The organism is Pseudoalteromonas prydzensis, from assembly GCF_001661495.1.
Lineage (GTDB): Bacteria > Pseudomonadota > Gammaproteobacteria > Enterobacterales > Alteromonadaceae > Pseudoalteromonas > Pseudoalteromonas prydzensis.
The window spans coordinates 57,672-104,671 of sequence record NZ_BDDT01000015.1 but is presented as its reverse complement, the minus strand read 5'-3'; the positions used below and the strand labels follow the sequence as shown (position 1 = coordinate 104,671).

The following is a 47,000-nucleotide window of genomic DNA, read 5'->3' as shown; positions in this document are numbered from 1 at the left end:
CTGACCGCTGACCGCTGACCGCTGACCGCTGACCGCTGACCGCTGACCGCTGACCGCTGACCGCTGACCGCTGACCGCTGACCGCTGACCGCTGACCGCTGACCGCTGACCGCTGACCGCTGACCGCTGACCGCTGACCGCTGACCGCTGACCGCTGACCGCTTAGGCCTGTGGCTGCCCGTATATTTGCTCTGCGCGGTTAAACAGCACCCACGACGTTAAAATATATTTATCATTCGACACTGGCTTATTACCGCGATGGGTATGAGTAAAGTAGCCAGGGGCAATCACCATAGTGCCTTTTTTCGGGGCTATCTTACGATTTTGATAATAAAACTCGGTTTCACCGCCTTCTTCAACATCGTTTAAATAAAACATAAATAACAATACTCGATGTAGTGCTTCGTTATGCTGTAACTGTGGGTACACTTCACTATGCCAATACGGGTAGCCGCCTTTGTTAACTTCGTATTTTTGCGCTTGGATATTACCGAGTCGAAAAATTTGCTGTACCAATAAAGGTAATTGCGGTTTACCTACCTCGTCAAAATTAGCTTGCGTTAAATCAACAGGTTGTCCTGTTTTGGGGTGGTACACTTTTAAACCAAACGCCCCAATCATTATAAAAATATGTTCTTCAATGTAGTTAAAAACATATTGTGCAGTAGTTTGTTGAATATGTTTTAATTGCTCAGCGTATTCAGGATGATTGTTTAAGTGTAAGTCGTGGCTATCTTTTTTATTAAGATCTATGCCGCCTGATGTCATCCCTTGTTTTATATGCGGGCTTTGCGAAAAGGTAGTGATAAAGTTATCGCAAAAGTCACTGCTGAGCGCGTTGTCATATACGCGGATAAAGTCCGTCATGAGTTACCTGTTTAATTATTATTGGATTATTATGTTTACTGAAAAAGTGATGCCGCGCTTTAGCGAAACGGATGCACTCGGACACATCAACAATACCGTACTCCCTGTTTGGTTTGAAGCCGCCCGAGTACCTATTTTTAAATTTTTTACCCCTGATCTTAATCCTCACAACTGGAAGTTAATCATTGCTAAGGTTGAAGTGTCGTTTGTCGGCGAGTTATTTTATGCCCATGAGGTGACAATTAACACCAGCATAGAGCAGATTGGTAATAGTTCATTTGTGATCCGCCAAGAAGCCTGGCAGCAAGATAAGTGCTGTGCAATTGGTAAAACGGTCATGGTGCGATACGACTTTGCCAGCAAAACAAAGCAAACGCTTTCGGCTGATGAAAAAGCTGCATTAACACAGCACCTTGTTGCAGCTAGTTAATCGCAGCTTAGCTGTGACAAGCTGGGTGTTTAGTTAAATATTGCCCCAAGGCAACCACTTGTTTTTGATTAAAGCGTAGTCCGAGCTTAGTTCTGCGCCACAATATATCTGCGCTGTTTTTTGCCCATTCATGGTTAACTAAGTAATCAACTTCTTGTGCATATAAGCCATGACCAAAGTGATAACCTAAATCGCCGATTGCTTGGCTTTTACCTAATAATTGATAACTAAGCGTGCCATAACTGCGAGCCATACGTTTTAAGGTGTCGATTGGCAGCCAAGGATAGCTGCTTTCTAACTGTGCGATAAGGTATGCTTGGTTACTAAAGTCGCCGCCTGGTAAAGGGCTATCTTTCGTCCACGAGCGACTCATTTTTGGGTAAAGAGGCGCTAATTTATTAACGGCATTTTCTGCAAGCTTTCTATAGGTGGTAATTTTGCCACCAAACACGCTTAATAATGGGGCGTGATCAGCTTCATTATTTAATATCAGTTTGTAATCGCGGGTGACCGCTTGGGCATCTGTTGATTTGTCATCTAACAGCGGGCGCACGCCACTAAACGTGTGCACAATATCCGCTTCGCTTATTGGCTTTTTAAAGTAATGATTAGTAATACTGATCAGGTATTGTATTTCTTGCTCACTAATTTTTACATCAGCAATATCGCCAGTGTACTCTTCATCAGTGGTGCCAATTAGTGAGTAATCTTGCTCATAAGGAATAACAAATACAATACGGTTATCCTCGTTTTGTAAAATATAGGCAACCGGCTGGCTATGAATTCGAGGCACCACTATGTGACTGCCTTTCACAAGGCGAATGGTGTGTGGTGTGGGCTGGGTAAATACATCTTCAAATAATGACGCGACCCAAGGGCCTGCGGCATTTACAACACTTTTGGCCTTAATGTGTAGTTGCTGTTTGCTCGCTTGTTGCTCTAAAATCACATCCCAGTCAGTTGCATTACGCGTTGCTTTAATGCAGCGTGTACGTGTTGCAATGGTGGCTCCCAAATTATGTGCTGCCTGTGCGTTTAAGATCACTAAGCGCGCGTCATCAACCCAGCCATCAGCATATTCAAAGCCTTGAGTAATACTACTGTTGAGTACGCTGTCGCTGTTAAATTCAATTGTTTTTGAAGCAGGTAAAGTATTACGTTTGGCTAGGTGATCGTAAATAAATAATCCCACTCGAATCATCCATAGCGATCGTAAATGTGCTTGATGAGGTAGTCTAAAAGAGAGTGGCCACATAATATGCGGCGCTTTTTTTAACAGTATTTCACGCTCACGCAAGGCCTCTCTTACCAATCTAAATTGATAATTCTCTAAATAGCGAAGCCCGCCATGAATAAGTTTGCTGCTATTAGAGGAGGTTGCTGAGGCTAAATCGTCTTGCTCACATAATAATACTTTCAAGCCGCGACCACTGGCATCTGCGGCAATACCAGCACCATTAATGCCACCGCCAATGACGAGTAAATCATATTCGTTATCGAGTAACTGCACGGGAGCACCTTTAAGTTGGTTGTGAATGTCAGATTATATTAACGCGATTAGCCGCCTGTTAATTCGCACTGTTATTTTGCTGATTATTAGCAAGCGTCACTTGCGCAATACAATGCAGCCATTTTGCATATAAATCGTTGCGCTCATCGCTGCTCATGGTTGGTTCAAAGCGCCGGTCACATCGCCACATCGTTGCTAGTTGCGCTGTTGATTCATAAACCCCACTTTGCAGGCCTGCTAAATAGGCAACACCAAGCGAGGTGGTTTCGGTTAAGGTCGGGCGCTCAACACTTGCACCTAAAATATTAGCTAAAAATGCCATTGCCCAATTATTATTGGCCATACCGCCATCGACGCGCAAAATACTGGGGCGCAAGCCATCCCCTTCCATCGCTTTTTGCAAATCTTTAGTTTGATAACCCACTGATTGTAAGGCAGCTGCCACAATAGTACTAATCCCTGAATCTCGGGTAAGCCCTAAAATAGCACCACGAGCATTAGCATCCCAATAAGGAGCGCCTAAACCTGTAAAAGAGGGCACTAAAAATACCCCATGATCTAAGGGAACACCTTTAACCAGCGCCTCACTTTCACCTGCGTGCTCCAGTAGTTTTAAACCTTCTACAATCCATTGCATGGTGGCACCTGCCATAAAAATACTGCCTTCAATGGCATAGGTGGGTTTGCCGTTGAGCCTATAGGCGATGGTGGTTAATAAGCGATTATTCGACTTGAGTGCTTTATCTCCGGTATTAAGCATTAAAAAACAGCCAGTTCCGTAGGTGCTTTTTGCCATACCTTCTTCAAAACACGCCTGGCCAATTAATGCGGCTTGCTGATCGCCCGCTATGCCACTAATTGGGATTTCACCACCAAATAACTCGCTGCTAGTTACACCAAAGTCAGCCGCTGAGTCCATCACTTCAGGTAACATTGAGGCTGGAATATCAAATAAGCAGAGTAGCTCTTCATCCCAGCATTGCTTATGAATGTTAAACAATAATGTGCGAGAGGCATTGGTTGCATCGGTTTTGTGTACTTTACCGTTGGTTAATTGCCATAGTAAGTAGGTGTCTACTGTACCAAAGGCCAGTTCGCCAGCTGCAGCTTGCTCTTTAGCGCCAGTGACATTATCTAAAATCCAACGAATTTTGGTGGCAGAAAAATACGGATCGAGTAATAAGCCGGTTTTATCATTCACGCTTTCGCTGTGTCCTGCATCACGTAAACTCTTACAGTATTCACTGCTGCGTCGATCTTGCCAGACTATCGCGTTATAAATGGGTTTACCTGTCGTTTTATTCCATACTAAAGTGGTTTCACGTTGGTTGGCGATACCTATAGCTATAATGTCTTCAGCTTTGACTTGTTTATCTGCTAATGCTTTTTGCGCACTGCTAATTACTGTTTGCCAAATATCATCGGGGTTATGCTCTACCCAACCATTTTCAGGGAAGTACTGTTGAAACTCTTGCTGAGCGGCTGTATATACTTGCGCATCCTTAGTAAATAGCACAGCTCTTGAGCTTGTTGTACCTTGATCAATCGATAGGATATATTTAGACATTAACAGCTAGTTTTTAAATGAATATGGGTTAGTTTGTATGCAATTTTGTTTATTCGCAATCACTTTTTAAATTTGTGAGAGTTAAGACTAAACATAGCCTTATGAAAAATAACGCTTTATAATTTAAAGCCCACTTTTGTGGGCGACTATAATTAAGACTCGCTAGCACTTACTAATTCTTTATGTAGCCAATCTTTTAACTCTGCTCGTTCAACTTTTAGTTGTTGCATGGATTGATCATCAATTGGGGCATCTTGAAGTTCGAGTACACGAACCTCCTTATCAATAGCATTATACTGCTTTGCTCTAGCCGCAAACTCGGAACTTTCTTTACTTAACGCAGTGATGGTATTTAGATGCTCAGGAAACTCTTTAGTTAATGAATGGTCTTCGCCTAACATATTTTGCTCCTTAATTATTAAATGTAGATGATGTGGGGGATTTATTTGCCCCAACATAATAGAGCTTGGGCAATTACAGAATAAATCAAGAGTGAAAAGCTTGTTTAAGTGATAACTACACTATCTTTGTGTTAAGACTTAACTATCATGATTTGCTGTCTGAGCATGAAACAGGCATATTCGAAAGACTTACGCTGAAGGTGGTTGAACTTCAGCGTAGGTGTTGGGGGCTGTTATTTATCATAAGGTGATGATGTTGCTACCAATAGCACATTGCTCAAAACTATCAGCTGAGCTCAATACTTTATCGGCAGCTGTGTGTGCATCCACAGGTGCGGCATAGCTTGGCATTACAATACTTGCTAGCATCAAGCAGGCAAAAGCACATAAAAGGCTGATAGCTTGTTTATCTGTTTTTTCCATTATTATTCACCTGCAATTTCAAGTTGAGTAACGCTATAGCTCAATAATGAGCAACCGATAAGCAAGCCTTTACTGACTAAGTTTTTACTAAAATTAATCATACCTCATTCCTTTTTGATTATTCTGAATATCAAATTAGTTAAATAATTTTGCTAGTTGTGCAGAAAGTTGCTGGTTCACCATTTTGATTGATTCATCTATTTGCGCAGTGATAGCGGCATCAATTTTGTTTAATTGGTTTTCAAATGAAGCGTTAAAGTCTTGGCTAAAACTGTAATCAACAGCAACTACGTCCTGTGTTTGTGAAATACTTGTCACTGGTGAAACCTTGTTATTTTCCATCTCGTTTGCCATAACACTGGCACTAAATAAAGTGGCTATAGCAGCACTTACTAATAGGGTTTTGGTCGCTGATTTAGTTAATGATTTCATGATTTGTTCCTTCATATTTGCTCTAGTTGGCCATCCATCATCATAAGGATATGGGATGTTATATTTAACGTGTTGTTCGCTAAGTTGTAGCGATGAGCAAATATTAGAGGGCAGCAGCAATAAAGTCGCTTATCTAGCTATGAGCAATTTAATCATAAGGTTTTTAATTTTAAATATGTTTTAAATTAGTTGCTTAGATTGAAATCTTATTTGGATTATAAGGTTTCGCTTTTAACTATTTTGGCTTGTTGACGATACTTTGGCGGTGAGTTTTTAACTGCTGTAAAAAATGTTAGACGTTAGATGCAGTTTTTCAATCGACAATTAACTGAAAATTCTTTGCTATTGGGTTAGAATGCGGCTCAATTACTTCTCTTGCCCTGCAACCTTTAATTACCAATGAGTTACTAACCTGATGTTGTTAATGATCGACAATTACGATTCGTTTACCTATAACCTAGTGCAATATTTTCAGCGCTTAGATCAAGAGGTGCTAGTAAAGCGCAATGATGAGATCTCGGTTAGTCAAATAGCTCAGTTGAACCCGCAGCACATCGTGATATCGCCTGGGCCATGTACGCCAAATGAGGCGGGTATATCTTTAGATGTGGTTGCGAAGTTGAAGGGACAGTTGCCAATTTTAGGTATTTGCTTAGGGCATCAATCTATTGCACAGGCATTAGGTGCTAATGTTGTTAGAGCCAAACAAGTGATGCACGGTAAAACCTCACCAATTTATCATGCTAATCAAGGTGTATTTACTGGTTTAGCAAATCCATTAACGGTATGTCGTTATCATTCATTAGTGGTTGAAAAAAATAGTCTGCCAGATGAATTGCAGATCACAGCTTGGACAAAAACAGAAAATGGCCAGTTAGATGAAATAATGGGCTTAGCTCATAACAGCTTAGCATTAGAAGGGGTACAATTTCATCCAGAAGCTATTTTAACTGAGCAAGGGCTCGAATTACTTGCTAACTTTTTAACTCGGTTCTAGGCTTATGCTAACAAACGTAATTACTCCTTTAATTTTTATATAAAGACAATAATGAATGACAGATGAAGTGCGCCAACAAAGGATTGCGAAAGCATTAGAACAACGAGCCCATGATCTGTTGCTTGGGCATAGTTTTGCGCAGCGTCAAATTGGCTATATTCATACCTTAGAAATTGACTACGGCGAAGCAATGGAACAACGTACCTTACTTGAAGTGGAAGTTGCAGCAGAAAAAGTACGTAAGTTATCTAGCACTGCTCATCATAAATATCGCGCTCAAGCTAGTCAGCAGCTACATCAAGTTATTGAGACTGCGATGAGCAAGCAGTTAGCTGATATAGACACTGTACTGCATGAAACAATTGGCATTGAAGATAACATACCTGCAATTTTAGACATACTCGCTGTAAAATCTGCATCAGTGGGGCGCATTGAGCCGTTAGTCAAAGATCTGACTTGGTTGGGCCGTGAATTAGTCACTTTTGTCAACTTGCCTTATTATCGCGCACAACGAAATAAACACACTTCGGTTAAAGTTGATAACCCGTCTTTAGCACTGCGCTATATCGGTTTAGATAATTTGCAGTTTGTTGTACCTACTTTTGCGGTGCGTCATTGGATGCCGCATAGTACTGAACCGTTCCCACTGTTAAAGCGCAGGTTGCGCGATAACTCCATGGCCTGCGCTATTGCAGCACAAGAACTGGCAAAGCTTAATGGAATAAATGAAGTTCATGCATTTACCTTAGGTATGCTACTCGATGTGGGGAAAATAGCCTTGATCAGGCTATATCTTCGTACATTCGAACGAGTGTGGCAAAGAAAGGTCGCAATGGCTCGCGAAGAGCAACACAAAGATTTACACACTGCCTTATTAGAGCTAAAGCCAGATCCGCTATTTTTAAGTACTTTACTGAATCAGCATGCGCTTAAAGTGACAGCAACGGTGATTGAGAAGATGGCATTTCGGTATTTGCCATTTAATGCCGTGCTATCGCAATTGGTTAATGGTGTGGCAAAAGGTGACTCAGCATTGCCACTAACAATGTTAATACGCAAAGCGCGCTGTTATAGCCAAGCAGTTAGTTTGAGTGCCCATCAGTTATTAGAAAGTGATGAAAAATCACTCTGGTTTAACCATGTTGGACTGTCTAAGCTGGAGCTTGAACAGCTAGAAAAAACCAATTTACAGCATTTTCATATTAAAATTGACTAGTTTCATAAATTTTTTGTTAATTTTTTTACGACTATTCATTCATCATTAATATCTGCTTTTACTCACCTTTTATTTACAAAAGCGCTGCTTGGCGAGTAGTGGGGCAGCCTTATCGAATAAACAACCCCATTATTCATTATTCAGATAGTTATTCACTATCTCTGAAATAATATCTCAATCCCTTTAATTACAAGGGCTGCATGAAAGTTTTCTAAGAGACAATAGCAAAAAACTCTGAAATAATGACCGTCTGAAAATTGAACCAGAGAGTATTTTTTGGCTATTTAAGCTATGCTGATTTACGCCAAATGAGATGGTATTTCACACCATCATCGAGCCTATTTTTCACGCTCTCTGTGAGATAACAATTAAGAGGATATAAAATGACAGTCAATCGCGAATTATTTGATCAAGTAATGGTTCCTAACTACGCACCTTCAAGCGTTATTCCTGTTCGTGGTGAAGGGTCACGCGTTTGGGATCAGCAAGGTCGTGAATATATCGACTTTGCCGGCGGTATCGCTGTTAACTGTCTAGGTCATTGTCATCCTGCATTAGTTAAAGCACTAAAAGAGCAAGGCGAGAAAATCTGGCACGTAGCTAATGTAATGACGAATGAGCCAGCACTGCGTTTAGCTAAAAAGCTAGTAGATGCGACATTTGCTGAAAAAGTTTATTTTGCCAACTCTGGCGCTGAAGCAAATGAAGGTGCACTAAAATTAGCGCGTCGCGTAGCACTTGAAAACTTCGGTGAACAAAAATCACAAATCATCGCTTTTAACAAAGGCTTCCATGGCCGTACATTCTTCACTGTTACTGTAGGTGGTCAAGCTGCTTATTCTGATGGCTTTGGTCCAAAACCTGGCGATATCGTGCATTGTGATTTTAACGATTTAGACGCTTTTGCAGCACTTATCTCTGATAACACCTGTGCGGTAATGATGGAACCACTGCAAGGCGAAGGCGGTATTATTTCTGCTACTGACGAATTTGCTAAAGGCGTACGTGAATTATGTACTAAACATAATGCATTGCTTATTTTTGATGAAGTACAAACAGGTGTTGGTCGTACTGGCGAGCTGTATGCATATCAAGGTTTGAATGTAACTCCAGATATTTTAACTACAGCTAAAGCGCTTGGTGGCGGTTTCCCAATTGGTGCGATGATCACCACAACAGAAATCGCCAAGCATCTTAAAGTAGGTACGCACGGCTCGACTTATGGCGGTAATCCATTGGCATGTGCTGTTGGTGAAGCGGCTTTTGATACTGTAAATACACCTGAAGTACTCGCTGGCGTTAAAGCTAAAGCTGCATTATTCAATGAATTATTAACAGCGATTAACGACAAGCACCAAGTGTTTTCAGAAATTCGTGGTCAAGGCTTGTTAATCGGTGCAGTAGTAACTGAACAGTTTAAAGGTCGTGCTAAAGAGTTTTTAGTGGCAGGTACTGCTGAGGGCGTGATGTCTTTAGTGGCTGGTGCTGATGTTGTACGCTTTACACCTTCTTTAGTGATCCCTGAAGCGGATATTCGCGAAGGTATGGCACGCTTTGAAAAAGCGGTTGCCAAAGTTGTGAACGGTTAAGCAACACGTCTCATCATTATAAGGGCAGGCAGCAAGCTTGCCCTACTATTCTTAATTTACCGTTATTTATAAGGGAGCAAGCGGACTCATGATGATCCTTCGCCCAATCCAGCAATGTGATTACCCAGCTTTATTGAAAATTGCCCACGAATCAGGGCATGGTTTTACCTCTTTACCTAATAACGAAGAGTTATTACAAAAAAAGATTGACCATTCTATAAGCTCATTCGCAAAAAGTGCATCTCACCCAGGTGATGAAGGTTACTTGTTTGTTCTTGAAGATAGCGAAACTGGTGAGGTAGTTGGTACCTCAGCAATAGAGGCTGCGGTAGGTTTAGATGATGCGTTTTATCATTATCATTTAAGCAAAGCCATTCATTCATCTCGTACATTGAATGTATATAAAGCGGTTGATATCTTAACCTTGTGTAATGACTACACAGGGGCAACAGAGCTTTGTACGCTGTTTTTAAAAGATGGTTACCGTAAAAATAATAACGGTAAGCTGCTTTCAAAAGCACGTTTTATGTTTATCAAGCAACACCAAGAGCGTTTTGCTGAAACCGTTATTGCAGAAATGCGCGGTGTTTCTAACGAGCAAGGCAATAGCCCATTTTGGCAGTGGCTTGAAGAGCACTTTTTCTCAATGGACTTTCCAACGGCTGACTACCTAACTGGGATTGGCCAAAAAGTATTTATTGCTGAACTCATGCCGAAGTACCCAATTTACGTCAACTTACTCAGTAAAGATGCGCAAGCTGTGATCGGTAAAGTGCACGATAACACGCGCCCTGCGATTGAGTTGTTAAAAAGTGAGGGCTTCACGTTTAACGGCTACGTTGACATTTTTGACGCAGGCCCTACGGTTGAGGCAAAAGTTGATAATATTGCCACTATTCGCAATGCAAAGAACTTTACCGTGAAAATTGGTGAAAACAGTGGCGACACTGCTGTGATGTTAGCCAATGAAAAACTAAATGACTTTAGAGCAACCGTTGCACAGCTAAACTTTGATGAAACTAGCTCAGAGTTGACTTTGCCTCAGGCAATGGCCGATGCACTGCATTTACAAGCTGGCGATATAGTTACCGCAACACGTATATAATTTAGGAGAAAGTACATGACTCATCCTGCACAATTTATTAATGGTCAATGGTCACAAGGCCAAGGCGATACATTTAATTCAGTAAACCCAGCCAATAACGAGATTATTTGGCAAGCAAACTCAGCAACCAGCGAGCAAGTTGATACGGCTGTTAACTCAGCGCGTGCAGCATTTTATAGCTGGGCAGACAAATCATTTGCAGAGCGCCTGGCGATTGTAAAAACGTTTGCTGAAACCCTAAAAGAGCACAGCGAAGAGCTGGCGATAGCGATTGCCCAAGAAACGGGTAAGCCGTTATGGGAAACTCGCACTGAGGCGGGGGCTATGGTCGGTAAAATTGCGATCTCTGAAAAAGCATTTTTAGAGCGTACCGGGGACGTTGAAAATCCAATGCCGCAAGGTCGTGCGATGATCCGTCATAAGCCACATGGTGTAGTTGCCGTGTTTGGCCCATATAACTTTCCTGGTCACTTACCTAACGGCCATATTGTGCCTGCGTTATTAGCGGGTAATACCGTGGTATTTAAACCATCTGAGCTGACCCCAGCTGTGGCAGAGCTTACGCTTAAGTTATGGGAAAAAGCTGGTTTACCAGCTGGCGTTATTAACCTTGTACAAGGTGAAGTTGTAACAGGTAAAGCATTGGCTGCCCATAAAGGCATTGATGGTTTATTCTTTACTGGTTCATCACGCACAGGTCATATTTTACATGAGCAGTTTGCCGGTCAACCGGGTAAAATCTTGGCATTAGAAATGGGTGGCAATAACCCGCTTATAATTACTGATGTTGCAGACACTAAAGCGGTTATTCACGATATTATTCAATCAGCGTTTATCTCAAGTGGTCAACGTTGTACTTGCGCACGTAAATTATTTTTACCAGTAGGCGAGCAAGGCGATGCAATTTTAGCTGGTTTAATTACTGCCACTAAAGCGATTAAAGTGGGCAACTACGATGACGCAGAGCAACCATTTATGGGCTCGATGATTTCATCGGCGGCTGCAGCTGGCATGGTAAAAGCACAGCAACAACTTATTGAGCTTGGCGCTGAGGTACTAGTTGAACTTAAGCACACTGAAAATACAGGCTTTGTAACACCCGGTATTATTGAGTGTACTGATGTTGCTAACTTCCCAGATGAAGAGCACTTTGGGCCGTTATTAAAAGTATTCCGCTTTACAGATTTTGACAGTGCAATTGATAAAGCCAACGATACCAGCTTTGGTTTATCAGCAGGCTTATTAAGCGATAACGCCGCTGACTATGACCATTTCTTACGTCGTATTCGTGCCGGTATCGTTAACTGGAATCGCCCAATTACAGGAGCTTCTAGTGCTGCACCATTTGGTGGTATTGGCGCATCGGGTAACCACCGTGCTAGCGCATACTATGCCGCTGATTACTGCGCATACCCAGTTGCCTCTGTTGAGCTTGAAAAAGTAGCAATGCCAGCAACATTAAGCCCAGGCTTAAAAATCGATTAATCGATTTTTCTAAACTAGTAATAAACCACTAAAAAAGCAGCCTTGGCTGCTTTTTTTGTATTGGTTAAGGCTCAAAGGTAGCAATTAAAAGCGCTTTCTGCTTAAATCAGTAGAGTCGTGTTTAATTAGGTGTGAAGAAATATGGTTTTAGATAGGCAGGGATATGATGATTTGATCATGTACCTTACTCAAAATTTAGCATTATTTGAGAAGTCCGGCGAAATAAAACCAGGCGCTCCTACTATTATGGAGCTGATCGAAGATGATATTGCTGAAAATGTCATGCTGATATGTCAGCAGCATACTGAGCTTACCACCGAACAACGTAGCCAAATCGTGCGAGAAGTTGATGGTATCGTATACGATTTACAAGAAGTGCTCAGCAGTGTCACCAGTAATCAAGTCACCATAGAGCAGCATGCCTTTATTGATGAGTTTGCCGCACTGGTAAAAAACCTCTTTGATAGCGCCGTTGTTGAAAGTGCTTGAATACATCGTTTTTAATTTGCAACTGTGTGTGACTTCCTTACAATCAAGTAAATAACTACTTTGAGAGTCATAAAATGCAAGCGAATGTAAAATGGGTTGAAGGCGATACCTTCCTAGGTCGTTCTAATTCTGGTCATAATGTTGTGTTTGATGCTGGTAGCGATAGCGCCGCACCAAGCCCAATGGAAATGGTGTTAATGTCAGTGGGTTGTTGCTCATCGGTTGATGTGGTGAGTATTTTAAAAAAAGCCAAACAAAACTTCTCTGATGTACAAGTACAACTAAGCGCTGAGCGCGCTGAATCTGCCCCACGAGTATTTACTAAGATTAACTTACACTTTGTCGTGACTGGCGATAACGTCTCTGAAAAGCACCTTGCGCGTGCTGTGCAGCTGTCGGCAGAGAAGTATTGTTCAGTGGCATTAATGCTTGATAAAACAGTAGAAATTACCCACACGCACGAAGTTATCCAAGAACAGGGAAAATAACGCTTTTTCCTGCGGTGAAATTCGTATAAAATCCGCGAACTTTTCATTCTGCTCTGGCAGATTTCACTTGTTTATAGGTTGGTTTATCATGAACAAACCCTTCGATAAAATTAAACTTCATGGCTTTAATAACTTAACCAAGAGTTTAAGCTTTAGTATTTACGATATTTGCTATGCAAAGACAGAGCAACAACGTAAAGAATATATTGAATATATCGACGAACAGTACAGTGCTGATCGACTAACCGATATTTTAGGTGAAGTAGTGGATATTATCGGTGCGAATATCTTAAATGTTTCGCGTCAAGATTACGATCCACAAGGTGCTAGTGTAACAATTCTGATTTCAGAAGAGCCAATTGAGCAACAGCAAACTTATGACGTAGATGAAGCGCCAGGTCCATTGCCTGAAACGGTGGTTGCTCATTTAGATAAGAGTCATATCTGTGTTCATACGTACCCTGAAGCGCATCCTGATGACGGTATTTGTACTTTCCGTGCCGATATCGAAGTTTCTACTTGTGGCATTATCTCGCCTCTTAAAGCGTTGAACTTCCTAATTCACAGCTTAGAGTCTGATGTTGTAACAATTGACTACCGCGTACGTGGTTTTACCCGTGATGTAGATGGCGTTAAGCACTATATTGATCACGCGATCAATTCAATTCAAAACTACATGACTGAAGATACCAAAGAAGCGTACCAAATGATGGACGTGAACGTGTATCAAGAAAACTTGTTCCACACTAAGATGATGCTAAAAGAGACCGATTTAAATACCTATTTATTTGGTGTCACTACTAGCGACTTATCTGAACAGGAAGAAGAAGAAATTCGTTCTAAGTTAACCCGCGAGATGCAAGAAATCTTCTACGGTCGTAACTTACCAGAAACAGAATAAGCTAATTTAATTAGTCCTTACAAACGGCGCGTAATGTAAATTACGCGCCGTTTTTTTGTAAGTTAGCTAGGTTAAAGTTAGCGAGGGTAAAGTGGCACTAGCTTAAGTAGGTCGTGATTTATCGCGGCAACTAAACTTCTTTAATTCAATTGCAACAAGTCCCATTTATTACCGTATAAATCTTCAAAACTGTGTCTATAGTTTTTACCAGAACAATACAATTCATCAGAGGACTAAAGGCTGTATTAGGTCGTGCATCACAAGAACTATGCAAAAAGCTTGGGTTTTGGTAATCATTTGACTGCTATTCTTACCACTTATATGCTGGTTAAAAGCCCACCTAAAGGATCAACATGCTAGTTAACTTATCTCAACATGTGTTTAGTGCCGAGCAAGTACGAACTCACGAATCCACCGCCGCAGCGCAATCTGGTGTAGCTATGTATACCTTGATGGAACATGCGGGGCAGGCGGTGTTTGCACAGGCTATTAAGTATTTTCCGCAAGCTCAAAATTATGTTGTTCTGGTTGGTGTGGGCAATAATGCAGGTGATGGTTATATCGTTGCAAGCCTCGCTAAACAGGCCGCAAAGCAAGTAACAGTCATTGCGGCTGCACCAGATAAACCATTAACGGGCGATGCGCTTACAGCGCAAAAAGCATGGTTAGCAGCTGGTGGTGACATAACGGCATTTCATCAGCAAATTATAGATAACGCGGATATCATTATTGATGGCTTGTTAGGCACAGGAATAAACAGTGATGTACGTGCTCCTTTTGTTGAGTTGATTGAAGCTGCTAATAACAGCGCTGCGCCAATTGTGGCAATTGATTTGCCGTCGGGTATTAACGCCGATACCGGAGCCGTGCAGGGCGTGGCAATTGAGGCTGATGTTACAGTCACTTTTGTTGGTATTAAGCAAGGGCTTGTTACGGGCGCTGGACGTGCCTGCGCAGGTATTGGAGAGCTTGATGATTTATCTATTTCAGATGTATTTACACAATTGGCAACGCCAACTGCAAAGCTGATAAGTTATCAAACATCTCAAGGCTTAGCGAAAAGAAGTAATAATAGCCATAAGAGTAGCCATGGTAAATTACTGTGCGTTGGTGGTAATAAAGGCACGGCGGGGGCAATACGCTTAACTAGCGAGGCCGCGCTGCGCAGTGGTGCTGGTATGGTAAAAGTATACACTCATCCTGAGTCAGTCCTTGCAGTGAGTATTAGCTGCCCTGAGTTAATGGTCACCGCGACTGATTTAACCTCAGCACTCGAGTGGGCTAGCTGTGTAGCGATTGGTCCAGGGCTTGGTCAAGATGAATGGTCAACCACCACCTTCGAAACAGTCATGCAATATTGCTTAGCGCATAACAAACCGCTAGTGATAGATGCCGATGCGCTAAATCTTATTGCTCAGAGCTCGTCAATAACGCCACTGAGAAATACGATGATCACACCTCATCCAGGTGAGGCTGCACGGTTACTTAATTGCTCTATAAGCGATATTGAGGCAAATCGTTATTACAGTGCAACGCAACTTAGCAATCACTATGGCGCGTGCTGTGTGCTTAAAGGGGCGGGCAGTATTATTACTAATAGCACTAATACTTGGGTTTGTACTGATGGTAACCCAGCACTCGCTGTCGGCGGCAGCGGTGATGTACTTACTGGCATCATTGCTGCGCTTATCGCGCAAGGGCTAACTACAGAACACGCTGCTTGTTATGGCGTAACGCTACATGCCAAAGCCGGTGACATCGCTGCACAGCGCGATGGTGAAAAAGGTATGTTGCCAAGTGATTTATTTGCGATTATCAGGCAGCTAATTAATGGTAAATAGCGGTTAAATATACTTTTTGGTCACTATGTAGATGAACTGGTTTTGCTAAATACACGACAGTCCCTATACTCTAATTTGCGCGGCTATTATTTACTACTGAGGTAAAAAGAAGATGTTGATACAAAAAAAAATGTACCTAGGGAGTTTTTTGCTGCTGTTGTTTGCTTTAATTATTCTGTCAGGAATAATGCAGCTAGTTGTTACGCCAATCATTAAAAATGACGCTATATCCAGCGCAAAATTACAAGCAAAGGTGATCGGCGAATCATTAGCAAAAGATTTAGCTAAAAGTGCCACCTTAACGCAAAGCTTAGCCGTGGTAGCAGAAACTTTGCCATTGCAGCAAGCGGACTTTATTGAAAATATTGCTCCTTTGATTGCAAGTGGCAAAGGTATTGCCGGTGGTGGTATTTGGCCGGAACCGAATAAAATGCTGCCTTCAGCAGAAAAAGCGTCTCTTTTTTGGGCAAAAACAGGCAGTGGCCAATATCAACTTTTAGATGATTACAATCAGCCTGACAGCAGCGCGTATCAGCAAGAAAGCTGGTATAAAAATGCTATTAATGCTAATCGCGGTGAGTGCGTATGGTCTGAAGCTTATGTAGACACTGTATCTAATGTGCCAATGGTTACTTGTTCGGTAAAAATAATTCGCGATAACCAATTTTGGGGGGTTGCCACCTTAGACGTTGAACTGGCATCTATCGAAAGCTCATTGCTTGCAGAGAACAATGCCACGGGCACCTATAACTTTATTTTAGATAGCGCCGAGCAATTGGTATCGATCCCATTGATACGCGATACTAACTTAGCAATGATGAGCCTTACTCAGGTTGCCAGTAAAGACAGTAGCTTAAAGCCGTTGGTCAGCGCTTTGCAAAACGGCAATACAACTGTTGCTGAATTTGCTAGTGGTGTGGTTAATAATGACGAATCTATTTTAGTAACCTACTCATTGGCCGAGCAAAATTGGCGCTCAGGGGTTATTATTCCCGCCGCAATTGCCAAGAAAACCGTGAACACCCTCACTTATTATTTATACAGTTCATTTATCGCCCTTATTCTCATTTTTGTATCAGTATTACTGATTTTTGGTAATCGTCTGGTGCAGCAAATTAACACCACTACAGAGCAAGTTAGAATGTTAGTGCAAGGTCGCACCAATTCAAAATTAGCCGTGCGCGGTAGTGATGAAATGAGCCACTTATGCGTCGCAATTAATGACTATGGCGATCACCTGATTAAGATATTAGAACAGATCCAAACAGAAGCCGCTGCGGTTAAGAATAATGCTGAAGCGATGGATAACTTAAGTAATAACAGCCAAATTCGTACACAAGAGTTAATGGAAGAAAACAATATGTTGGCTGAGGCAATTAACGAAATGTCGATAGCAGCCTCATCAGCCTCACAAGATGTTTTGAGCGTTGCAGATATAACCACGCAATCAGCTGATTTAGTGAATTCTGGTTTTGATGTTATTGAGAAGAATGCCGAATCAATCCAGTTATTATTTGATAAATTAACGGAATCATCAGATGCCATTTCACGGATTGCACAAGACTCAAAACAAGTGGGCTCGGTGCTTGATGTGATCATGAATATTTCTGAACAAACCAATCTACTGGCGCTTAATGCTGCCATTGAAGCCGCTCGAGCAGGTGAATCAGGGCGTGGTTTCGCGGTGGTTGCAGATGAAGTGAGAACCTTGGCACATCGTACTCAGCAATCGGCTGGTGAGATCGAAACCATGATCAGCCAATTACAGGAAGCTGCGAGCAGAGGGGTTAACGTTATTGGGCAATGCCGTGAATATTCTGAAGTAGTGAATGAGCGCTCAGCAACAACACGTGCACAATATGAAAGTATTGTTACCGCGTTTAATGATATTAAAGAGCGCTCATCAAGTATTGCCGTAGCGACTGAAGAGCAATCACAGGTAACCGAAAACGTGAAAAACTTGGCAGAGCGAATTCGTGAGATCTCTGTGCAAAATGCCAGTGATGCTGAAGAGTTCCGCAGCGTCAGCAAAGATTCAAATAGCCAAGCACAGCGTTTATACCAAATCAGTCAGCAATAAGTTTGATTTATAGTCCACGTTAGAGTTTGCTGAAGATGCGAACTCTAACTTAACTATTAGCGGTGCAGTTCACCAGCTCGTTCAGGCTGATAAGTGACTGCTTTTATTTTCACTTTGATGAGGCCGCCACCTGGTTTTGGCCATTCAATTTCGTCGCCTTGTGACAAACCAAGTAGGGCGCTACCTACTGGGGCTAAAATTGATATTTTATCAGCACTTGCATCAGCATTTTTTGGATACACTAAGGTCTTAGTGAATTCTTCTTGGGTCGATTCAACAATAAAGTTTACCGTTGAGTTCATAGTAACCACTGTCGAAGGCATATCTTTTGGCTCGACTATGGTTGCGCGACCGAGTTCAGCTTCAAGTTCTTTTTCGCCAGCGAAACTGCCAGCTGGCAACGATTCCATTAAATCATACAATCTATCAGCATCGAGCGATGAGATGATTAGTTCAGGCTTTTTATTCATCTTACTATCCTTAACAATGTTGTATAAATAAAACTAACTCTGAGTATGGTTTGCTACGCAGTTCAGACACTGCAATACGCTGGAGTCATTTTACTTGCAAGTAATATCCGCTATTTTATCTTTGCCCATAATGCTAAAAACCCAGCCGAAGCTGGGTTTTTAATTGAGCTAGATGGTTAGGAGATGAATTACATCATCCCGCCCATTCCACCCATACCGCCCATGCCGCCCATATCAGCGCCGCCAGCTTCATCCTTTGGGATTTCAGCTACCATTGCTTCTGTGGTGATCATAAGGCCAGCAATCGAGCCTGCAAATTGTAGTGCAGAGCGCGTTACTTTAGTTGGGTCTAGAATACCCATTTCAATCATGTCGTTGTATTCGCCAGTTGCTGCGTTGTAACCAAAGTTACCTGTGCCGCCTTTAACTGCGTTAATAACAACAGACGCTTCGTCACCTGCGTTAGTAACGATTTGACGAAGTGGTGCTTCCATAGCACGTAGTGCTACTTTGATACCGTGGCTTTGATCTTCGTTGTCGCCAACTAAGTCAACTAGTTTGCTTGCTGCACGTACAAGTGCAACACCACCACCCGGTACTACGCCTTCTTCAACCGCAGCGCGAGTTGCATGAAGTGCATCTTCAACGCGGTCTTTTTTCTCTTTCATTTCGATTTCAGTCGCAGCACCTACTTTGATTACTGCAACACCGCCGGCAAGTTTAGCCATACGCTCTTGTAGTTTCTCTTTATCGTAGTCTGATGTTGCTTCTTCAATTTGTGCTTTGATTTGTGCAACACGACCGCTGATACCCGCTTCTTCGCCAGCACCATCAATGATAGTAGTATCATCTTTAGTGATAACTACGCGCTTTGCAGTACCTAAGTCTTCAACCGTTGCTTTTTCAAGCTCTAGGCCGATTTCTTCAGAGATAACAGTACCGCCAGTTAATACTGCGATATCTTGTAGCATTGCTTTACGGCGGTCGCCAAAACCAGGTGCTTTAACAGCAGATACTTTAACGATACCACGCATGTTATTTACTACTAATGTAGCTAGCGCTTCACCTTCAAGGTCTTCAGCAATGATAAGTAGTGGCTTGCTTGCTTTAGCAACGGCTTCTAATGTAGGTAGTAACTCACGGATGTTAGATACTTTTTTGTCTACAAGTAGAATGAATGGGTTATCTAATTCAACGGCGCCTTTTTCTGCGTTGTTGATGAAATACGGAGATAGGTAACCACGGTCAAACTGCATGCCTTCTACAACATCTAGTTCGTTCTCAAGTGATTGACCTTCTTCAACTGTGATCACACCAGAGTTACGGCCTACTTTTTCCATTGCTTCTGCAATGATGTCACCAATCTCTTTATCAGAGTTAGCTGAAATAGTACCTACTTGAGCGATTGCTTTTGCATCAGCACAAGGTACTGAAAGCTCTTTTAGCTCAGCAACGGCTGCGATGATTGCTTTATCAATACCGCGCTTAAGGTCCATTGGGTTCATACCCGCAGCAACTGCTTTTAAGCCTTCATTTACAATTGACTGTGCTAATACGGTTGCAGTAGTTGTACCGTCACCAGCTGCATCATTTGCTTTAGATGCAACTTCTTTAACCATTTGTGCGCCCATGTTTTCAAACTTGTCTTCAAGTTCGATCTCTTTTGCCACTGATACACCATCTTTAGTGATCACTGGAGAGCCAAATGATTTGTCTAGAATTACGTTACGGCCTTTAGGACCTAAAGTTACGCGAACTGCGTTTGCTAAGATGTTTACGCCAGCTAGCATTTTAGCGCGTGCGTCACCTGCAAAAAGTACTTCTTTTGCTGCCATGATTAGTTTCCTTTAAATTCTTGAATGTGTTAAACGAAAAGTAGCTTTAGCCTACAATGCCTAAAATATTGTCTTCACGCATGATCAGGTACTCTTGACCTTCGATCTTTTCAGCTTTTTCAACATATGAGCCGAATAACACAGTGTCACCGACTTTAACTTCTAATGCTCTCACATCACCGTTATCTAGAGTACGGCCATTACCAACAGCGACAACTTTACCGCGAGTTGATTTCTCAGCCGCAGAACCAGTTAATACAATACCGCCAGCAGATTTGGTTTCTTCTTCTAGGCGCTCAACGATCACGCGATCATGTAAAGGACGAATGTTCATTTTGTTTAGTTCTCCTAACAGTTTCTGAACAGGACAGAAAAAAGCTTTATATGTACCAGTTTGCTTTAAACCTAATGATTTAAAGCAATTGATTTAGTTGTACTCAGTAATGGGGGTATTGCGTCAAAACCCAAGTGGAAAAATTAAAATTTTTAATCTTTTCGCTCGTACTCGCCATCAATGGTGGTTGGCTCGCTCATTTTGCGTGGTTCTGGCTCTGCATGAGTGTGCTGATTAAATGATGTTGGCCCTTGTTGCATGCCTGCGCTCATGCGCACTGTTGCTTGACTAGCAAGGCCTGCAGCTAGTTTATTGCGAATAGCCGGGGTTAATAATAAAAAGCCGAATACATCGGTCATAATGCCCGGTGTCAGCAATAATATGCCAGCGATAATCACACATAAACCAGTAAACAATTCTTTGGCAGGCATTTGCCCTTGTGCCATTTGGCTTTGCACATTTTGCAGTGCGCCCATGCCTTGCGTTCTCACTAATTTTGCACCGACTATTGCGGTGATGATCACTAAGGTAATGGTGGCAAAGCCGCCAATCACCTCAGCTACTTGAATTAATAAAGCGATTTCAATAATCGGCACGAGAATAAATAACAAAAATAAAAATCTAAACATAAGGCTCTCTAAATAGTGCTCACGTAACATCGTGATGAAATATAAATATGGGTTACACGGTCTTTTTTCAAGGCTGGTGGTAAAGCTACACTAGCTAACTACACTTTGCCTTAGCTATCAGCTACTATGGCGTTGGGCAGAGCAATCAACCAAAGGTTCAATATGACGACTCATTTTCGACTTATTTTTACCACTTGCGCGGATGTAAGTGAGGCACGCTCGATGGCTGAGCAATTAGTTAAACTTAAACTCGCAGCGTGTGTGAACATTCTTCCTAATGTGGAATCTGTTTATATGTGGCAAGGAGAGGTTGCTCATGCAACCGAGTGTAAATTATTGATTAAAACGAAGTCAGAAAAAATGAATGAGGTAATTCAGACTATTAAGCGATTACATAGTTATGAGATCCCTGAAATTCAGGTTGTTGATGTAGCCACTGGCAATTTAGCCTATTTTAATTGGATGGATGAGGTACTTAATTAATGCGTTGTTTTCTTTTATTGCTTTGTGCGCTTTCGCTGTTTCCAGCCCAAGCTGCGAATAAAGATTTATTGAGTAATTTACTACAGCCCGCAGAACAAACATTTTTACCGGTTGAACAAGCATTTTCATTTGATTTTGATCAGCAAGGCAGCACGTTATTTATTGGTTGGGATATTGCACCCGGTTATTACCTTTACAAAAACAAGCTGGAAATTATTGGCAAGGGTGCCGATATTCAAGTCCCCGATCTTGGCAAAGGGGTCGTTATTGAAGATGAATTCTTTGGCAAAACCGAGGTTTTTTTTGATTCACTCAGTGTGGTTAGTAAGTTAAGCAATGTAGCGAAAGATGGCGTAGTTAAAGTTCGTTATCAGGGCTGTGCTGAAGCAGGGCTGTGTTACCCTCCTGAAATCATTACCATTCCATTGAGTATAATTGCCGGGGAAACTCCTGCAGCGGATAGCGCAAGCACAGGTAATGCGTTAGCTGCACTTAGCGCCGCATCGCCTGCTCCCGTAGTTGATGATAGTGCTGTAAATAATGAGCCAGAAAAAGAGTTAAATTTTACCGAAAAACTAGCCTCGCAAGGTTTACTGGCCAACTTAGCTATTTTCTTCTTAGTGGGTATTGGTTTGGCATTTACTCCCTGCGTGTTTCCGATGTTTCCAATATTATCGAGCTTAATTGCTGGACAAAAAAACCTGTCTACTAAAAAAGCCTTTGCACTGTCCTTTGTATATATCCAAGGGATGGCGGTGACTTATGCGGCACTAGGCTTAGTGGTGGCGTCTTTGGGTGGCCAAGTACAGGGCTATCTGCAGCATCCGTTTGTATTGATCAGCTTTAGTTTATTGTTTGTTTTATTGGCAATGTCGATGTTTGGCTGGTACGAAATCAAACTGCCAAGCGGCATGATGAACAAGTTAACCCAAGTGAGTAATAATCAAAAAGGCGGCAATTACATTGGCGTATTTTTAATGGGCGTGTTGTCAGGTTTAATAGCCTCTCCCTGTACAACAGCACCGTTATCTGCGGCCTTATTATTCGTCGCGCAAAGCGGTGATTACCTCGTAGGTGGTTTAACTTTATATGTGTTGAGTTTAGGTATGGGGATTCCACTATTACTACTTGGCACCTCTGGCGGTAAATTATTACCAAAAGCAGGCGGTTGGATGGAACAGGTTAAAACCCTGTTTGGTTTTATCATGTTAGTTGTGCCACTTATATTGCTTGAACGTATTGTTGATGCTGAAATCATTTTACTAATGGCAGGTCTACTGGCAATCGCTACCGCATTGTATTTACATCATTGGCAAAGCGGTCAAAGCCAAGGGAAATTAAAAACGGCGTTGTGGTTTGTTGCCACTTTATTAGTGATTGGCGGTGCCAGCGTAACTAAAAACTATATATGGCCAACAGCGCAAGTTGTTAGTGCCGCAAATGGCGAGCAACAAGAACGCGGTTTTAAATTAGTGGCTAACTTAGCTGAGCTTAAACAAGCAATAAATGATGCAAACAGTGATGGCCGTTTAGTGATGGTTGATTTGTATGCAGATTGGTGTGTTGCGTGCAAAGAATTCGAGAAATACACCTTTCCTGACGCTAAAGTGCAAGGTGAGTTTGCAAATTTTGAACTATTGAAAATAGATTTGACCGAAAGCGACGACACCACAATTGCAGTAATGGAAGAATTTACGGTCTTTGGTTTACCAAGCATTTTGTTTTTTGATACCCGAGGTGAAGAGCTTGCAGCGCAGCGTGTGACGGGCTTTTTAAACGCTAAAGACTTTGCTGAACATTTAGCAAAAGTGAGAAATAGCGCTAAATAAATATTTTTCACACCACTATTTTAAACGCCACTTTATAAGAGTGGCGTTTTTGTTTCTGTTGTAGTTACTAGTGATTAGACCAGTATTTTGCTGCTATTTACGTCGAACTGGCTATAATAGGTGGTTAACGTGAGAAATAGTTGCTATTTTAGTTTTTCCCCTCTACATTTTACGGGGATTTCTAATCAAAATGGCTTAACTCATTATTTATAGGATTATCGCGTATTATGGCTGCAAAATTTAAACTTTTAGTTATAAATGGCCCTAACTTGAACATGCTAGGTAAGCGTGAGCCAGAGAAATACGGTTCACACACGCTTAGTGAGATTATGAGCGAACTAACAACGTTTGCTGATGGTCTAGATGTGGAGTTAACGCATTTTCAAAGTAATAGTGAGCAAGCTTTAATTGAGCGCATACACAGCGCTTGGCAGGCTATTGATTACATTATTATCAACCCAGCTGCATTTACGCATACAAGCGTGGCTTTACGTGATGCATTACTGGCGGTTGATATCCCGTTTTTTGAAGTGCACTTAACGAATGTGCACGCGCGGGAAGCGTTTCGTCATCATTCATATTTTTCTGATGTGGCGCAGGGCGTGATATGTGGATTAGGCGCAATGGGTTATCGTGCAGCACTTGAAGCTGCCGTAAATCGGTTGCAAAACGCGAATTAATTTTAACTAACAAACTAACAGGCGGGTCGTTCATGGATATTCGCAAGATCAAAAAACTAATTGAACTAGTAGAAGAATCAGGTATTGCTGAATTAGAAATCACTGAAGGTGAAGAATCAGTACGTATCAATCGTAATAACATGAGTGCAGGTCCTGCTTACGCTCCACAGTATGCACCTCAATATGCACCAGCTCCTGCGCCAGCTGCTCCTGCCGCTGCACCAGTTGCAACTGCTGAGGCAGCTGCACCAGCAGGCCCTACTGGTCATCAAGTATTATCACCTATGGTTGGCTCTTTCTATTCAGCGGCTTCTCCAGAAGCTCCAGCATATGTTGAAGTGGGTTCACAAGTTAAAGTTGGTGACACACTTTGTATCATCGAAGCGATGAAAATGATGAACCAAATTGAGTCAGATAAAGCGGGCACAGTAAAAGCGATTTTAGTTGAAAATGGCGAGCCAGTAGAATTTGATCAACCGCTATTCATCATTGAATAATAGCGTAACCTAATAAGGCCAACTCTTATGTTAGATAAAGTAGTCATTGCAAACCGAGGTGAAATTGCACTTCGTATCTTGCGCGCCTGCAAAGAGCTTGGGATCAAAACGGTTGCTGTGCATTCAACGGCGGATCGCGATCTTAAGCATGTATTGCTTGCAGATGAAACAATTTGTATTGGTAGACCTTCAGCGACTGAAAGTTACTTAGATATTCCGCGTATTATCGCTGCTGCTGAAGTGACAGATGCTGTTGCTATTCACCCAGGCTATGGTTTCCTTGCTGAAAACGCTGATTTTGCTGACCAAGTTGAACAAAGTGGTTTTGTATTTATTGGTCCGCGTGGCGACACGATTCGCCTAATGGGCGACAAAGTATCTGCAATCGAAGCAATGCGTAAAGCCGGTGTACCATGTGTACCAGGTTCAGACGGCCCTGTATCAGATGATAAAGACCGTAATATGCAAATCGCTAAACGCATCGGATACCCGGTGATCATCAAAGCCGCTGGTGGCGGTGGTGGCCGTGGTATGCGTGTGGTTCGTAGCGAAGCTGAATTAATTAATTCAATTGCATTAACGCAACAAGAAGCTAAGCAGTTCTTTGGTAATAGCATGGTTTACATGGAAAAATTCCTTGAAAACCCTCGTCATATCGAAGTTCAAGTACTCGCTGATGGCCAAGGTAATGCAGTTCACTTAGGTGAGCGTGATTGTTCTATGCAACGTCGCCACCAAAAAGTAGTTGAAGAAGCGCCAGCACCAGGTATTACAGCTGAAGTACGTAAATTCATTGGTGAGCGTTGTACGCGCGCATGTATCGAAATCGGTTATCGTGGTGCGGGTACATTTGAGTTCTTATATGAAAACGGTGAGTTCTATTTCATTGAAATGAACACTCGTATTCAGGTTGAACACCCAGTAACAGAAATGGTAACTGGTGTTGATTTAATCAAAGAACAGCTAAAAATTGCCGCCGGACAACCACTGTCATTCACTCAAGATGACGTTGTTATTCGTGGCCATGCCATTGAATGTCGTATTAATGCTGAAGACCCTGAAACGTTTATCCCGTCACCGGGTAAAATTACGCGTTTCCATCCAGCAGGTGGTTTAGGTATTCGTTGGGACAGCCATATTTATGCTGACTACACAGTACCACCACACTATGATTCAATGATTGGTAAATTGATCACTTACGGTGAAAACCGTGATGTGGCAATTGCTCGTGCACGCAACGCATTAAATGAGCTTGTGATTGACGGTATTAAAACGAATACGCCATTACATAAGCGCATCTTAGCGGATGAAAACTTCCAAAATGGTGGCACTAACATCCACTATCTTGAGAAAAAATTAGGTTTATAATCCTAATTACGTAAAAAGCCGGCAACTTTGCCGGTTTTTTTATGTCTGATGATCGCTGACTCGCCTTACAAAAATAATCTGGTATGATTAACAGGTTATCGTTTTTAATACTATCCATGAGGTCAGAATGACGCACAGTGTTGGTTTTCAACTCGCTGATGAAGCTGCAACGGTTAAAATGGGCAATCAACTTGCAGGGTTAATGGAGCAAGGTGCAGTTATTTATTTACATGGTGATTTAGGAGCAGGTAAAACCACTTTAACCCGTGGTGTTATCCAAGGCTTCGGTCATCAAGGTAAGGTTAAGAGTCCAACATATACGCTTGTGGAACCTTATGAACTGGCAGCAGCCAATGTTTATCATTTTGATTTATATCGTTTAGGCGATCCAGAAGAATTAGAATACATGGGTATTCGTGATTATTTTTCGCCGACTGCAATTTGTGTGGTGGAATGGCCTGAAAAAGGCGGTGAGTTTATTCCCACACCCGATTTAGACATTACTTTACGGTATGTTGGCGATGCCCGAGCAATTGAAATTAAAAGTATCAGCCCGCGTGGCGATAGTATTGTGAATAAACTCAAATCAGAGTAAATAACAACAAATAATAAAAGGTGTAATGATACAGATGAGTCGAGCTGTCATAAAGTGGGTGTGCGGTTTTTTGCTGTTAGCAATCAGCGCTAGCCTCTATGCACAAAATACTATTAATAGTGTTCGGGTTTGGCCATCGCCAGATAGTACGCGGGTAGTATTCGACTTAACGGATAAACCTGATTTTAGTTACTTTATGCTGAAAAACCCACTGCGCTTAGTGGTTGACTTGGAAACAACAGATAAAATAAAAGATTTACCAGCAATCCCAAATAAACATCAAATTGTTAGTAAGTTACGTTATTCAAAAGCAAAAAACAGCAAAGGCGTAAGATTTGTCTTTGAGCTCACAGGGCCGGTTAAACCAGTCATCTTTGCTTTAGCACCAACTGGGCCTTATAAAAATCGTTTAGTGGTCGATTTATACGATAAAAATCAGGCTGAGCCCGCACCAGTTACGAGTCATACCGCAGTTAAAAAACGCGAGCTTAATCAGCAGCGTGATATTGTTATTGCTATTGATGCAGGTCATGGCGGTGAAGATCCCGGTTCCATAGGTCCGTCAGGCACTTATGAAAAAGACATCACATTGCAAATAGCGAAACGCTTAGAGCGGATGATTGATGCTGAGCGCGGCATGATCTCGCGCATGGTGCGTCGTGGCGATTACTTTGTAAATTTAAATACCCGTACAAATCGCGCACGCGAGAAAAAAGCTGATTTTTTTGTTTCCATTCATGCCGATGCTTTTACCAGCCCGCAGCCAAGTGGCGCGTCAGTGTGGGTGTTATCACTGCGCCGCGCGAATTCAGAAATCGGTAAATGGCTTGAGGATAAAGAAAAACACTCGGAACTACTCGGCGGCGCTGCTGGAGTGATTAAAGATACTGCTAGTGAAAAGTATTTAGCGCAAGCGCTGCTTGATATGTCGATGGATCATTCCATGAAAACGGGCTTTAGCGTCGCAGAAGAAGTGATGAATGAATTGAAGAAAGTCGCTAAAATGCATAAAAAGGCGCCACAAGCAGCTAGTTTTGCAGTATTAAAGTCACCGGATATTCCATCTATTTTGGTGGAAACTGGGTTTATTTCTAACCCGCGGGAAGAGCGCTTATTAAAAAGTGCTAATTACCAAGAGCGTTTGGCGAAAGCGATTTTTACCTCCTTAAAGAGTTATTATCTTAAAAACCCACCGGCTGACTCGCTATTTGCGTCATTAAAATCTCAATATCCAACTAAACATAAAGTTCGCCCTGGGGAGTCGTTAAGTTTGTTAGCTAGTCGTTATGGGGTGTCGGTGAGTAAGCTTAAGCAAGTCAATCAATTACAATCTAACACTTTGTTTATTGGTCAAGAATTAGATATTCCGCAAAGTTAAAATCGTTAGGATCAGTATGAGTATTGAAATATTACCCGCGCGATTAGCTAACCAGATTGCCGCGGGCGAAGTGGTTGAAAGACCCGCATCGGTGGTTAAAGAACTCGTTGAAAATAGCCTAGATGCAGGCGCAACTCGCATTCAAATAGATATTGAGCGCGGTGGTCACAAACTGATCCGCATTCGTGATAATGGCTCAGGCATTGATAAAGATGAGCTTACATTGGCGCTTTCTCGCCATGCTACCAGTAAGTTAAAGTCCCTCGATGATTTAGAAAATATTTGCTCGTTGGGTTTTCGTGGTGAAGCGCTGGCCTCAATTAGTTCAGTATCACGCTTAACGTTAAGCTCAAAAACGCAGCAGCAAGAAGCCGCTTGGCAAGCATTTGCCGAAGGCCGCGATATGGCGGTGCAAGTTAAACCGACAGCGCATCCTGATGGCACCACTATTGAAGTTAAAGATTTATTTTTTAACACTCCAGCTAGGCGCAAATTTTTACGTACTGAAAAAACAGAATTTACGCACATTGATGAATTGATCAAGCGCATTGCCCTGAGTCGTTTTGATGTGTCGATTACCCTCACTCATAACGATAAAGTGGTGCGCCAGTATCGGGCAAAAACTGATCCTGCACAGGCAATTACTCGGGTTGCACAAGTTGCCGGCAAAGCGTTTGCAGAACAAGGTTTGTATATTGAGTCCGGTGAGCCTGGCTTGCAATTACACGGCTGGGTATTACCTGTGGGATCGGCGAATACCACACAATATACCTATGTAAATAATCGCATGATGCGCGATAAACTGATTTTACATGCAATCCGCCAAGCGTTTGAAGAAGTTGCAGGGCAGGAAGAGTTGCCGGGCTTTGTAATTTATATTGATATTGACCCGCGTCAAGTCGATGTTAATGTGCACCCTGCAAAACACGAAGTGCGTTTTCATCAAGGGCGCCTAGTGCATGATTTTATTTTGCAAGCCATTAAGCAGGTGGTAGTTCCGTTGCAAGATGAGCTTGTCGTTGATCATCAACCAAGCTCACCACTTACGACTGCACAATACCCTAACACAGCAGCACCACAGGCGCACTCTAACAACATCGCTGGCGAAATGCTTGATTACCCTAAGTCTAACCTGCAACCGCTTGAGCGAAGCCCCAGTAGCACTGCGTCGTCTTTCTCTCGGGGTGGTGGCGGATATGGCGGCTCAAGCAGTAGCACAAAGCCAAGCAGTCGCGTCAATCATCAAGATGTTAGCGCTTTTTATCAGGGGGTTAATGAACAGCATGCTAGTCATTTTGACCAGCCCATAGCTGCCACTGCTGAATTACCGGCATCTAATCAGCGCCAAACTGGGCAGCCTTTACTTGTGCAAAGTGATGGCGGTTGTGTGTTTAGCCAGCAACAGCAATTGTATTGTTCACACTTTAAGTATCTTTTAGTCGCTGATTGGTTAGAGCTAATTGCAGAGCATGGCAATTTAGAAGGTAAGTCGTTGCTATTACCGGTACGCGTCAATATTAGCAAAGAAGATAGTGTGCGTTTAACTCAGCAGCAATCGTGGTTTACCTTACTGGGTTTTGAGTTATTAATTGAAAAGCAATTTGTAATGGTGAAAAAACTACCCCAGAGTTTATACCTGTTGGACGTTAGCCAAGCGATAGATGCTTTATTGAAAGCAACGCAGGCCGAGCTTAACAGCATTGAAGAATGGTTGAACTGGCAACGAGGGCAAATACCGTCACGTTTTTATGCCAGCCAAGCATTTGCTGAAGATGTCGCGCGGATGCAAAATAATCCACAAACAATTCAGCGTTTAGCTGCAAAAGCAGTTAAAATAGATTTAAATCATTTTTTAGTACAATTAGATTAAGGTCGCCGAGTTGAGTAATTTACCTGTCATTTTTTTAATGGGCCCAACCGCTGCGGGGAAAACAGCGTTAGCTATTGATTTATGTCAGCATTTAAATACTGAGATAATCAGCGTTGATTCAGCCTTAGTGTACAAAAATATGGACATAGGTACGGCAAAACCGGACGCAGCGGAGCGCGCGCTTGCGCCACATCACTTAATTGACTTAATTGATCCCAGTGAAAGTTACTCAGTGGCAGATTTTCGTCGTGATGCGATTGAAAAGATTGACCAATTTCACCAACAAGGTAAAGTGCCAGTATTAGTTGGTGGTACAATGATGTACTTTAAGTCATTGATCGATGGATTATCGCCATTGCCAGAAGCGTGTCCAGTGATCAGAGCTGAACTTGAGCAGCAAGCTAAGCAACAAGGTTGGCCAGCACTTTACAAAGAGCTTGCAGCCATTGATCCGCAAGCGGCAGAAAAAATGAGCGAAAATGACTCGCAACGTATTAATCGTGCGTTAGAAGTGTATCGCTTAACGGGTAAAACGATGACTGAATTGCAAAAAAGCAAGCAGCCAAGTTTACCCTATACGTTTCATCAATTTGCGATTGCACCTGATGATCGTGCCGATTTGCACGAACGTATAGCACAAAGATTTAAAATAATGCTTGAGCAGGGGTTTGAAAATGAAGTTTCATCCCTATATCAACGTAAGGATTTACACCCAAACTTACCTTCTATTCGTTGCGTGGGTTATAGGCAAATGTGGGATTACATTGCTGGCGACACTGAGTACGATGAAATGGTGTTTCGCGGTATTGCAGCAACACGACAGCTTGCTAAACGTCAACTGACGTGGCTAAGAGGTTGGCCCGATGTAACGTGGTTGACAACGGGTGATGAAGAAAACTTGCAACGTGTTGTAAGTTCGCTAAGCTAGTAGTAGTTGAATGTTTTTTAGCTTTGTTAAATAAGTTCAGCCACTTAATTATAATAACACCTAGAACGAAGGAAAATAACATGGCAAAAGGCCAATCGTTACAAGACCCATTTTTGAATGCGCTACGTCGTGAGCGTATTCCAGTATCAATCTTTTTGGTTAATGGCATCAAACTACAAGGTAAGATCCAGTCATTTGACCAATTTGTTATTTTACTTGAAAACACCGTGAATCAAATGGTGTATAAACATGCGATTTCTACCGTAGTTCCTGCTCGTGCTGTTAACTTCCAAGGTATTCAAGGAAGCGAAGACGGTGAAGAGCCTGAAGCTGGAAATTTTTAAATTAGGAGCATAATGTTTGTTTGACCGTTATGAAGCCGGCGAACAGGCAGTCTTAGTCCATATCGACTTTCCAAAAGAAGGGGATCGTGAAGATCTTCATGAATTAGAAATGTTGGTATCTTCTGCTGGTGTTAGCAGTTTGGCGGTTGTGCAAGGCAGCCGTCAAGCACCACATCCGAAACTATTTGTCGGTACCGGAAAGGCTGAAGAGATCGCTGAGATTGTCAAAATCCACAACGCAGATGTCGTCATTTTTAATCATCAACTCAGACCGTCACAAGAACGCAATTTAGAGCGCGTTTGCCAATGCCGAGTGCTTGATAGAACGACGCTTATTCTTGATATTTTTGCGCAACGTGCACGTACCCATGAAGGTAAGTTGCAGGTTGAGCTTGCGCAGCTGCGGCATATGTCAACTCGCTTGATCCGCGGCTGGACTCACCTTGAGCGCCAAAAAGGCGGTATTGGTTTACGTGGCCCAGGTGAAACCCAGCTAGAAACAGATAGACGTTTGCTGCGAGTACGTATTCAAAGTATTCGTGCCCGCTTAGAAAAAGTAGCGGTGCAACGTGAGCAAGGTCGTCGTGCGCGTAACCGCAATGAAATTCCCACGGTATCATTGGTAGGCTATACTAATGCGGGTAAATCAACCTTGTTTAATCGCATTACCAACTCTAATGTTTATGCGGCTGATCAGCTATTTGCGACCCTTGATCCAACCTTACGTAAGCTCGAAATTGAAGATGTTGGCGCGATTATTTTAGCCGACACTGTTGGTTTCATCCGACACTTGCCTCATGATCTAGTGGCTGCATTTAAAGCTACCCTGACAGAAACCCGAGAAGCTGATTTGCAACTTCATGTGGTGGACGTTGCCGATCATCGTCGCAAAGAGAATATAGAACAAGTACAATCGGTTCTTAAAGAAATTGAAGCGGATGAAGTGCCGCAATTGTTGGTATACAACAAAATTGATGCGCTGGAAGATATTGAACCACGTATTGACCGTGACGATGAAGGCACGCCGATTCGAGTTTGGTTGTCGGCCCACAGTGGTGCCGGGTGCGAGCTATTATCGCAGGCTATCAGTGAGCTGTTAGCAAAGAAAATGTTTGTACATACGCTTAAATTAGCGCCGCAGTTCGGCCGTTTACGCGCCGCGTTGTTTAGTTTAAATGCAGTACATCAAGAAGATTTTGATGAGCAGGGTCAATGGTTGCTCGCTACGCGTATGCCTATGGTAGAATGGAACCGTTTAAGAAAAGAGTTTGGTCCTGAAATCGACGCTTTTATTTCGTAATTCGAAAAAACTACCGCACATTGTCATTTTTAGTATGAGAACAGCGGTATTTTTGTTAGATTTAACGTAATTACCTAAATTATTTAGATAACAATGGAGTATAGCTATGGCCTGGAATGAACCGGGTAATAATGGCAATGACAAAGATCCGTGGAACAAAAAAGGCGGACGTGATCAAGGCCCACCTGATTTAGACGAGGTGTTTCGCAAGTTCAGCGGCAAGTTTGGCGGCTTATTTGGCGGTAATAAATCCGGCAAAAGTGGCGGCGGACTCGGTGGAGCTGGTCTTTCATTTGTGCTAATTATTGCTGCAATTGTATGGGCATTGAGCGGTATTTATACCGTGAAAGAGGCTGAGCGCGGCATCGTATTACATTTTGGTCAGTTTGACCGCATCGCAGATCCTGGTTTGCGTTGGAAAATGACGTTTATTGAAACGGTGATCCCAGTCGATATTGAAGCAGTTCGCTCATTATCAACATCTGGTTTTATGCTGACAGAAGACGAAAACGTAGTGAGCGTTGAGTTCCAAGTGCAGTACCGTGTTATTGACCCATTCTTGTACAAGTTTAGTGTCACTAATGCTGATTCGAGCTTAGAAGAAGCATTAGAAAGTGCACTGCGTTATGTTGTTGGCCATTCAAAAATGGACCAAGTATTAACAAACGGTCGTGAGGTTGTGCGTCAAAATACCTGGGATGAATTAAATAAAATCGTTGAACCTTATAATTTAGGTTTGATCATAACTGACGTTAACTTTAAAGATTCACGACCACCGGCTGAAGTTAAAGATGCCTTTGATGATGCTATTGCTGCGCAAGAAGATGAACAACGTTTTATTCGTGAAGCTGAAGCTTATGCCCGTGAAATTGAACCGCGTGCTCGTGGTCAAGTAACGCGTATGACGCAAGAAGCAGAAGGTTATGGCGAACGTATTATTTTAGAAGCGCAAGGTGAAGTGGCTCGTTTTGAAAAGCTATTACCTGAATATCAGGCAGCTAAAAAAGTAACCCGTGAGCGTTTATATATTGATGCTATGGAAGAGGTACTCGGCAATAGCTCAAAAGTGTTAGTCGATGTTAAAGGCGGTAATAACATGATGTATTTACCACTTGATAAAATCATGGAAAAACAAGGTACAGCAACCCGCGTTGCATTGCCAAGTTCAAGTGATATTAACGACTTACGCAATAAAGTTAATACTTCGCGCAATAGCACTGTGAACTCAAGTTCAGACCGCTTTGGCGCTGATCGCTTTAACGACGGGAGATAAGCACAATGAAAAACTTTAGTTTAGTTCTACTATTAGCGGCCGTTGTGTTGTCGTTTTCGTCAGTGTTTGTTGTACCTGAAGGGCAAAAAGCGATTGTAATGCTATTCAGTAAAGTACAAAAAGACGATAGTGGTGAAGCAATTGTGTACAGCCCAGGCTTACAATTCAAAGTGCCTTTCTTTAGCCAAGTACGTCGTATTGATGCGCGTATTCAAACGTTAGATGGTACGCCCGATCGCTTTGTAACTAGTGAGAAAAAAGACTTAATAGTTGATTCATACGTTAAGTGGCGTGTAAATGATTTTAGCGCTTTTTACTTACGTGCTCGTGGCGATAAGCAATATGCTGAAGCGCTACTTAAGCAAAAAGTAAACAATGGTCTGCGTACTAACTTTGGTTCACGTACTATTCGTGAGATTGTATCTGGCGAGCGTAGCGAGCTAATGGAAGAAGCGTTAGTACAAGCGTCTGAAAGTGCTCAAGAGCTTGGTATTGAAGTACTTGACGTACGTGTTAAGCAAATTAACTTACCATCAGAAGTGAGCAACTCAATTTATCAACGTATGCGTGCAGAACGTACTGCTGTTGCTAAAGAACATCGCTCTGAAGGTCAAGAGAAAGCCGAAACAATCCGTGCTGAAATTGACCGTCGTGTCACGGTAATGCTGGCTGATGCAGAACGTAATGCACGTACTGTTCGCGGTGAAGGCGATGCACAAGCGGCAGCCATTTACGCCAATGCTTATAATAAAGATGCTGAGTTTTTCGGTTTTGTTCGCTCATTAGAGGCGTATAAAAAGACCTTCAAAGATAAGCAAGACGTAATGGTGTTATCACCAGACAGTGACTTCTTTAGATATATGAAAGGTGCTGCTGTACAGTAATCGTTTCCTACATCTAACACAAATCCAAACCCTGTGTATGCAGGGTTTTTCTTTTAGTAAGACAGATTATTGTGAATAACTTAAAGTTATTCAACCAGTTAATTTTTATTGTAATGGTCGTTAAATGATCAAGCAGAAAAAATAACCTAAACGGGGTGATCTTTGCCCTTATTTTCTGGTAAAATCTCGTCCTAATTTTTTCTAAGTGAATTTACAATGGGTAAAAACGTTGTTGTATTAGGCACCCAATGGGGTGACGAAGGTAAGGGTAAGGTAGTTGACCTCCTTACAGACAAAGCATCTTTAGTAGTTCGTTACCAAGGTGGCCATAACGCAGGTCACACTTTAGTTATCGGCGGTGAAAAGACAGTTTTACACCTTATTCCATCGGGTGTATTACGTGACAATGTTAAGTGTGTGATTGGTAATGGTGTTGTCGTTTCACCAGAAGCGCTAATGAAAGAGATTGGCATGCTGGAAGAACGTGGCGTACCAGTACGTGAGCGTTTATTAATAAGCGAAGCATGTCCGTTAATTTTGCCTTTCCACATCGCATTAGATGTAGCTCGTGAAAAAGCACGTGGTAATAAAGCGATTGGTACTACGGGTCGTGGCATTGGTCCAGCGTACGAAGATAAAGTTGCTCGACGTGGTTTACGTATCGGTGATTTATTCAACCCTGAGCTATTTGCTGCAAAACTTAAAGAAGTATTGGAATACCATAACTTCACATTAGTTAACTACTACAAAGTAGATGCAGTCGATTTCCAAAAGACTTTTGATGATGCAATGGCTGTTGCTGATATCCTTAAAGCAATGGTTGTTGATGTTACTGAATTACTTGATCAAACTCGTCTTGCTGGCGACAATATCTTGTTTGAAGGTGCACAAGGTACATTGCTTGATATCGACCACGGTACTTACCCGTATGTAACCTCTTCAAACACCACTGCCGGTGGTGTTGCGACTGGTGCTGGTTTTGGTCCATTAAACCTTGATTACGTACTTGGTATTATCAAAGCTTACACAACTCGTGTTGGTTCAGGTCCTTTCCCTACCGAGCTTTACGATGGCCTTGAAAAACAAGACCCAGTAGGTAAGCACTTAGGTACTGTAGGCCATGAGTTTGGTGCTACCACAGGCCGCCTGCGTCGTACTGGTTGGTTAGATGCAGTGGCAATGCGCCGTGCAGTACAAATTAACTCTATTTCAGGTTTCTGTTTAACTAAATTAGATGTTTTAGATGGTTTAGAAACACTGAAAATCTGTACTGGTTACCAACTTGAAGATGGCACAGTTACTAACGTAACACCACTTGCTGCTGAAGGTTACGAGAAAGTAACACCAGTGTATGAAGAAATGCCTGGTTGGTCTGAGAACACAGTAGGTGCGACTTCTGTTGATCAGTTACCACAAGCTGCACTTGATTACATCAAGCGTATTGAAGAAATCACAGGTGTGCCTGTTGATATTATTTCTACCGGTCCTGATCGTGTAGAAACTATGGTATTACGCAACCCATTTGCATAATCACTAATAGCACAAAAAAAGCTGCCTAGTGCAGCTTTTTTTGTGGCTGTTTTTCGGCTTTATCACAAATAAGCGCGGATAAATTTCATTCTGGAACGATCTTTGTATAAACTTTAGCAAGATGGTTTTTAATTAAAGTGACCTAAATGCGTTTGTTAACTTGTTTATCATTAGTACCTTTTTCTATGTTATTGGTAAGCCACGTTAAAGCGGAAGAGCCAATAGCCGCAGTGCCTTTGTACACTGAGACAGAGCTGTTAGCACTGATCAATAAAAATACTCATTTAGCCCGTGTAAAGGCAGATGATTGCCAGTTAGTGCAAGATATCGAAGCGCGAGCCAATAAAATGGCGCTGCCTTCTTATCAATTTTTATATGGCGATATGCTGGCGTATGCGGTGTGTGTTGATCGTAATGTAGAATTGGGTGTGTATTATATGCGCCAAGCCGCTCAGCAAGGCTTAGCGGCGGCATTAGAGCAGCTCGGGCGTTACTACGATACCGGACGTTTAGTGCAAAAAGATAAAGCACTGGCTGTAACCTATCTGCGTGAAGCTTCATCACAAGGTAATTTAAAAGCACAGTTACGCTTAGTTAATTTATTTAACCAAGGTTTTGGTAGTCCTCGTGATTATGAAGATGCTTACCGTTGGCTATTTCATGCCATGGTGGCAGACAAAGCAACCCATAAAAAAATAGAACGCTCACTTGCTCAGCTTGCACAAAAAATGCCTGATAGTGTTGTCGCACGGGCACGCTTGCCGATGTAGGTGTGAGTGCAAGGGAGAAAGTTAGCGAGTTAGAAAGAGCAAAGACAAAGTGATTAAAGCAAACAAAAGGGCTAGGTGTAATACCTAGCCCTTTTTGGCTACTCTTTTATTTCTTTCGGCTCTTTGCTTTTGCTATTATTTGGATCTTTTAACACCGACATTTTAGGGGGCAGCATAGCAACAACACGCTCTCCTTGCTGTGGTGGTTTTTCTATATTTATGGTAAAGGGGCGCAGTTTTACTGGCGAATCTTCATCGCTATCTTTATCCCCATTGAGAATAAATAATGGGATCGCATCAGCGTTCATCTCCTGATATTTTTCCCAGCTGAACTCTTCAGAGATGCGTGTCGCACTGACCTTACCGCCTTTGGCGATTAAGCTACTTAAACGTGCATAAGAGCCACTGTCGCCAAAGAGTATTTGCCGAGATAAAAACGTTGCGCTGTCTTTATTTGCTTTTGCATGCGAGGTTGAAGAGCGCAGTGAAAATACGTTTTTCTCATTCAATAAATGCGAAAAGTATTGCACACCTAACGCGTTATGATGACGATTTGGTGACAGTGCCATCACACTGCGAATTGTAGTCAGTGGTAAATAACGTTCGGCATGCTCTGATTGCGGATTACCATAATAACAAGCTAGGCCGTCCATACGTGCCATACGGCAGTTTTCCCAAGCTGGATCTGATAAGTGCACCGGAATATTTTGCTCTTTCAGGCCACGTGCAATCGCGCGAGCAACATGATTAGCACCGATAATCAAAATAGTATTGGGCGATGGTTGACGTACCCCTAATAACTTGGCAATAGGAATAGCAGTTAAACTTTGCAGTACCACAGTAATAATGATCACGGTAAAGATCAGCGGTACGATTTTTTCAGCATCAGCGACCCCGGCTTCCATCATACTCAACGCAAATACAGAACCTACCGCGGCGGCAACAATACCGCGAGGTGCAATCCACGCTAGTACTAACCGAGACTTTATCGGCAGTTCAGTACCGTAAGTTGAAATCGCAATACACAGCGGACGCGCAACAAATAGGACTATCGCTAAAAAGATAAATACATCAGCATCCAGCATCATTAAATCAGCAAGCTCTAAACGCGCAGCAAGTAAGATAAATAAAGTCGAAATTAAGATCATTGAAAGATCTTCTTTAAACTCAAGCACAGAATCAATTTCTAAATCGTCTTGGTTTGCGAGCCAAATACCAAATACTGTGACCGCCAATAAACCTGACTCATGACTTAAATGATTGGAAACGGTAAAGCTAATCAGTACCAGCGCTAAAATACCAAATTTATGCAATTCAAATGGTAGCCACTCTCTGCGGATCAACAAGGTTGTTAACCAGCCGGCAACCACACCAATAGATAAGCCCACGCCTAAGGTTTTAAATAGCGCGATAATGGTGTGCAAAAACACTTCACCTTGGCCGACCAGCATGACTGCTTCGAACACAAGCACTGCAAACAAGGCACCAATTGGGTCGATAACAATGCCTTCCCAGCGCAATATACGGTCTATATCTTGAGTCGGTCGCATTGAATTCAATAGCGGAGCTATTACCGTTGGGCCAGTCACAACTAATACAGCCCCAAGCACTGCGGCAACACGCCAGTTTAATTCTAAAACCCAATATGCACTTAGGCTTATTATTATGCAGGTGGCAATCATGCCGATTGAACATAGGTTGCGAACTACCTTGCCAATGCCTTTAAGTTCACGAAAGTGCAGGGTGAGTGAACCTTCAAATAAGATAACGGCAACACTGAGTGACACAACCGGAAAGAGCAGATCACCGAGCAATGCATCTGGGTCTAACATACCAGTAGCAGGACCTAGTAGTAGGCCTGTAAGTAACAAAAATAAAATAGCTGGGACACGAAAACCCCAGGCTACCCATTGGGCGAGAACCGAGCATAGAGCGATCCCTGCGATATAAATAGCTGACATAGATGAAGTATTCCTTATTTATTACTGCGATTAGGATATAGCTAATGAAACCAATAATACAGGGGTATACACGTGTATGTTATTTTTTCCTAATAGAATTTTAGCTGTTTATGAACTTATTTGTAGAAGAAATGATAATTAACTGATTTTGAAATAATCATAATTAATAAATGCTGGTCTAACTTTATGAAAAATAACAATTTTAAAATAATGCAGTGTAAGTTGTAAGCCGATCGGATGAAATGTAGCCTTGATCTCTAGGCTAAAATTAGCGTATTATAGTTAGTGTTCAAACAATTAGTCATCTAATTAGTTATTTTTTAGGTCTAAGCGAATACATATAGTTATTTTTAAGTTGTTCATTATTTCAATGACTTAGATTGAGGTTACTATATCTATATGCTTAAAAATTAATTTTTAATTGTTTTGAATACAATTTGTATATTTTTACTCGTTTTTAGCAGTGAGTTAATTTGAACAAAATTACTTTGTAGTGATTTATTTCGTTTGAGTTGAACTGTTGTTTATTCAATATTTGACACCCATCGTGGTGAGCAAATCTCGGTCCTTGAGTCATCACCCTATCTGTTGGTGTACCAGACTCTAGAGGCTCTATGTATGTTGTTAATAAAAAAGCCTCACACAGCTTTTTACAGCGATGCATAAACAACACTTTTTTATTTACTTTATAACTGTTCAATCTTAATGATTGGGCTAGAGTTATGCTATATCTACTGCTTAGTAAAAATACTGAGTGAGTGATTTTGGCTGAGTATTAAAAAGTGCTAACTTAAAAATGAGTGGAACGAAAATACATATTATTAATTCGTAACCTAGTGAAATGCTAGGTGAATGTTTTCATGCTTATCCTACTAGGATAAGACACAGTTAAAATGGAAAGTAGAACACTTATGCAAAAGTTAAATTGGCGACGTATCGTATTAAAAGTAGGTAGCGCATTGATTGCACCTGATCAAGATGGCTGCCGTTCACGCTATTTATTAACCATCGCTCAGTTTATTGTTCGTTGTCGTAGTCAAGGAATTGAAGTGATTTTAGTTTCGTCAGGCTCAGTTGCTGCTGGCGCGCATTTATTTCCAACGGCACAAGAACGCACTGTGGTAATGAAAAAAGCCATGGCAGCTGCAGGCCAAACAGAGATGATGGCAATGTGGGACCGCTTTTTTGATTTCCCATCGGCACAAATTTTATTAACTCATGGTGATTTACGTGACCGTGAGCGTTACGAAAGTATTCGAGAAACCGTGTTTACCTTACTTGACCATGGTGTACTGCCTATCATGAACGAAAATGATACGGTGACCACGGATGATTTAAAAGTAGGTGATAACGATAATTTATCAGCCATGGTGGCCGCGGCTGCAGATGCTGATGCATTAATGATTTTTTCAGACGTAGATGGGCTTTATGATAAAAACCCTAATCTACATGATGATGCCGTGTTACTGCCTGAAATTAAATCAATTGATGATTCAATCTATGCTATGGCAGGATGTGCTACCAGTGCAGTTGGCACCGGTGGTATGAAAACGAAAATAGAAGCAGCAGAAAAAGCGACTTCGCATGGTATAACTACTTATATCATTAATGGTTTTAAAGAGCAGACGTTTACTAAGCTGCTCGATGGTGAAAACCCCGGCACTATTTTCTTACCGTATGAAAAGCCAATGCAAGAAGCCATACATTGGATGACTCATACTGCCAGTGAGCAAGGTGAAGTCGTTGTAGCGGGTTCATACGATGAATCATTAGAAGGCGAAACGGGTTGTATCCGTGGCGATGAAATTGTTGCCGTGCATGGTGAATTTGCCGTTGGTGATACCATCTTGGTACGTAGTAACGACGGCACTCGATTAGCCAAGGCAACTGCAAATTACAGTAGTTGTTTACTGAATTTTATAGCTGATAACGAACAAAGCGAATTTAGCGACAAAATGCAAGATTCGATCGGTCCCGTTATTTCAGAAAAAGATATCGCATTATTGGAGAAGTCATGAGTTTAATTACAGATATTTCACGTCAAGCAGCCAAAGCTGCACACCAGTTAGCCTTACTCGATACCGAGACCAAAAATCAGGTGCTACTGGATATGGCGGCGGCATTACGCCAGCAAAAAGCATTTATTATTAAAGAAAACGAAAGTGACTTAGCGGCTGCACGTGATAATAATTTAGCAGCCTCGATGGTAGACCGTTTAACGCTTAATGATGAGCGTATAGAAGCAATGGCAGAGGGCATTGAAGTGATCGTCAGTCTTGATGATCCTGTGGGTCAATTACGTGATATCACAGAGCGTCCAAATGGCATTAAGATTCGTAAAATGAGTGTACCACTAGGCGTTGTTTGTATGATCTATGAAGCGCGTCCAAATGTAACCGCTGACGCTGGCGCCTTGTGCTTTAAATCAGGTAATGGTGTTATTTTACGTGGTGGTAAAGAAGCGTTAAAGAGTTCACAAGCAATTGCCAGCGTAATGCACCAAGTATTAGAGCAGCATAATCTACCTGCGGCGCTTATTTCAGTGATCCCAGATCCTGACCGTGCATTGTTGATGGAGTTAATGCAGCAACGCGACAGCATTGATTTAATCATTCCACGTGGTGGCGAAGGTTTAATTAACTTTGTAACGGATAACAGTACTATTCCTGTGATCCAACACTTTAAGGGTGTATGCCATTTATATGTGGATAAAGACGCTGATTTAGAAGTAGCAATTAACTTGTTACTCAATGGTAAAACTCAACGTACTGGCGTATGTAATGCGTTAGAAGGTTTAGTGGTGCACCAAGATGTTGCTGATGAGTTTTTAAACTTGTGCGCGGTAGTATTGCGCCAAGAAGGTGTAAAAATTAACGCCGATAGCCAAGCGGCTAAGTATTTTGATAACGCCACCGTTTTAGAGGCTGATCAGTTTGGTGAAGAATACCTTGATCTAGAAATTGCCATTCGTGTAGTGCCTGATTTTGCTGGTGCCATTGATCATATTGCACAATTTGGTTCAAACCATACCGAAGTTATTTGTACTAAAAATGACGCTGCGGCGCAGTTGTTCCAACGTAGCGTTGATGCCTCAGTAGTGATGGTAAATGCATCATCACGCTTCTCTGATGGCTCTCAGTTAGGCTTAGGTGCAGAGATTGGTATTGCAACATCAAAATTACATGCATACGGACCAATGGGCCTTGAGTCACTTACGACGGAAAAATACTTAGTGAATGGCGAAGGCCAAGTGCGCGAATAATACAGGATACCGCACTAATATTAATGCCGAGCTCTGCTCGGCATTTTTGATCGTAAACAAAAATGGAACAGCAAAAAATCGTATGTGATTTAAATAAAAATAGATTTTAAAATGAGAGTGTGGCGACTAAGCCATAGAGATAAAAAAGAAGAATAGGAAAGTGGTGGAGCTAAGCAGGATCGAACTGCTGACCTCCTGCGTGCAAGGCAGGCGCTCTCCCAGCTGAGCTATAGCCCCACATTCCTAAAGTTACGAATTTCGTAACCCACTTGAGTTTCCCTTTCAAGCGGGACGAACTTTAATGAGATTTCTAAATTTGGTCAAGCATTTTTTATATATTTTACGAATTTTTACGCAAGTAAGCTATTTTTGATAGACTAGCAGTCACTGGATAGTAAAAAGACTTTAAAAATGAAAAAATACGCATGGATCCTGTTCGTTTTGCTTTGTGGGTGCGCAAGTCAAAATGATGAGCCGCCTTTTGAAATTAATAACAAGCAACTACATACTAAGTTGGATGAGCAAGGTAATAAAATTTTTGCCTATGTGGTGTCGGTTAAAGCGAATAGTCGAAAAAGTTTAAACTTAGATCGACCACTGACGCGCAGCGAGTTTAAAAACTTTGCTGAGCAAGAGTACTTTGAAGAATCAAACAGCTTAAAACTAGAGTTAGAAGACCAAGCCGTAGAGTTATTACAACAAGAGTTAAAAGCAACGCAATACTGTAATGACAAGTACGAAATAAACGACGTGGTTTGGCGAGAGTTAAGTGTGCAATTAAGGGGGCATTGCTTATAAATGTTAGCGGATAAAACCAAGTTAGCAGCGTTGTTAGCGCATTTACAGATTAGCTATGATGTAATTGAACATCCAGCACTGCATGGCAGCCTTACTGCTGATGAGTTAATGATTGAGCGCCCAGGAACGCGGCTAAAAAATTTATTCTTGCGCGATAACGAAGGAAAAAACCACTTTTTAGTGATCACCGCTCATGACAAGCAGCTCGATTTAAAAGCGTTGGCAAAATACCAAGGGTTATCACGATTAGGGTTTGCCTCAGATGAACGTTTAGCACGATTTTTAAAAGTCGCCCCTGGCTGTGTTTCGATGTTAGCGTTAATGAACGACAAACAAAATAATGTCACCTTATGGTTAGACCAAGATATATGGTTTGGGGATCTATTTCATTGTCACCCGTTCGAAAATACCCAAACCTGGTTACTGCAAAAAGCCGATTTAGAGCGCTTTTTTATTGCGACAGGGCATCAGCCTAAAGTGGTTTTTTTACCCGCTAAATAACCCGCAGTAACTAGAACTAAGCCACATAAACACACCAGTAACAATGAGGCCATAAATGCGGTATGGCCCCATTGTTGATATACCAAGCCAGGTATAAATGAGCCTAACGCGCCGCCACTGTAATAAAATGATACGTAAGCACCATTGGTAACACTGGCCGGGGCAATACTGATTTTATTAACAAACGGCGCCGCTGTTGAATGAATGATAAACATCGCCCCACAAAAGCCTGTGAATGCCAATAGAAAAATCATCAGTTGCGAACTCATCAAAAATACCAGTGTTGCGCTATAAAAAATAAATATTGCTGACAGTAAATGCCATGGCGAAATACTTTTTCTTAATAGCCAAGGCGTTGCGATTGAGGCCAGCGCACCAATCAAGTAACCGCTATAGACTAAGCCGATATCGCGCGTGTTGGTAATTAAAAAGGTATCGCGCAAAATAAATGGCAAATAATTTAATAACGCAGCAAAGCAAAAAAACATGCAAAACACAGCACCATATATTTTTAACACCGCAGCATTGGCTAATTGCTTTAAATAATTTAGTGGTGAAAGGGCATTGCTTACAATAGCCATTTGGTGGCGTGGTATACATAAAGCTGCGCAGGTTAACCCTGCGGCAATAACAAAATAAAAGCTTTGCCATGTCCAAAAGTCGGCAAAGGCTGCAGCGAGCACTCGGCCAAAGTAACCCCCAGCTATAGTGCTACCTATGTAGAGGGTCATATTTTTTTGTAATTGATCCGCTTGATAAGTACTGCCAATGTAAGTGGTCATCGCAGTTAGTGCGGCGGGTAAGGTTAAACCTTGTAAAAACCGTAGTAACAGCAATAACTCAAAACTGGGGGCATAAGCAAAAGTGATGCAGGTAACAGCAAGCAATAACATGGCGTAGCGAAGAATGCTGAGTGGGTTGCGCTTCGCTAGTAATAAACCGTATACCAAAGGAGCCACGGCTAACGGGATCATAGTTGCGGTCATCAAACTTCCTGCGGTGGCAGGGCTGACAGAAAACTGCTCAGCAAATAAGCTTAATAATGGCTGCGGTGCGTAAAGCACAAAAAAGATAAACAGTGAGCAAACTAATAAATGACCCAAACGCATTGTATTGGCCCTACTACAAAAATCACAGCTTAACCTGATTGATATTAAATTCAACCATAGGCATTGCTTTAAGTGATTACTTCTATTGTAAAAATATATATTCTTTGCGCTAAATCACGGTATCACCTACAACACTTTGTTAGATTAATGACCACAGCACTATGATTTATGCGCATTGAAGATTAAAATAATCTTAATATCAGTTTTTAATGGAACAAAGCCATGGGTTCATTACAAGACCAATTGCTCAAAGCAGGATTAACCACCTCACATAAAGCTAAAGTTGCTAAAAGTGAAAAACGTAAGCAGCAAAAGAAGCCAAAGAAAGGGGCAACGAGTAACCCCAGTGATCTGCAAAAGCATATTCAGCAAACAAAGCTAGAACAGCAGAAAAAAGCAGAAGAGTTAAACCAAACACGCCAAGCTGAGCTAAAACAGCGTGAACAGGTCGCTCGTGTTAAGCAAATATTAGAGCACAATAATCAAGATTCTATACGTGGTGAACGTACTTTTAATTTTACTTATGAAAATAAGGTAAAAGAGCTCGAGGTGAACGAGAAAACCCAAAAGGCATTATCAGGTGGTCGGCTGGCTATTTGTGTACTGGAAGGGCAGTTTTTTGTACTCGAAGATGAGCCTGCGCGTAAAGTGGCAGAAGTTGATGAAAAGTACATAGTGTTTCATGTTGAACCTGAAGATAAAGGCAAAGATGAAGATGACCCCTATGCAGATTTTGAAGTACCAGATGATTTAGTTTGGTAGCCTAATAGCTAATTTGAGCAGTGTGTTTGCTGATCTACCCGGTGTATAAATTACGTACATTAGTTATGTGCAAAGATCTGTCATTATGGTCTACAATTAGAGCAATAATTTTTATAAACCGTCAAAAAGAAGAGAGAATACAATGAGCAAGATAACAAAATTACTCTTAGGCGCAAGTCTCACAATGGCTGCGAGTGTGTCATTTAATAGTATGGCAGCAGATGGTGCAGCGCTTTACACTGCAAAACTGTGCCAAACTTGTCATGGCCCTGAAGGTAAAGCACCTATTATGGCAATGTACCCGAAACTAAATGGTCAAAATAAAGAATATTTAGTTGCGCAAATGAAAGATATTAAGTCGGGCGCGCGCAGTAACGGTATGTCGGCAGCGATGAAAGCGATGGTTGCAAATGTAACAGAAGAAGAAATGACTGCAATTGCTGACTACTTAGCAAACGTAAAATAACTTTTTCTAACGCGGGTTACCTACTTAGCTCGCAGTGAACAGCCACACCATTTGGTGTGGCTGTTTTATTTTAAAGATTGATCATCCTCGCACACTACTTTAGACTTCTATCCATCTATTTCGTGTTAACGGCACGCTTGTATAAGGCATTGCAATGTTTGAATTACCGCAGCTTGATTTAAAAAATAAAGTATCAGCCCAAGAATGGCAGTTACGCGTTGATTTAGCCGCCTGTTATCGGTTGGTTGAGCATTTTCGTTGGGGTGATTTGATATATACCCATTTATCGGCCCGCCTACCGGGAACTGATCATTATTTAGTAAATGCGTTTGGTCTAACCTTTGATGAAGTTACCGCTTCTAATTTAGTGAAAGTGGATTTAGACGGCAATATTTTAGATGATACCCCTTTTGCGATTAATCCCGCTGGATTCACTATTCATAGCGCGATCCATGAAGTGCGTGAAGATGCCCATTGTGTTATCCATTTACATACTAAAGAAACCATCGCTGTTGCCACACAGCAAAATGGTTTACTGCCTTTAAGCCAATATTCAATGTTCTCGCTACCCTCGTTGTCTTATCATGGCTATGAAGGGCTGGCGGTAAATAATGATGAGAAAAAACGCCTGCAAGATGACTTAGCTAATACCAATCATATGCTGTTGGTTAATCATGGCGGCTTAACTGTTGGGCCAACGGTTGGCGATGCGTTTATGCGTTTTTATGATTTGCAGCGAGCTTGTGAGATTCAGCTCGCCCTGCAAGCCAGTGGCCAAGCGGTTACACCGGTTCCACAAGCTATAATAGATAATATTTATAACCAAGCGAATGTAGTACACAGCGGCAGTACTGGCGGGCAATTAGCATGGCCTGCAATGCTGCGTAAAGCTTATCGACTTGATCCTAATTTTGCAAAATAACCAAGCTCTGGTTAATAAGGAATTTTATGAAAGTTAATCGCGTTGAAGTGTTTGATATCCATTGTCCAGACAGACCAGCTTGGACACCTGTCTTTGTTCGTATTCATACTGACGAAGGTATTAGCGGCGTTGGCGAAGCTGGCCTTGCGTATGACTTAGGCCACAGTGCAGCCGCAGCCATGATCAAAGAAATGGCTGATGCTTTTTTAATTGGTCACGACCCATTCCAAACAGAAAAGTTATGGTCGCGTATGCTACGTGAAAGCTTCTGGGGATTAGGTGGCGGGCCTGTAGTTTATGCCGCGATGAGTGCGATAGATACGGCTCTGTGGGATATTAAAGGTAAAGCATTGGGTTTACCTGTGTATCAGCTGCTTGGTGGCAAGGTTAACGACAAGCTG

At 42.0% G+C, this 47,000-nt stretch carries 46 protein-coding genes, 1 tRNA gene and 2 pseudogenes (1 of these 49 only partly in view); 34 read left to right on the top strand and 15 right to left on the bottom strand.

Translation table 11 applies throughout. From position 1 onward, the window contains the following. From A7968_RS23850 to A7968_RS19560, 3 genes and pseudogenes are all read right to left on the bottom strand, one after another. Nucleotides 1-99: pseudogene (locus A7968_RS23850) on the bottom strand (hypothetical protein); the annotation flags it as partial. Further along, nucleotides 68-184 (bottom strand): annotated as a pseudogene (locus A7968_RS23845) (hypothetical protein); the annotation flags it as partial. The pseudogenes A7968_RS23850 and A7968_RS23845, both read right to left, overlap by 32 nt. Then, nucleotides 163-867, bottom strand: coding sequence for a 2OG-Fe(II) oxygenase (locus tag A7968_RS19560; protein WP_064668222.1), 705 nt, complete (start codon nucleotides 865-867; stop codon nucleotides 163-165). The gene A7968_RS19560 and the pseudogene A7968_RS23845, both read right to left, overlap by 22 nt. A 31-nt stretch (nucleotides 868-898) precedes the next feature. On the opposite strand from A7968_RS19560, the gene A7968_RS19555 reads away from it, so the two are divergent. Next, a complete protein-coding gene (locus A7968_RS19555) occupies nucleotides 899-1,297 on the top strand; it encodes an acyl-CoA thioesterase (RefSeq protein WP_064668229.1) in 399 nt (132 codons plus the stop codon). Between the two features lie 7 nt (nucleotides 1,298-1,304). On the opposite strand, the gene glpD is transcribed toward A7968_RS19555, so the two are convergent. The 5 genes from glpD to A7968_RS19530 all read right to left on the bottom strand — a co-directional run bounded on the left by glpD (nucleotide 1,305) and on the right by A7968_RS19530 (nucleotide 5,630). Further along, nucleotides 1,305-2,807, bottom strand: coding sequence for a glycerol-3-phosphate dehydrogenase (glpD, locus tag A7968_RS19550; protein ID WP_064668221.1), 1,503 nt, complete (start codon nucleotides 2,805-2,807; stop codon nucleotides 1,305-1,307). 58 nt (nucleotides 2,808-2,865) lie between these two features. Then, nucleotides 2,866-4,374, bottom strand: a complete 1,509-nt coding sequence (gene glpK, locus A7968_RS19545; RefSeq protein ID WP_064668220.1) for a glycerol kinase GlpK — start codon at nucleotides 4,372-4,374, stop codon at nucleotides 2,866-2,868. Between the two features lie 152 nt (nucleotides 4,375-4,526). Further along, the gene (locus A7968_RS19540) at nucleotides 4,527-4,775 is read right to left on the bottom strand and encodes an HP1242/YdcH family protein (RefSeq protein WP_064668219.1); all 249 of its coding nucleotides are present in this window, start codon (nucleotides 4,773-4,775) and stop codon (nucleotides 4,527-4,529) included. 240 nt (nucleotides 4,776-5,015) lie between these two features. Next, nucleotides 5,016-5,198 (bottom strand): hypothetical protein, encoded by a 183-nt coding sequence (locus A7968_RS19535; RefSeq protein ID WP_064668218.1) that lies wholly within the window; start codon nucleotides 5,196-5,198, stop codon nucleotides 5,016-5,018. Nucleotides 5,199-5,333: 135 nt separating this feature from the next. Further along, nucleotides 5,334-5,630 carry a hypothetical protein gene (locus tag A7968_RS19530; RefSeq protein WP_064668217.1) on the bottom strand — a complete coding sequence of 99 codons (297 nt, stop codon included), beginning with the start codon at nucleotides 5,628-5,630 and terminating at the stop codon, nucleotides 5,334-5,336. Nucleotides 5,631-6,045: 415 nt separating this feature from the next. On the opposite strand from A7968_RS19530, the gene A7968_RS19525 reads away from it, so the two are divergent. The 10 genes from A7968_RS19525 (at nucleotide 6,046) to A7968_RS19480 (ending at nucleotide 17,821) form a co-directional block, all read left to right on the top strand. Then, nucleotides 6,046-6,627: an anthranilate synthase component II gene (locus A7968_RS19525; RefSeq protein WP_064668216.1), complete on the top strand. Its 582-nt coding sequence runs from the start codon at nucleotides 6,046-6,048 to the stop codon at nucleotides 6,625-6,627. Between the two features lie 55 nt (nucleotides 6,628-6,682). Beyond that, complete coding sequence (locus A7968_RS19520) at nucleotides 6,683-7,843, top strand: HDOD domain-containing protein (protein WP_064668215.1); 1,161 nt, start codon at nucleotides 6,683-6,685, stop codon at nucleotides 7,841-7,843. A gap of 383 nt (nucleotides 7,844-8,226) precedes the next feature. Then, a complete protein-coding gene (locus A7968_RS19515; RefSeq protein WP_064668214.1) occupies nucleotides 8,227-9,432 on the top strand; it encodes an aspartate aminotransferase family protein in 1,206 nt (401 codons plus the stop codon). Nucleotides 9,433-9,520: 88 nt separating this feature from the next. Further along, nucleotides 9,521-10,537, top strand: coding sequence for an arginine N-succinyltransferase (gene astA, locus A7968_RS19510; RefSeq protein ID WP_064668213.1), 1,017 nt, complete (start codon nucleotides 9,521-9,523; stop codon nucleotides 10,535-10,537). Between the two features lie 15 nt (nucleotides 10,538-10,552). After that, nucleotides 10,553-12,022, top strand: coding sequence for a succinylglutamate-semialdehyde dehydrogenase (astD, locus tag A7968_RS19505; protein ID WP_064668212.1), 1,470 nt, complete (start codon nucleotides 10,553-10,555; stop codon nucleotides 12,020-12,022). 141 nt (nucleotides 12,023-12,163) lie between these two features. Continuing rightward, nucleotides 12,164-12,511, top strand: coding sequence for a DUF3802 family protein (locus A7968_RS19500; protein WP_064668211.1), 348 nt, complete (start codon nucleotides 12,164-12,166; stop codon nucleotides 12,509-12,511). A 74-nt stretch (nucleotides 12,512-12,585) separates the two neighbouring features. Beyond that, nucleotides 12,586-12,999 carry an OsmC family protein gene (locus tag A7968_RS19495; protein ID WP_064668210.1) on the top strand — a complete coding sequence of 138 codons (414 nt, stop codon included), beginning with the start codon at nucleotides 12,586-12,588 and terminating at the stop codon, nucleotides 12,997-12,999. Nucleotides 13,000-13,087: 88 nt separating this feature from the next. Further along, nucleotides 13,088-13,900: an adenosylmethionine decarboxylase gene (gene speD, locus A7968_RS19490; RefSeq protein ID WP_064668209.1), complete on the top strand. Its 813-nt coding sequence runs from the start codon at nucleotides 13,088-13,090 to the stop codon at nucleotides 13,898-13,900. 353 nt (nucleotides 13,901-14,253) lie between these two features. Then, nucleotides 14,254-15,741, top strand: a complete 1,488-nt coding sequence (locus A7968_RS19485) for a bifunctional ADP-dependent NAD(P)H-hydrate dehydratase/NAD(P)H-hydrate epimerase (protein ID WP_064668208.1) — start codon at nucleotides 14,254-14,256, stop codon at nucleotides 15,739-15,741. A gap of 187 nt (nucleotides 15,742-15,928) precedes the next feature. Next, nucleotides 15,929-17,821, top strand: coding sequence for a methyl-accepting chemotaxis protein (locus A7968_RS19480; RefSeq protein ID WP_227008866.1), 1,893 nt, complete (start codon nucleotides 15,929-15,931; stop codon nucleotides 17,819-17,821). A gap of 56 nt (nucleotides 17,822-17,877) precedes the next feature. Here A7968_RS19480 and rnk read toward each other — a convergent pair whose 3' ends face one another. From rnk to A7968_RS19460, 4 genes are all read right to left on the bottom strand, one after another. Then, nucleotides 17,878-18,291 carry a nucleoside diphosphate kinase regulator gene (gene rnk / locus A7968_RS19475; protein WP_064668206.1) on the bottom strand — a complete coding sequence of 138 codons (414 nt, stop codon included), beginning with the start codon at nucleotides 18,289-18,291 and terminating at the stop codon, nucleotides 17,878-17,880. A gap of 188 nt (nucleotides 18,292-18,479) precedes the next feature. After that, nucleotides 18,480-20,126 carry a chaperonin GroEL gene (gene groL / locus A7968_RS19470; protein WP_064668205.1) on the bottom strand — a complete coding sequence of 549 codons (1,647 nt, stop codon included), beginning with the start codon at nucleotides 20,124-20,126 and terminating at the stop codon, nucleotides 18,480-18,482. Between the two features lie 46 nt (nucleotides 20,127-20,172). Further along, nucleotides 20,173-20,460: a co-chaperone GroES gene (locus A7968_RS19465; protein WP_054204533.1), complete on the bottom strand. Its 288-nt coding sequence runs from the start codon at nucleotides 20,458-20,460 to the stop codon at nucleotides 20,173-20,175. Between the two features lie 152 nt (nucleotides 20,461-20,612). Continuing rightward, nucleotides 20,613-21,089 carry an FxsA family protein gene (locus tag A7968_RS19460; protein ID WP_064668228.1) on the bottom strand — a complete coding sequence of 159 codons (477 nt, stop codon included), beginning with the start codon at nucleotides 21,087-21,089 and terminating at the stop codon, nucleotides 20,613-20,615. Nucleotides 21,090-21,251: 162 nt separating this feature from the next. On the opposite strand from A7968_RS19460, the gene cutA reads away from it, so the two are divergent. The 15 genes from cutA to A7968_RS19385 all read left to right on the top strand — a co-directional run bounded on the left by cutA (nucleotide 21,252) and on the right by A7968_RS19385 (nucleotide 36,818). Next, nucleotides 21,252-21,572 (top strand): divalent-cation tolerance protein CutA, encoded by a 321-nt coding sequence (cutA, locus tag A7968_RS19455; RefSeq protein ID WP_064668227.1) that lies wholly within the window; start codon nucleotides 21,252-21,254, stop codon nucleotides 21,570-21,572. Continuing rightward, entirely contained in the window at nucleotides 21,572-23,401 is a 1,830-nt protein-coding gene (locus tag A7968_RS19450) for a protein-disulfide reductase DsbD (protein WP_064668204.1), read from the top strand. The genes cutA and A7968_RS19450 overlap by 1 nt, the downstream gene beginning before the upstream one ends. 227 nt (nucleotides 23,402-23,628) lie before the next feature. Further along, a complete protein-coding gene (gene aroQ, locus A7968_RS19445; RefSeq protein WP_064668203.1) occupies nucleotides 23,629-24,081 on the top strand; it encodes a type II 3-dehydroquinate dehydratase in 453 nt (150 codons plus the stop codon). A 32-nt stretch (nucleotides 24,082-24,113) separates the two neighbouring features. Further along, nucleotides 24,114-24,578 (top strand): acetyl-CoA carboxylase biotin carboxyl carrier protein, encoded by a 465-nt coding sequence (accB, locus tag A7968_RS19440; RefSeq protein WP_064668202.1) that lies wholly within the window; start codon nucleotides 24,114-24,116, stop codon nucleotides 24,576-24,578. Between the two features lie 27 nt (nucleotides 24,579-24,605). Beyond that, nucleotides 24,606-25,946, top strand: a complete 1,341-nt coding sequence (gene accC, locus A7968_RS19435; protein WP_064668201.1) for an acetyl-CoA carboxylase biotin carboxylase subunit — start codon at nucleotides 24,606-24,608, stop codon at nucleotides 25,944-25,946. 127 nt (nucleotides 25,947-26,073) lie between these two features. Then, nucleotides 26,074-26,541, top strand: coding sequence for a tRNA (adenosine(37)-N6)-threonylcarbamoyltransferase complex ATPase subunit type 1 TsaE (tsaE, locus tag A7968_RS19430; RefSeq protein ID WP_064668200.1), 468 nt, complete (start codon nucleotides 26,074-26,076; stop codon nucleotides 26,539-26,541). 34 nt (nucleotides 26,542-26,575) lie between these two features. Further along, entirely contained in the window at nucleotides 26,576-27,919 is a 1,344-nt protein-coding gene (locus A7968_RS19425; RefSeq protein ID WP_064668199.1) for an N-acetylmuramoyl-L-alanine amidase, read from the top strand. A gap of 16 nt (nucleotides 27,920-27,935) precedes the next feature. Continuing rightward, nucleotides 27,936-29,789: a DNA mismatch repair endonuclease MutL gene (gene mutL / locus A7968_RS19420; RefSeq protein WP_064668198.1), complete on the top strand. Its 1,854-nt coding sequence runs from the start codon at nucleotides 27,936-27,938 to the stop codon at nucleotides 29,787-29,789. Between the two features lie 10 nt (nucleotides 29,790-29,799). Further along, nucleotides 29,800-30,717, top strand: coding sequence for a tRNA (adenosine(37)-N6)-dimethylallyltransferase MiaA (gene miaA, locus A7968_RS19415; protein WP_084448244.1), 918 nt, complete (start codon nucleotides 29,800-29,802; stop codon nucleotides 30,715-30,717). Between the two features lie 80 nt (nucleotides 30,718-30,797). Then, nucleotides 30,798-31,061 (top strand): RNA chaperone Hfq, encoded by a 264-nt coding sequence (gene hfq / locus A7968_RS19410; protein WP_064668197.1) that lies wholly within the window; start codon nucleotides 30,798-30,800, stop codon nucleotides 31,059-31,061. A 16-nt stretch (nucleotides 31,062-31,077) separates the two neighbouring features. Continuing rightward, nucleotides 31,078-32,361, top strand: coding sequence for a ribosome rescue GTPase HflX (hflX, locus tag A7968_RS19405; protein ID WP_064668196.1), 1,284 nt, complete (start codon nucleotides 31,078-31,080; stop codon nucleotides 32,359-32,361). A 106-nt stretch (nucleotides 32,362-32,467) separates the two neighbouring features. Then, complete coding sequence (hflK, locus tag A7968_RS19400) at nucleotides 32,468-33,634, top strand: FtsH protease activity modulator HflK (RefSeq protein ID WP_064668195.1); 1,167 nt, start codon at nucleotides 32,468-32,470, stop codon at nucleotides 33,632-33,634. 5 nt (nucleotides 33,635-33,639) lie between these two features. Beyond that, nucleotides 33,640-34,518, top strand: coding sequence for a protease modulator HflC (gene hflC / locus A7968_RS19395; protein ID WP_064668194.1), 879 nt, complete (start codon nucleotides 33,640-33,642; stop codon nucleotides 34,516-34,518). 216 nt (nucleotides 34,519-34,734) lie between these two features. Beyond that, nucleotides 34,735-36,048: an adenylosuccinate synthase gene (locus A7968_RS19390; protein WP_064668193.1), complete on the top strand. Its 1,314-nt coding sequence runs from the start codon at nucleotides 34,735-34,737 to the stop codon at nucleotides 36,046-36,048. Nucleotides 36,049-36,194: 146 nt separating this feature from the next. Continuing rightward, a complete protein-coding gene (locus tag A7968_RS19385; RefSeq protein WP_064668192.1) occupies nucleotides 36,195-36,818 on the top strand; it encodes a tetratricopeptide repeat protein in 624 nt (207 codons plus the stop codon). A 98-nt stretch (nucleotides 36,819-36,916) separates the two neighbouring features. On the opposite strand, the gene A7968_RS19380 is transcribed toward A7968_RS19385, so the two are convergent. Beyond that, nucleotides 36,917-38,779: a cation:proton antiporter gene (locus A7968_RS19380; RefSeq protein ID WP_064668191.1), complete on the bottom strand. Its 1,863-nt coding sequence runs from the start codon at nucleotides 38,777-38,779 to the stop codon at nucleotides 36,917-36,919. Between the two features lie 911 nt (nucleotides 38,780-39,690). Here A7968_RS19380 and proB point away from each other — a divergent pair. Then, nucleotides 39,691-40,797, top strand: a complete 1,107-nt coding sequence (proB, locus tag A7968_RS19375; RefSeq protein WP_064668190.1) for a glutamate 5-kinase — start codon at nucleotides 39,691-39,693, stop codon at nucleotides 40,795-40,797. Further along, nucleotides 40,794-42,041, top strand: a complete 1,248-nt coding sequence (locus A7968_RS19370; RefSeq protein WP_064668189.1) for a glutamate-5-semialdehyde dehydrogenase — start codon at nucleotides 40,794-40,796, stop codon at nucleotides 42,039-42,041. The genes proB and A7968_RS19370 overlap by 4 nt, the downstream gene beginning before the upstream one ends. 161 nt (nucleotides 42,042-42,202) lie before the next feature. On the opposite strand, the gene A7968_RS19365 is transcribed toward A7968_RS19370, so the two are convergent. After that, a tRNA-Ala gene (locus A7968_RS19365) sits at nucleotides 42,203-42,278 on the bottom strand. Between the two features lie 174 nt (nucleotides 42,279-42,452). Between A7968_RS19365 and A7968_RS19360 the strand changes: the two genes are divergently transcribed. After that, entirely contained in the window at nucleotides 42,453-42,839 is a 387-nt protein-coding gene (locus A7968_RS19360; protein ID WP_064668188.1) for a hypothetical protein, read from the top strand. Then, nucleotides 42,840-43,340: a prolyl-tRNA synthetase associated domain-containing protein gene (locus tag A7968_RS19355; protein WP_064668187.1), complete on the top strand. Its 501-nt coding sequence runs from the start codon at nucleotides 42,840-42,842 to the stop codon at nucleotides 43,338-43,340. On the opposite strand, the gene A7968_RS19350 is transcribed toward A7968_RS19355, so the two are convergent. Continuing rightward, nucleotides 43,307-44,449 carry an MFS transporter gene (locus A7968_RS19350; RefSeq protein ID WP_064668186.1) on the bottom strand — a complete coding sequence of 381 codons (1,143 nt, stop codon included), beginning with the start codon at nucleotides 44,447-44,449 and terminating at the stop codon, nucleotides 43,307-43,309. The genes A7968_RS19355 and A7968_RS19350 overlap by 34 nt on opposite strands. A gap of 222 nt (nucleotides 44,450-44,671) precedes the next feature. Between A7968_RS19350 and A7968_RS19345 the strand changes: the two genes are divergently transcribed. The 4 genes from A7968_RS19345 to A7968_RS19330 all read left to right on the top strand — a co-directional run. Further along, the gene (locus tag A7968_RS19345) at nucleotides 44,672-45,211 is read left to right on the top strand and encodes a DUF2058 domain-containing protein (RefSeq protein WP_064668185.1); all 540 of its coding nucleotides are present in this window, start codon (nucleotides 44,672-44,674) and stop codon (nucleotides 45,209-45,211) included. Nucleotides 45,212-45,353: 142 nt separating this feature from the next. Then, a complete protein-coding gene (locus A7968_RS19340) occupies nucleotides 45,354-45,677 on the top strand; it encodes a c-type cytochrome (protein WP_064668184.1) in 324 nt (107 codons plus the stop codon). A gap of 154 nt (nucleotides 45,678-45,831) precedes the next feature. After that, nucleotides 45,832-46,599: a class II aldolase/adducin family protein gene (locus tag A7968_RS19335; protein ID WP_064668183.1), complete on the top strand. Its 768-nt coding sequence runs from the start codon at nucleotides 45,832-45,834 to the stop codon at nucleotides 46,597-46,599. Nucleotides 46,600-46,625: 26 nt separating this feature from the next. Further along, nucleotides 46,626-47,000, top strand: partial view of a mandelate racemase/muconate lactonizing enzyme family protein gene (locus tag A7968_RS19330; protein WP_064668182.1) — the beginning only. The gene runs 801 nt beyond the window's last position; the window shows 375 of its 1,176 coding nt (coding positions 1-375); it begins with the start codon at nucleotides 46,626-46,628; its stop codon lies beyond the right edge, outside the window.

Coding starts and splice junctions, on each gene's coding strand:
- A7968_RS19340 (WP_064668184.1), top strand. CDS start 45,354: ATGAGCAAGATAACAAAATTACTCTTAGGCGCAAGTCTCACAATGGCT.
- A7968_RS19385 (WP_064668192.1), top strand. CDS start 36,195: ATGCGTTTGTTAACTTGTTTATCATTAGTACCTTTTTCTATGTTATTG.
- A7968_RS19485 (WP_064668208.1), top strand. CDS start 14,254: ATGCTAGTTAACTTATCTCAACATGTGTTTAGTGCCGAGCAAGTACGA.
- A7968_RS19480 (WP_227008866.1), top strand. CDS start 15,929: ATGCAGCTAGTTGTTACGCCAATCATTAAAAATGACGCTATATCCAGC.
- A7968_RS19370 (WP_064668189.1), top strand. CDS start 40,794: ATGAGTTTAATTACAGATATTTCACGTCAAGCAGCCAAAGCTGCACAC.
- A7968_RS19540 (WP_064668219.1), bottom strand. CDS start 4,775: ATGTTAGGCGAAGACCATTCATTAACTAAAGAGTTTCCTGAGCATCTA.
- mutL (WP_064668198.1), top strand. CDS start 27,936: ATGAGTATTGAAATATTACCCGCGCGATTAGCTAACCAGATTGCCGCG.
- hfq (WP_064668197.1), top strand. CDS start 30,798: ATGGCAAAAGGCCAATCGTTACAAGACCCATTTTTGAATGCGCTACGT.
- rnk (WP_064668206.1), bottom strand. CDS start 18,291: ATGAATAAAAAGCCTGAACTAATCATCTCATCGCTCGATGCTGATAGA.
- accB (WP_064668202.1), top strand. CDS start 24,114: ATGGATATTCGCAAGATCAAAAAACTAATTGAACTAGTAGAAGAATCA.
- aroQ (WP_064668203.1), top strand. CDS start 23,629: ATGGCTGCAAAATTTAAACTTTTAGTTATAAATGGCCCTAACTTGAAC.
- A7968_RS19425 (WP_064668199.1), top strand. CDS start 26,576: ATGAGTCGAGCTGTCATAAAGTGGGTGTGCGGTTTTTTGCTGTTAGCA.
- glpK (WP_064668220.1), bottom strand. CDS start 4,374: ATGTCTAAATATATCCTATCGATTGATCAAGGTACAACAAGCTCAAGA.
- cutA (WP_064668227.1), top strand. CDS start 21,252: ATGACGACTCATTTTCGACTTATTTTTACCACTTGCGCGGATGTAAGT.
- A7968_RS19335 (WP_064668183.1), top strand. CDS start 45,832: ATGTTTGAATTACCGCAGCTTGATTTAAAAAATAAAGTATCAGCCCAA.
- A7968_RS19515 (WP_064668214.1), top strand. CDS start 8,227: ATGACAGTCAATCGCGAATTATTTGATCAAGTAATGGTTCCTAACTAC.
- A7968_RS19500 (WP_064668211.1), top strand. CDS start 12,164: ATGGTTTTAGATAGGCAGGGATATGATGATTTGATCATGTACCTTACT.
- A7968_RS19355 (WP_064668187.1), top strand. CDS start 42,840: ATGTTAGCGGATAAAACCAAGTTAGCAGCGTTGTTAGCGCATTTACAG.
- astA (WP_064668213.1), top strand. CDS start 9,521: ATGATGATCCTTCGCCCAATCCAGCAATGTGATTACCCAGCTTTATTG.
- speD (WP_064668209.1), top strand. CDS start 13,088: ATGAACAAACCCTTCGATAAAATTAAACTTCATGGCTTTAATAACTTA.
- A7968_RS19360 (WP_064668188.1), top strand. CDS start 42,453: ATGAAAAAATACGCATGGATCCTGTTCGTTTTGCTTTGTGGGTGCGCA.
- A7968_RS19520 (WP_064668215.1), top strand. CDS start 6,683: ATGACAGATGAAGTGCGCCAACAAAGGATTGCGAAAGCATTAGAACAA.
- A7968_RS19345 (WP_064668185.1), top strand. CDS start 44,672: ATGGGTTCATTACAAGACCAATTGCTCAAAGCAGGATTAACCACCTCA.
- A7968_RS19525 (WP_064668216.1), top strand. CDS start 6,046: ATGTTGTTAATGATCGACAATTACGATTCGTTTACCTATAACCTAGTG.
- astD (WP_064668212.1), top strand. CDS start 10,553: ATGACTCATCCTGCACAATTTATTAATGGTCAATGGTCACAAGGCCAA.
- proB (WP_064668190.1), top strand. CDS start 39,691: ATGCAAAAGTTAAATTGGCGACGTATCGTATTAAAAGTAGGTAGCGCA.
- A7968_RS19450 (WP_064668204.1), top strand. CDS start 21,572: ATGCGTTGTTTTCTTTTATTGCTTTGTGCGCTTTCGCTGTTTCCAGCC.
- A7968_RS19495 (WP_064668210.1), top strand. CDS start 12,586: ATGCAAGCGAATGTAAAATGGGTTGAAGGCGATACCTTCCTAGGTCGT.
- A7968_RS19560 (WP_064668222.1), bottom strand. CDS start 867: ATGACGGACTTTATCCGCGTATATGACAACGCGCTCAGCAGTGACTTT.
- A7968_RS19350 (WP_064668186.1), bottom strand. CDS start 44,449: ATGCGTTTGGGTCATTTATTAGTTTGCTCACTGTTTATCTTTTTTGTG.
- tsaE (WP_064668200.1), top strand. CDS start 26,074: ATGACGCACAGTGTTGGTTTTCAACTCGCTGATGAAGCTGCAACGGTT.
- A7968_RS19380 (WP_064668191.1), bottom strand. CDS start 38,779: ATGTCAGCTATTTATATCGCAGGGATCGCTCTATGCTCGGTTCTCGCC.
- A7968_RS19555 (WP_064668229.1), top strand. CDS start 899: ATGTTTACTGAAAAAGTGATGCCGCGCTTTAGCGAAACGGATGCACTC.
- A7968_RS19460 (WP_064668228.1), bottom strand. CDS start 21,089: ATGTTTAGATTTTTATTTTTGTTATTTATTCTCGTGCCGATTATTGAA.
- A7968_RS19390 (WP_064668193.1), top strand. CDS start 34,735: ATGGGTAAAAACGTTGTTGTATTAGGCACCCAATGGGGTGACGAAGGT.
- groL (WP_064668205.1), bottom strand. CDS start 20,126: ATGGCAGCAAAAGAAGTACTTTTTGCAGGTGACGCACGCGCTAAAATG.
- hflK (WP_064668195.1), top strand. CDS start 32,468: ATGGCCTGGAATGAACCGGGTAATAATGGCAATGACAAAGATCCGTGG.
- A7968_RS19535 (WP_064668218.1), bottom strand. CDS start 5,198: ATGGAAAAAACAGATAAACAAGCTATCAGCCTTTTATGTGCTTTTGCC.
- A7968_RS19465 (WP_054204533.1), bottom strand. CDS start 20,460: ATGAACATTCGTCCTTTACATGATCGCGTGATCGTTGAGCGCCTAGAA.
- accC (WP_064668201.1), top strand. CDS start 24,606: ATGTTAGATAAAGTAGTCATTGCAAACCGAGGTGAAATTGCACTTCGT.
- hflC (WP_064668194.1), top strand. CDS start 33,640: ATGAAAAACTTTAGTTTAGTTCTACTATTAGCGGCCGTTGTGTTGTCG.
- A7968_RS19530 (WP_064668217.1), bottom strand. CDS start 5,630: ATGAAATCATTAACTAAATCAGCGACCAAAACCCTATTAGTAAGTGCT.